At 63.9% G+C, this 40,424-nt stretch carries 28 protein-coding genes and 1 riboswitch; of the genes, 8 read left to right on the top strand and 20 right to left on the bottom strand.

What is annotated here, in order from left to right; genetic code table 11:
• Positions 1-103 precede the first annotated feature (103 nt).
• The 3 genes from O3932_RS09075 to glyA form a co-directional block, all read right to left on the bottom strand.
• Positions 104-931: an exodeoxyribonuclease III gene (locus O3932_RS09075; protein WP_371537882.1), complete on the bottom strand. Its 828-nt coding sequence runs from the start codon at positions 929-931 to the stop codon at positions 104-106.
• Between the two features lie 126 nt (positions 932-1,057).
• Entirely contained in the window at positions 1,058-1,966 is a 909-nt protein-coding gene (locus O3932_RS09070; RefSeq protein ID WP_371537880.1) for a bifunctional methylenetetrahydrofolate dehydrogenase/methenyltetrahydrofolate cyclohydrolase, read from the bottom strand.
• Positions 1,963-3,252 (bottom strand): serine hydroxymethyltransferase, encoded by a 1,290-nt coding sequence (glyA, locus tag O3932_RS09065; RefSeq protein WP_009649221.1) that lies wholly within the window; start codon positions 3,250-3,252, stop codon positions 1,963-1,965. The genes O3932_RS09070 and glyA overlap by 4 nt, the downstream gene beginning before the upstream one ends.
• Before the next feature lie 38 nt (positions 3,253-3,290).
• Positions 3,291-3,376: riboswitch (ZMP/ZTP riboswitch) on the bottom strand.
• A 308-nt stretch (positions 3,377-3,684) separates the two neighbouring features.
• Between glyA and O3932_RS09060 the strand changes: the two genes are divergently transcribed.
• Positions 3,685-4,380, top strand: coding sequence for a sugar transferase (locus O3932_RS09060; RefSeq protein WP_009649220.1), 696 nt, complete (start codon positions 3,685-3,687; stop codon positions 4,378-4,380).
• 833 nt (positions 4,381-5,213) lie between these two features.
• Here O3932_RS09060 and O3932_RS09055 read toward each other — a convergent pair.
• The 4 genes from O3932_RS09055 to O3932_RS09040 form a co-directional block, all read right to left on the bottom strand.
• Positions 5,214-5,999 (bottom strand): WecB/TagA/CpsF family glycosyltransferase, encoded by a 786-nt coding sequence (locus tag O3932_RS09055; protein WP_296505120.1) that lies wholly within the window; start codon positions 5,997-5,999, stop codon positions 5,214-5,216.
• A 4-nt stretch (positions 6,000-6,003) separates the two neighbouring features.
• Positions 6,004-9,474 carry a fibrinogen-like YCDxxxxGGGW domain-containing protein gene (locus tag O3932_RS09050; RefSeq protein WP_371537877.1) on the bottom strand — a complete coding sequence of 1,157 codons (3,471 nt, stop codon included), beginning with the start codon at positions 9,472-9,474 and terminating at the stop codon, positions 6,004-6,006.
• 227 nt (positions 9,475-9,701) lie between these two features.
• Positions 9,702-13,214 (bottom strand): fibrinogen-like YCDxxxxGGGW domain-containing protein, encoded by a 3,513-nt coding sequence (locus O3932_RS09045; protein ID WP_371537874.1) that lies wholly within the window; start codon positions 13,212-13,214, stop codon positions 9,702-9,704.
• Between the two features lie 116 nt (positions 13,215-13,330).
• A complete protein-coding gene (locus O3932_RS09040; protein ID WP_296505126.1) occupies positions 13,331-14,818 on the bottom strand; it encodes an oligosaccharide flippase family protein in 1,488 nt (495 codons plus the stop codon).
• A 59-nt stretch (positions 14,819-14,877) separates the two neighbouring features.
• Here O3932_RS09040 and O3932_RS09035 point away from each other — a divergent pair, with 59 nt between their 5' ends.
• The gene (locus O3932_RS09035; protein ID WP_034505169.1) at positions 14,878-15,522 is read left to right on the top strand and encodes a hypothetical protein; all 645 of its coding nucleotides are present in this window, start codon (positions 14,878-14,880) and stop codon (positions 15,520-15,522) included.
• Here O3932_RS09035 and O3932_RS09030 read toward each other — a convergent pair.
• The 7 genes from O3932_RS09030 to purU form a co-directional block, all read right to left on the bottom strand.
• The gene (locus O3932_RS09030; protein ID WP_009648478.1) at positions 15,443-16,957 is read right to left on the bottom strand and encodes an O-antigen ligase; all 1,515 of its coding nucleotides are present in this window, start codon (positions 16,955-16,957) and stop codon (positions 15,443-15,445) included. The genes O3932_RS09035 and O3932_RS09030 overlap by 80 nt on opposite strands.
• The gene (locus O3932_RS09025; RefSeq protein ID WP_371537871.1) at positions 16,954-18,291 is read right to left on the bottom strand and encodes a glycosyltransferase family 2 protein; all 1,338 of its coding nucleotides are present in this window, start codon (positions 18,289-18,291) and stop codon (positions 16,954-16,956) included. The genes O3932_RS09030 and O3932_RS09025 overlap by 4 nt, the downstream gene beginning before the upstream one ends.
• Complete coding sequence (locus tag O3932_RS09020) at positions 18,288-19,676, bottom strand: membrane protein (RefSeq protein ID WP_009648485.1); 1,389 nt, start codon at positions 19,674-19,676, stop codon at positions 18,288-18,290. The genes O3932_RS09025 and O3932_RS09020 overlap by 4 nt, the downstream gene beginning before the upstream one ends.
• On the bottom strand, positions 19,673-20,581 hold the full coding sequence (locus O3932_RS09015) for a glycosyltransferase (protein ID WP_296505135.1): 909 nt from the start codon (positions 20,579-20,581) through the stop codon (positions 19,673-19,675). Before O3932_RS09015 ends, O3932_RS09020 begins: the two co-directional genes overlap by 4 nt.
• Entirely contained in the window at positions 20,574-21,344 is a 771-nt protein-coding gene (locus tag O3932_RS09010) for a CDP-alcohol phosphatidyltransferase family protein (RefSeq protein ID WP_371537868.1), read from the bottom strand. The genes O3932_RS09015 and O3932_RS09010 overlap by 8 nt, the downstream gene beginning before the upstream one ends.
• Positions 21,341-21,838, bottom strand: coding sequence for an adenylyltransferase/cytidyltransferase family protein (locus tag O3932_RS09005; protein WP_371537865.1), 498 nt, complete (start codon positions 21,836-21,838; stop codon positions 21,341-21,343). Before O3932_RS09005 ends, O3932_RS09010 begins: the two co-directional genes overlap by 4 nt.
• 324 nt (positions 21,839-22,162) lie before the next feature.
• On the bottom strand, positions 22,163-23,017 hold the full coding sequence (gene purU, locus O3932_RS09000) for a formyltetrahydrofolate deformylase (protein ID WP_034505165.1): 855 nt from the start codon (positions 23,015-23,017) through the stop codon (positions 22,163-22,165).
• Positions 23,018-23,581: 564 nt separating this feature from the next.
• Between purU and O3932_RS08995 the strand changes: the two genes are divergently transcribed.
• Positions 23,582-24,982: a hypothetical protein gene (locus O3932_RS08995; protein WP_371537861.1), complete on the top strand. Its 1,401-nt coding sequence runs from the start codon at positions 23,582-23,584 to the stop codon at positions 24,980-24,982.
• A 75-nt stretch (positions 24,983-25,057) separates the two neighbouring features.
• Positions 25,058-25,600 carry a GNAT family N-acetyltransferase gene (locus tag O3932_RS08990; protein WP_371537859.1) on the top strand — a complete coding sequence of 181 codons (543 nt, stop codon included), beginning with the start codon at positions 25,058-25,060 and terminating at the stop codon, positions 25,598-25,600.
• 428 nt (positions 25,601-26,028) lie between these two features.
• Here the strand turns inward: O3932_RS08990 and O3932_RS08985 are convergent, their stop codons facing one another.
• Positions 26,029-27,018 (bottom strand): malate dehydrogenase, encoded by a 990-nt coding sequence (locus O3932_RS08985; protein WP_009057671.1) that lies wholly within the window; start codon positions 27,016-27,018, stop codon positions 26,029-26,031.
• Positions 27,019-27,218: 200 nt separating this feature from the next.
• Here O3932_RS08985 and O3932_RS08980 point away from each other — a divergent pair, with 200 nt between their 5' ends.
• Positions 27,219-28,253, top strand: a complete 1,035-nt coding sequence (locus tag O3932_RS08980; protein ID WP_371537857.1) for a cation diffusion facilitator family transporter — start codon at positions 27,219-27,221, stop codon at positions 28,251-28,253.
• 309 nt (positions 28,254-28,562) lie between these two features.
• Here the strand turns inward: O3932_RS08980 and O3932_RS08975 are convergent, their stop codons facing one another.
• A complete protein-coding gene (locus O3932_RS08975; RefSeq protein ID WP_371537853.1) occupies positions 28,563-29,381 on the bottom strand; it encodes a YhfC family intramembrane metalloprotease in 819 nt (272 codons plus the stop codon).
• A gap of 161 nt (positions 29,382-29,542) precedes the next feature.
• Here O3932_RS08975 and O3932_RS08970 point away from each other — a divergent pair, with 161 nt between their 5' ends.
• Positions 29,543-30,943 (top strand): endonuclease/exonuclease/phosphatase family protein, encoded by a 1,401-nt coding sequence (locus O3932_RS08970; RefSeq protein WP_371537850.1) that lies wholly within the window; start codon positions 29,543-29,545, stop codon positions 30,941-30,943.
• Between the two features lie 143 nt (positions 30,944-31,086).
• Here the strand turns inward: O3932_RS08970 and pgi are convergent, their stop codons facing one another.
• The 4 genes from pgi to O3932_RS08950 form a co-directional block, all read right to left on the bottom strand.
• Positions 31,087-32,769: a glucose-6-phosphate isomerase gene (pgi, locus tag O3932_RS08965; protein ID WP_371537847.1), complete on the bottom strand. Its 1,683-nt coding sequence runs from the start codon at positions 32,767-32,769 to the stop codon at positions 31,087-31,089.
• A 154-nt stretch (positions 32,770-32,923) separates the two neighbouring features.
• On the bottom strand, positions 32,924-35,179 hold the full coding sequence (locus O3932_RS08960; RefSeq protein WP_371537844.1) for a 6-phosphofructokinase: 2,256 nt from the start codon (positions 35,177-35,179) through the stop codon (positions 32,924-32,926).
• A gap of 172 nt (positions 35,180-35,351) precedes the next feature.
• Positions 35,352-36,683, bottom strand: a complete 1,332-nt coding sequence (locus O3932_RS08955; RefSeq protein WP_009649125.1) for a dicarboxylate/amino acid:cation symporter — start codon at positions 36,681-36,683, stop codon at positions 35,352-35,354.
• A gap of 168 nt (positions 36,684-36,851) precedes the next feature.
• A complete protein-coding gene (locus tag O3932_RS08950) occupies positions 36,852-37,121 on the bottom strand; it encodes a hypothetical protein (RefSeq protein ID WP_034505705.1) in 270 nt (89 codons plus the stop codon).
• Positions 37,122-37,317: 196 nt separating this feature from the next.
• Here O3932_RS08950 and pta point away from each other — a divergent pair, with 196 nt between their 5' ends.
• Together pta and O3932_RS08940 are read left to right on the top strand one after the other, a co-directional pair.
• Entirely contained in the window at positions 37,318-38,796 is a 1,479-nt protein-coding gene (pta, locus tag O3932_RS08945) for a phosphate acetyltransferase (RefSeq protein WP_314735695.1), read from the top strand.
• Positions 38,797-38,893: 97 nt separating this feature from the next.
• The gene (locus O3932_RS08940; RefSeq protein WP_371537840.1) at positions 38,894-40,093 is read left to right on the top strand and encodes an acetate/propionate family kinase; all 1,200 of its coding nucleotides are present in this window, start codon (positions 38,894-38,896) and stop codon (positions 40,091-40,093) included.
• The last annotated feature ends 331 nt before the right edge of the window (positions 40,094-40,424 follow it).

The raw sequence follows: 40,424 nt of genomic DNA, 5'->3' as shown, positions 1-40,424 counted from the left end.
CAGGCACCACAGCCAGGCACAACCTCCGCGCGCATACACGAAAGGCCGTGGCCGCCTAGGACACCTCCGCTCCCAAGCCAGCCACGGCCTCGTCGATGAAACGTCAGATGTCGTAGGTCACCGAGACGGGCGCGTGATCCGAGAAACGCTCCGCATACTCGTCGGCGCGGCCAATCTCGAAGGAACGCGCGCGCTCCCCCAGGGCCGGCGTCGCGTACTGGTAATCGATGCGCCAGCCCGCGTTATTGACGAAGGCCTGACCGCGCCACGACCACCACGAGTAGGGACCCTGCACGTCGCCAGCCAGGTCACGCACGGTATCACGCCAGCCCTCGTCCACCCACTGGTTGAGGAAGGCGATCTCCTCATCGAGGACGCCCGCGCGCTTGTTGTGGTTCGGCTTCCAGTTCTTGATGTCGGCCTGCGAGCGCACAACGTTGAAGTCACCGCACACGAGCGACGACATGCCTCCGCCCGCCTCCTCGGCGAGCAGCTCGGCCATGCGCGCCCCGATGCGCGGCAGGTGCGCCATCTTCGCCTCCTGCTTGGGCGTATCCTTCTCACCCGAGTGGAAGTAAGCGGAGACGACACGAACCGGGGTCTCGCCGCCCTCGGGGCGCACGACAGCCTCAAGCCACCGGCCCGAATCCACGTCCGACTCAGCATCATCGAGGATCAGGCGGGGATCGCCCTCCAGGCACGCGTGCCCGCGTCGCACGGCCACACCCACGCCCGCGCGCCCCTTGATGCGGCAGGGAACCCACACACTATCCCAGGCCTCGCCCATAATCTCGCGGGAGATCTCCTCCGGTGCACGCACCTCCTGCATGAGCAGCACATCCGTGTCAGACGCCCCCAGCCAGTCGAGGAAGCCGCGCTTGTGGGCGGCGCGAATGCCGTTGAGGTTCACGGTGGTCACCGTCAGGGTCATCGTTTTCTCCTTACGCGAGTTTTTCTCCAGTCTAGAGGAACGAGGAGGCGCGGCGAGGAGTTGGATTCCTCGCCGCGCCTCCCGCGTGTTATCAGGTGTCTACCGATTGTCACCGGCAGGGTCCGCTTACTGGGGGCCGAGGCCCGCCTGACGTTCCGCTGCCTCGACGACGTTCGTGACGAGCAGAGCACGCGTCATCGGCCCGACTCCACCCGGGTTCGGGCTGAGCCAGCTGGCGACCTGATCGACGCCGTCCGCGACATCGCCTTTGAGGCGGGCCTTACCGTCGGCGTCCGTCACGCGGCTCACGCCGACATCCAGGACAACCGCGCCGGGGGCCACCATCTCGGGAGTAATGATTCCCGCAGAACCCGCCGCAGCCACGATCACGTCCGCTCGGCGCACGTGATCAGCCAGGTTGATCGTGCCCGTGTGACACACATCGACCGTCGCGTTCACTTCCTTGCGCATGAACAGCAGACCGATCGAACGACCCACGGTCACGCCACGCCCAACCACACACACGTTCTTACCAGCCAGGTCGATCCCGTGGCGCTCCACGAGCTCGATGACCGCGCGCGGCGTGCAAGGCAGCGGCGAGTCGATGGGACCCGAACCGCGCAGGACCAGGCGACCAAGGTTCATCGGGTGCAGCCCATCCGCGTCCTTGGCCGGATCAATGCGTTCCAGGACCGCGTTGGTGTCGATGCCACGAGGAAGCGGCAGCTGCACGATGTATCCCGTGCACGCCGGATCAGCGTTGAGCTGATCGATGGCAGCCTCCACCTGCTCCTGCGTCGCGTCCGCGGGCAGGTCCACGCGGATCGACTCCGCGCCGATCTGGGCACAGTCGCGGTGCTTGCCGGCGACGTAGGCAACGGACCCGGGGTCCTCGCCCACAAGAATCGTGCCGAGGCCCGGGACGACCCCGAGATCGCGCAAGCGATCCACGCGCTCCTTAAGTTCAGCCTTGATAGCTGCGGCTGTCGCCGTGCCGTCAAGAACCCGCGCGGGTCCCTCCCAGGGAGCCCTCACTGCTCGAGTCCCGCGTACAGGGGGTGCTTGTCCGTGAGCTTCTTGACGCGGGCACGCAGCGCATCCACCTCAACATTGCTGCCAGACGCGCCCTGCGCCAGCGTCGTACCGATGATGTCTGCGACCTCCGCGAAGTCCTCGGCGTCGAAACCGCGCGTCGCGAGGGCGGGGGTGCCGATGCGCAGACCCGAGGTGACGGCCGGCGGACGCGGGTCAAAGGGCACCGCGTTGCGGTTGACGGTGATGCCAACTTCGTGCAGCAGGTCTTCGGCCTGCTTGCCGTTGAGCTCGGACTCGACGAGATCAACGAGGACCAGGTGCACGTCGGTGCCGCCGGTGACCAGCTTGATGCCCGCGTTCTTTGCGTCGTCAGCGCCCAGACGCTCCGCAAGAATCTGCGCGCCCTCGAGGGTACGACGCTGGCGATCCTTGAACTCCTCGGTCTGCGCGACCTTCATGGCAATGGCCTTCGCGGCGATCACGTGCATGAGGGGGCCGCCCTGCTGGCCGGGGAACACGGCGGTGTTGAGCTTCTTGCCCCACTGCTCGCCGCGCGAGGACAGGATCATGCCGGAACGAGGCCCGCCCAGGGTCTTGTGAACCGTCGTCGTGACGACGTCGGCGAAGGGGACGGGGTTCGGATGCAGGCCTGCGGCCACGAGGCCAGCGAAGTGAGCCATATCCACCCAGAGGGCTGCGCCAACCTCGTCTGCGATGTCACGGAATGCCTGGAAGTCGAGGTGACGCGGGTAGGCCGACCAGCCGGCGATGATCACGCGCGGGCGTTCGGCGAGGGCAGCCTCACGGACCTTCTCGGGTTCAATACGCATGGTCTCGCGGTCGACCTCATAGGCGACCGCCCTGTAGTGCTTGCCCGAGAAATTCAGGCGCATGCCGTGAGTCAGGTGGCCGCCGTGTGCCAGGGACAGACCCAGGATCGGGTCACCGACGTTTGCCATTGCCATGAGGGCGGCAGCATTAGCCTGCGCACCCGCGTGGGGCTGAACGTTGACGTAGTCGCCGCCGAAGACCTGCTTGGCACGCTCAATGGCGAGCGATTCAGCAACATCGACAAACTCGCAACCGCCGTAGTAGCGACGACCCGGGTAGCCCTCTGCGTACTTGTTTGTCAGGACGGAGCCCTGGGCTTGAAGGACTGCACGCGGAACGAAATTCTCAGATGCGATCATCTCGAGGGTGTCTCGCTGACGTCCCAGTTCGGCGTCCAGCACTGCCTGGATTTCCGGATCCAGCTGCGCCAGTGTCATGTCGTTGAGGGAGTCCATATGGTTCTCCTGTTGATCAGTCGAATGTGATGTCGGCAACTTCAAGCCCAGGCGGGCGGCTCTCGATGCAGGCACGCCGCTCCCCGGTGGTACCCCACCTATTTCGCCAGTCACGACGCGTGTACAAGTCTATCTCCCCCCGTTAACCCGCGCATTCTGCCAAGATGTCAGCAATCGACCGAACGGTCACCTAACATGACACCGCGACTCGTCAGACAGTCTCAATGTGTGAAATCACAGCCCATTTTCGCTTGTACTTAACCCTTTGGTTAGCAAATAAGTTAACCGTATGGATAGACTAGGGTTAACACCTAACGGTGACTGAGGCGCCCAGGAATTACTTACTCAGTAAATGTCCTGACCATCGGGGGATCCACTCCTCTAACCAACCTACAGTATTTGAGTTTGAAGAAGTAGAAGGAAGACGCACAGATGACAACTTTGACGAAGCCAACTGCACGCGCCGCCTCAACGGCTCTCGCATTCGAGCATGCGTCGGATTTCGCCGCGTCCGCCGACAACGCCATCAAGCGCATGTGCGACATTATCGCCTCGCTTATCGGCATCATCCTGCTGACACCGGTATGGATCATCGTTGCAGCGATGGTGCGCCTACACGACGGCGGCCCTGCTTTCTTCAAGCAGGAGCGCGTGGGCCTCGACGGCACGACTTTTACCATGTTTAAGTTCCGCACCATGCACGTTGATGCGGAAGCCATGAAGGCCTCGCTCGCCGAGGCTAACGAGGCCGACGCCAGCGCCGGTAATTCCGTCATGTTCAAGATGGCGAACGACCCCCGCGTCACCCGCATCGGCGCCTTCCTGCGTAAGACTTCGATCGACGAGCTCCCCCAGCTCTTCAACGTTCTTCGCGGTGATATGTCTCTCGTCGGCCCGCGCCCCCCGCTCCCCAGCGAGGTTGCGCAGTACGAGCCGCGCGTCATGGGCAAGTTCGCGGTCCGCCCCGGCATTACCGGCCTGTGGCAGATCTCCGGGCGCTCCAACCTTTCCTGGGACGAGACAGTCCACCTGGACCTGTCCTACGCCCAGCACCGTTCCCTCACGCTCGATGCATGGATCGTGCTGCAGACCATTCCCGCTCTGCTGCGCCACGAGGGAGCCTACTGATTCTTTCTGCGTGTGTGTGAATAGGGTGAGGCCCGAGCCAAACGGCTCGGGCCTCACCCTTTGACGCACACAATGCGTCGCATGCCCGCATAGATAGGGGCGCGCTATAAAAGGTCGCCACAGCGCCTTGAAGACACCTCAAACCCTCGGAACAACGCGCAGACGCTGGCGCAATCAGAGTCAGCCAGGAGCGCCAGCAGCACCCTCACAAACATTACGTGCGCCGACGGCACATAACTGACTCCACGATGACATACGCACTGACAGACTCGAGGGACCAGTAGGACAGCTCACCTCCCCTATCGGAACCATCACAGCAGGAGCGGCAATACCACATGCTAGATTTGAGCATCGATGATGCCCACAGTCGTTTGACACTGCCACCGTCAAACCCGCTCTTCGACCTCCTGAAAGCCGATGTCAAAACCTCAATAACGGTTGTTGCACACCTAACAACCTGCATATTCGTCAGTGGCACGTGCAACCTTTTTCCATCCGCCCATGAGACGCGATGACCACTTGGAATCAGGTCTAAGAGCCGCATATTATGCTCGACACACATCTTGACAGAAAGTGTCATAGTGTCTTATCTCGCATGTCATACGCCTCGCAGACCGCCAGACTTCGAACGTCTGGCAATCTCTTGCATCCTCACGACATACCCAGCCAGACCTATGTCAACGCACGACTGCGCCCATTCCGAAACACATGGTGTTGACCCGGGAGATGGTGCTGTCAGCGCGACACGTACACCCAGCTGAGACCATACGGCGAGGCGGGCCGAACCCGTGGGGTTCGGCCCGCCTCAGCGAGCATCACTTACGCCGCGCGTATCACGCCTGCGACGCCTTCTTCTCCACGACGAGGCCCAGCTCGTCGAAGGTGCCCATGGCCTCAAGGCGACGAATCAGCTCAGGCCAGTGAGCAATGAAGTCCAGAGCCTCCACCGTGTAGCGCTTCGTCAGGCGCTTGGGTTCGTGCGCGATGCGCCACGCCCAGCCCAGGCGAGCGTTGTGGACCCAGTCGGGGAAGTAGTCATCGGCTGCCTTTGCATACTGGTCGATCCAGCCGCCAGCAGTACACACAGACGCCTGGGGAACGAGGTCCCGCGCGACGGAAGCGACGACTTCCTGCAGACCAGCTCCGAGTCCGACAATTACCAGACGAGGATCGAAAGACGAGAGCAAACTCGGGTTCACCTTGAAGCGGCGGAGGCCGTCGTATCCATCGATAACCTGGACGTCAAAGCGACTGAGGCGCTCAGCTGCAGCACGCCCGGCCTCAGGAACGGCACCGATCAGAGTGATGCGGGTTCCATCGTCGAGGCGGGAAAAGACGTGGGGCAGAACAAGGTCGGCGGAGGTGCGTTCGATCTCGTGCCCGGCACCGCGCAAACGCATTTGCAGGAGGGTCCCATCGAAGCCGACAGTGTCCATGCGCGCGAGCGCGCGGAAGTCGGCGTGTAGCAGGGACCAGTGATTGAGCCAGGTGGTCGCGTGCCCACGGCTGAGCACGCGCTGGGCCATAGCAATGAAAGCAGGGTCGGACGTGTTGGCACCGACCGCGCTGGCGGCCTCGTTCGTGTCGAGACCGCCAGCGACGAGCGACTTGTCAGTCATAGTCCTACCTTAGCAGGCTTGCCTTCAGGTCGAAGGAAACTGAGACGGCACCAGCGTAGTTGGCGTGCTCTTCGACCGCGATGCGGTTAACACCGTCCTTGAGAACATCACGCGGGACGGACACCGTGGCAAGATTCTTCTTGGCTGCGCCGAGGGACACGTTGGACTTGGCGTTGGTGTTGTTCGTGACGGTACCTTCCGGCATGTTCACGCGCTTTACTTCGGTTCCGTTGACGTAGATGACGGCGCCGTCGTCGACGCGAACGTCGAGGGTAAGCTCGAAGTCAGCGCTGATGGTGCCCAGGTTCACGTCACGGGCGAAGTAGGTTGTGATGGGTCGCTCGGAGGCGGCGAGCACGAAGGGGGTAGCGGCGTCGCGGTCGCCCCAGCCCAGCGGGCTGGCTCCGTGCTTCCACTTTGACAGGTCGGCAGTAGAGTTCCACGCGGCGTCGGGAGCGTCCTTGGAGTTCCAGTAGTTCCAGTACTGTCCGGTGGGCAGGAACTCACCGAAGTTCACGCCGGATACGTCGAGTACCTCGAGGGGCTGATCGGGATCCGGGGTGATTGGCTTGTCCGGGTCGGGCTGCGGCGCGGGTTCCGGCTCGGGTTCGGGCTGCGGCTCGGGTTCGGGCACATCAGCCTTTGCCACGACCTGGACGGTGCCGTCGATGGTCATCGAGGAGCTGGACCGGTAGTTGAGGTGTGTCTCGACGGCCAGGGTGTTGGTTCCAGCGACGAGCTGGGACGCGGGGACGAAGACCAGCTGACGGTCGGCGCGCGCGGAGGCGGTCGTCACGGAGGCGGACGCGTAGGTTCCGGCGGTGACGGCACCATCGTTCATGCGCTGGCGTACGATCTCGGTGCCGTTGACGTAGACCACGGCACCGTCGTCGGCCGTCACCGCAACGTTCACGCCGCCGATGGCAGTGGGGTCAGCGACAGTGAAGGTGGTGCGCGCGTAGGTGGTCAGCGGGCGGGTCTTGGGTGTGCCGGGCTTGAGCGTGGTGCCCAGGTCGGCTGCGCCGTAGCCGATGGGTGCGGTGCCGCGGCTCCACGAGGAGTCGTCGTACGAGGTCTGGGCCCAGTCTGCGGGCACGGCGTCGGTCGACCAGTGGTACGCCCAGGTGGCGTCGTCCTCAACGAGGATGGTCGAGTCGTCGGGCTGGGTCGGCTGGCCGTTGGCGTCGACTGTGTAGGCGTGGGTCGAGGCACCTCGCAGGCCGTCGGAGGCGACGGCGCGCACGAAGAAGCGGTTATTGCCTCCCAGGGGCACGGTGATGGAGGTCGAGGTCGTGGTGGCGATTGTGCGATCATCGCGCAGGATGTCGTAGGACTCGGCACCGGGCACGGACGACCACTTGAGGGTTACTTCCTTCGCGTTGCCGTCGGAGGCGCGCAGATTGGCGGGCACGGCGGGGGCGGTGGCGCTGCGTGCGGGCATGCGCACCCAGCCGCCGGACCACTGGCCGGCCGTCTTGGAAGTGTAGGAGAAGTTGAAGTCACCGCCGGCCCACAGGGCTCCGTCATCACCCATTTCGAGGGCCCAGGCACCAGTGGAGCGCAGAGAGGACAGACGGTAGGGCGTCCAGCCGATCTGGCGACCGGTGGCCTGGTCCCATCCGCCGACCCACTGGATCTCGTCGGCGCGCGTCCATGTGTCGCCGAGGGCGAGGTACTGGTAGGCGTCCTGGAAAGCGTAGTCGGAGCAGTGGCAGGAGCCGTAGACGACGCCGGTCGCAGAGGCAGTGGTCGCCTGCAGGTCGCCGCCGTTCTGCATGGTGATGGAACCGGAGGTACGGGTCATGTCGGAGGTGTTGTAGCCGAACAGCGAGTGCTGGGAGCCACCGAAGTAGACACGCCCATTACCGACGGTGACAGCCTGCTGGTACTTGCCGATGAAGTAGGAGTGGCGGAAGGACCAGGACTGGTCGAGCTCGGCTCCGGCCCCGGTGCCCAGACGGGCAGCATTTTCGGCAACGAGGTCGTGTGCACGAGTGAAGTGGCCCGCGGCGTAGTAATAGGAGTCGTTCTCGTCCACGTCGATGTCGATGACACTGCCGTTGAACTCGGGGTTCCAGGAGCGGTCAGGCTTGCCGGACAGGTCCAGGCGGGCACCGTTGCGGGCGTACACGGAGGAGGAGCCGTTACCCGTCAGGTGCGTGAACGCGCCGCCCAGGTAGATATGCTGGCCGATGACCTTTGCAGCCTTAACGGTCACGACGGATGCGTTGCCGTTGCGGATCTGCAGGTCCCACGAGGGATCAATCTGGCCGGTGGCAGCGTCGATCAGGACGGTTCCGACGTGGGTTTCACCGTTGACCTTGGTGAAGTCACCGACTGCCAGCAGCTTACCGCCGGGCAGCTCGACGAGGTCCTTCACCTGGTTGTTGAAGTCGAAGGTCTGACCGTTCCAGTCACCGGTGGTGGCATCGAAGGCTGCCAGGCCACGGCTGGTGGTCTCCAAGCCGTTCTTGCCCTTCTGCACGCCGGTGAAGTTACCGCCGACGTACATGGTCGAGCCGACCTGTTCGAAGGCCTGGACCTGAATGCTTCCCTCTTGGATGGAGCCGTTGAGGTTACCGGTCACGCCCCACGTCGTGGGGGTCGCATATTCGGAGACCGATGCCTTCTGGGTCTCTGCGGCAGTGCCGCCGTCACCGATGGCGCGGAAAGAGGAGTCCGTGGAGCTCAGCTCGGGACGGATGTAGACCTCCGCGTAGGGATTGATGATGGAGCCGTTGCGGTGGAAGAACGACGTCGAGGAGGAGGTGTCGTACCAGGAGGACGCGAGGGGACCATAGCCAAAGCCCATCGTGTACTGGTTCTGAGGAGAAGCGTTCAGGTTGACGTAGCCCCAGCTGGTGTTCGTGCCGAAGCCTGACCACACGATACCGCCGTTGACCCACCACTCGCGGTTGAACTTGACGTTGACGGGGTGGGCGCTCTTGAAGGGCCAGATGAAGTCACGCATCTTGGGGAACTGCATGCGCACGGTCTGGTAGGCGCTGCCTCGGTGGTTCCAGGCACGCTGGACCATGACTCCGTCCGGGAGGTCAGAAACTTTGGTGCCTCCGAGCAGTCCGTTGACGGTCTCGTGGGACGCCTGGACGACCTCGAAGTCGCCGGGAGTGCGCGGGCGGGTCTGGAGGCGAGTCTGGTCGCCATTGCCCTGGCTCCAGGTTTCCCAGCCTTCACGGCCGCGACCGATCATGACCCAGCCGCCGCCATCCGTCGTCTGGTCGCAGAAGAACTGGCCGGGGGCATCCATTGTGGCCGTCTGGAGCCAGTAAGTGCCGTCCGACGAGCGTGGGTTGTTCTGCTTAATCTCCCAGCATGAGGCCGCAGCAGTCGCTTCGGAGAGGCCATCGTGGAGGGGGTCAACCGCCGCCTGAGCTGCGACGGGGCTGAGTGCAAGCACTCCGAAACCGGTTATTGATGCTAGGCCGAGGGCCAAGCAGCGGCGGATAGTCTTCATCGGATCCTCACTGGTATCGCATTAATGGTTACCCCTATAGTGTCACGAAAACCCATCACGCTCAACCATGTGGTTAGCCAAAAACGAGAGTGTTCTACCACATACGAAGGAGCCCTCGCCAGAACGGCGAGGGCTCCTCCTGTCAACAGGAATATATGAGGTCGGTCAAACTGTCCAAACTAGTCATGACATCACCTCAACCTGCATGAAGCGACACGACGTTCGCTCTATTTGGCCATTGTTGCGGACAAATCAAAGGACATGGACGGCGTGCCCTTGTAGTTGATATGTTCCTCAACGCCGATGCGATTCACCCCAGATGTCAAGTAGCTGGCAGGAATCTTCACCTCGAGCAGATCGGAGGCCGCCTGGGGGGCAGTAACCGCCGCATTCGCGTACGTGTCGTGGCTAATGTTGCCAGGCGACATACGCTTCGTGTCCACGACCTGTCCGTTGATGCGCAAGACAACACCGTCGTCCGCACGCACCTTGAAGGTGAGGCTGGTATTGGGGGTGATGGTGCCCAGGTCGATGTCACGCGCGAAGTAGTACGTGACGGGGCGATCCTTCTTGGCGATGTCCAGGCGAGTGGCCGCGTCCGAGTCTCCCCATCCGATGGGGCCTGCACCGCGCGACCAGTCCGCCAGGGATGCGGTCGTTGCCCAGTCAGTGGCGGGAGCTGCCATGGCGGTCCAGTAGTTCCACTGGGTGGAAGCCGAAGGGATGATCTCGCCGTTCGTCATGGCGCTCACGTCGATGGCCTTGGTGGCGTCCTCAAGGTTTGTGGGCGCTGAGGGTTCAGTGTTGGGAACCGGGTCCGGCTCGGGTGCGGGCTGTGGCTGCGGCTTCACATCGTCGTCCCCGGAAGCCGAATCGGGTGTTCCGTCGACGCGGGTCACGGAGGCCCACATGCCCACGGTCGCACTGCGCGTGTAGTTCACGTGCGTTTCGACTGCGATGACGTTGTCGCCGGTGGTGAGCAGTGAGGCCGGCACGAAGACCTCGGACAGGGGGTTCGAGGCCGCGCTGTAGCTCGGCGCGGCGTTGGCTCGCGTCGTGTAGCTCACGGCACCTGCGTCGATGCGCGTGCGATCAACCTCGGCGCCATTGACGTAGACCACGGCACCGTCATCAGCCAGGTACTTCACGGTGACACCCTTGAGTGCCTTGGCGTCGGCGACCGTGAAGTGCGAGCGGAAGTAGGAGGTCACGGGGCGCGCGATGTTCGACTGCAGGACGGTCGCGATGCTCGGGTCGCCGTAGCCGAGCGGGGCGGTACCGGTGGACCACTGGGAGTCGTCGAACGAGGTCTGTGTCCAGTTCTCGGGGGCGGCGCTATTGAGTGCGCGGTAGCTCCAGGTGGCACCAGTTTCCAGCAGGACGGGGTTGGCGGGATCGACCTCGCCGTCGGCCGGGGGCACGTAGACGGCGGTGGTGGCGGAGCGGTTGCCCGCAGCGTCGACGGCGCGCACGAAGAAGCGGTTGTCGCCGCCGCGCGGGACCTCAACGCTGGCCGAGGTCGTGGAGGCGATCGGGCGATCGTCGCGCAGGATCTCGTAGGAGACGGCGTCGGAGACGCCTTCCCAGGCCAGGGTGACGGACGAGGCCGTGGAAGCGGTCGTACGCACCAGCGTCGGGGTCTCGGGGGCTACATTGTCGCGGTTGTCGTAGCGAGCAAAGCCACCGTTCCACTGAGTGCGCGAAGCGTCGATGTGCGACAGGTCGAAGTCGCCGCCGACCCACAGGTTGCCGTTGGTATCGGTCGTGAGCGCCCACGCACCGGTCTTGCGCTTGGAGGAGAGCTCAAAGGGGGTCCAGTGCAGGTTTTCACCGGTGGTGGCGTCCCACGCACCCACCCACTTGATCTCGTCGATACGAGACCAGCGGTCGGACACGGCCCAGTCGTACTTGTCCTGGTAGGCCCCGTCAGAGCAGTGGCAGGAGCCGTAAATGACGTTCTTGGAGGAGATGGTGCTGGCCTGCATGTCGCCGCCCATGCTCATGGTGACGGTGCCGGAGGTGCGCGAGTTCGTGCCGGTGTCGTAGCCGAACAGGGAGTGCTCGGAGCCGCCGATGAAGACGCGGTTGCCTCCGGTGGCGATGGTCTGCTGGTACTTGCCGGCGCTCACGGTGGAAGGTTCGAAATTGAATTCGAAGTCCTGGGCGGCACCGGGCTGGGTCGAGAACTTCGCGGCGTACCAGGCGCGCTCGGATCCGTGTGCACGGGTGAAGTGTCCGCCGGCGTAGAAGGCACCGTTAGCCTCGCTGACGCCCACGGCCTGAACGGAGCCGCTGAGTTCCGGGTTCCAGCTGCGGTCGGGGCGCCCGTCGAGGGACACGCGGGCAGCGTTGCGCCCGTAGACCTTTGAGGAGCCGCCGCCACTCAGGTGTGTGAAGACACCACCCAGGTAGACGTTGCCGTCGTAGTAGTCGAGCGCGCGCACGCTCACCTGGCCGCCGTTCAGCGCGTTAGTGATCGACAGGTCCCACGAGGGGTCGACCTGACCGGTGGAGGGGTTGATGACGACGGTGCCGATGTGAGTCTCACCGTTGACGCGCGTGAAGTCGCCGGCCACGAGGAGGCGACCGTCGGGCAGGGGCAGGAGGGCCTTGACCTGATTGTTGAAGTCGAAGGCCTGGCCGGTCCAGTCGCCCGTATTGACGTCGAAGGCCGCCAGGCCGCGCGACGGGTTCTCGGAACCGTTCTCGCCCTGCTTGACGCCGGTGAAGTTACCACCCACGTACATGGTGGAGCCGACCTGCTTGAGGGCCTGGACTTGAATGGATCCTTCCGCGTAGGAGCCATTGATGTTACCGGTGACGCCCCACGAGGTTGTGGCCGCGTAGTTGGAGACGGCGCGGCTCACGGTGGAGCCAGCCTCGCCCTCGTCCGGGATGCGGGTGAAGGCCGAGGAGTCGGAGGCAACGCGCGGACGCACGTAGGCCTCGGAGTAGGCGAAGACCGTCTGGCCGTTCTTGTGGAAGAAGGAAGACGCAGAACTCAGGTCGCCACCCCAGTTTCCGGCACCGATGCCATATCCCCAGCCGACAGTCCAGCCGGTGCGCGCCGACGGGTAGACCTGGAGAGCGTTCCACCCCTGGTCGTAGCCGAGGGTATTCCACAGGAGGCCGGAGACGGGGCTGGCACCGTCCATCGAGATGCTCACCGGGTGAGCCATCTTGAAGGGCCACACGAAGTCCGTCATCTTGGAGAACTTCATGTCCAGCTTCTGGTAGGAGCGGCCCGAGGCGCTCCACGAGCGCAGGACGCGCACGCCGTCCGGCTGGTCCTTGACGTCCTCATTGTTGAGCAGGCCGTTGACAGCGTCGTTGGAGAGCTGAACGACGTCGAAGGCCGACTGGTTACGCTCGCGCGTTGCGAGCTTGGCCGGATCGCCCTTGCCGCCGCTCCACGGCTCCCAGCCTTCGCGGCCACGACCGATCATGACCCAGCCGCCGCCATCTGTGGTCTGATCACAGAAGAACTGAGCGGGGGCGTCCATCGCGGGGGTCTGGAGCCAGTAGGTGCCGTCCTGAGAGTTGGGATCGCGCTGCTTGATGTCCCAGCACGAGGCCGCCGCGGTGGCGGCGCTCAAACCGTCATGAAGGACGGTTTGACCAGGAGAAACGGGAGGTGGATTGCCATCATCTGCGTGCGCCATCGGGGCGAACGCAAGCGATGCACACGCGATAATCGGTGCAGATGCAAGGGTTACAAGGCGCGAAAGTGCGGAAGCCATGACACGGCCTTTCAGCGGGACAATAATCTTGTTGCACTAATGATTACACAACAAGGAATAGTCCATCAACCGGCCGGTCAAGTCAAACCTTCACAGGTGCCTCATACACCCCTTCCTTACCCCCGTTTTTTCTTTGCCAAGGACCCAAGTCCCGAGAGATGGAGCCGATCCCGAAAAGCCCAACAAACACAAGCGAAAACGAGGACCGAGAGGGCTGACCCAGCGACCATCCCAACGAAAGAATCGCGTCCGCACAACCATGCTATACAACCACCAGGAATTGCGGCAGATGCGCCCACAACAAGGATCGGCTTGACCACTTCAGAGATTTTCGGTGTCACACCGATGAAGCGCGACACCTGAACGGTCGCCATCACAGCGTCAAGCACCATGCAAAACGCCCAAACCGCCGCAGCTGCGACCATACCTCCACGAGGAATGAAAATGACGTTGCCCACAACGTTCAGCGTCAGCACCACAACCTTGTTCACGGCCGCCCACCCAGAGCGCCCACTCATGATGAGCAGCGAGTGAATGTTGCCCGCCATGAAGGTCACGATAGAGCCGATGCACAGGACAACGAGCACGTTCGCACCCGGCGCGAAACCATCACCGAGGATCCTCATGAGAGCCGGAGCGTAGATCGCCATGAGCGCGTAGATCGGCGCGGCGAAAAGCACCAGCCAGATAGAGGCCGTGCCGTAGAGGTCGCGCAGCTCCTTGATGCGCTCCTGGTGCAGGAGCTTGGAGAACTGCGGAGAGACGACGACGCGCAGGGCCGTATCGACGACCATGCCCGCCTGAATGAAACGGATCGCACCGCCGTAGATACCCGAGGCAGCATCGCCCGCGAGCAGGCCGACCAGCAGGACGTCCAGCCACTGCAGGGCCTGCTCGAGACCGGCAGTCAGGGTGCGAGGCAGCGCGAAGGAGACGACCTGACGACGACGCTGCGCACTCGGCCAGCGCCCCTCAGAGTCCGCCACCGACGGCATGTGCCGCAGCAGCAGCCACCAAGATGCCACCAGCACCACGACGAAGGGCAGGGCCCACGCGACTGAGACGAGCGCCAGAGAACCCGTCAGCGCGGCCGCCAGGGCCACCAGAAGGGGACGCAGGCCCGGCAGCAGCAGGTTCTGGACGAGCACGTACTCACGCATGTTACCCAGCGCCCGCAGCGCGGCGGACGCCACGAGCGTGAGTGCACCGATCGGGACGAACCAGAGGACAGCGCGGGTCGCACCCGACACCTCAGCATTCCAGATCAACGGGGCCACGGCCTCGAGAACGAGGACGCACACGGTGGACACGCCCACCGTCATCGTCGCCATAAAGGACAGGGTTGCGCGGATCTCCTGGGGCGCATCCAGGGACAGGCGAGGCATCAGGTAGATGGCCGTGGAGTCCAAGCCAACCTTCGCCAAGGCCATGACGATGGCGAACACACCCGTCGCCTGCGTGACGACGCCCGCGCCGGTCGCGCCCAACATGCGCGAGAGAATGATCGTGAAAGCGAAACCCAGGATGGCCGAGGCCATGGCTCCGACGAACCCGACGATGCCCCCGCGAGCGAGGGACCGCCTGGCTTGATTTGCCTCACTCATGATTAACCTTCCCGCTACCACGCGGTAGCCTTTCCCTATAACCGATCGATGGGAAACACATGAACTTCATCAACTCTCTCTCCCCCACCCGCAAGAAGGGCCTCGTGGCAGCAGCGATCCTCCTGGTCATCGCGCTCGTCATCGTCGTGGTGCTGCGCCTGACGGGCTCTTCCGACACTGAGACCACCGCAGCCTCCGGCGTGCAGAGCGTGGGTCCCGGCCAATCCGACGCCCCGCAATCCATCGCCAAGACCATCACGCCGCAGTCGGCGGGTCCCGCCAACGCAAACGGCGCGATGGAGACGGCCACCGAGGCTGGCGACCAGGCCTCGTACATCCTGACAACCCTGTACGACGCGTACACCGATCCCGAGCAGGCCCAGGCGACCGACCTGTCTTCCGTGCTCACCGAGTCCGCGCTCGAAGAATTCGATGCGCAGGCTGTCGAATGGGCGAAGGAAGGCCTGCACTCCGAGGGCACGCCAACTGTCGAAAACCCGCAGGTCATCGCCGATGACGGTGCCGGAAACCTCACCGTGTCGGCCTGTGTGGACTCCTCCTCCGTGCGCATCCTCAACGACGCGGGGACGTCTTTGACGGACGACACGACCATGACCCGCGCCCTCACATACTTTCAGTTTGTGAAGGATGGTCAGAACTGGAAGCTCTCCGGTGTCTCCTTCCCCGACGACCCGACCTGTTGAGTCGTTCGAGCATCCGAGTGGAGAAAGCCCCGTCGTTCGCGGCGGGGCTTCCCCATTCGCCCAGACGCACGGGGGCCGCGGCGCGGACCGTACCAGCAACGGAACCGGGCGTGGGTGTACCGGCTTGTACGGCGGCCACGCGCAGCGGGTCATTCTCTTCTTCCAGGTGACGCGACAGCAAGGCGGCAGCGACGACCGAGAGCATCAGGCCCGTGTTCATGCCGTAGTAGAACTGCTCGACCAGGGTGGCCAGCATGATGCCGCCCAGGATCGAACCGTAGACATCCTTGGCCCGCCAGATGCGCGGGAACATGCGTAGGAAGAACAGGATGAACAGGAAAATGCCAACGAGGCCGTAGGAGAAGATGACGGTCCAGAACTGGCCCTGGGTGCCCAAGGCTGGCAGCCAGGACGACGCCGAGGGGCGAGGAGCACCAAATCCCAGGAACGGCGATTCAGCAAGCTCGTCGAGGGTCTCCAGGTAGTTCGACGCACGGTCCGCGGTTGAGGAGGATTCCTGGAGACGGTCGAACAGGGACTTCGAGGCGGGCGTGGATAGCCAGGCCACCACAGCGACGACGAGGGCCCCAATGATGCCCACAACGGTGCGCCACGCCCCGGCGCGCAGGCGCTGGAAACCGACCCACGTCACGATGACGATGAGGCCGATATACATGCCGCGGTTGAGCGTTGCTGCCGCCGGGATGATCGACAGCGCGCACACGCCAACAACGATGAAACGATATGTCGAGCGCTCGCGCCACAGCACGTACGCAAAAATCAGCGCGAGCGGGAAGATCATCGAGTACACGTTGCCGTACGTATTCGCGTAGATGAACGGCGCGGAGGGACGCGGGTCGGACAGAATCCACGACGACGGGTTCCACTGGGTAGTGGCGCGCTTCGTGAACTCCTTGACGAAGTCGTTGGCATGCAGGGGCTTCGGCACCAGGTAGTACATGAGCGTCTTGAAGCGCAGCTCGGGCCACGCCATGGCGATGAAGCCACCAATCGTGGTCGACAGGAGGAAACCCCACATCGTGCCCACGATGACACGCACGCTCAGCGTCTTACGCGCGTTGTACGCGTAGACCGCAAAGATACCGGGAGCGAGCTGGAGCAGGAAGCGGTAGAACGCACCAATGACGCGCCCGCCCGAGTCGAGCATCGACATAGACGCCAACACCCACGCCAGGAAAAACATCCAGATGATCGTTCCGGGCGGGAAACGCAGACCGCTTCGGCCAAGCATCAGCACGAGCATGATGATTCCGAAGAACGGCCACATCAGGTCGCCGGAGCCCAGGACCCACCACAGCAGGTACATCGAGTAGGCCGCGACGAAGGGCCACGCCGGCAGGTCCTGCGCGTCCTCCCGCAGCGGCCCGATGCGCGCCGGTGGCGGCTTCCTCCAGATTCCGCGGCCCCAACTCACGCGCTCGTGTTCCCTTCAGGAGTGCCACGTTCCTCGGACGAGGCCGGGGCTGCGTCAGCGTTGTTCTGCGCGGTCGCGTCGGCCGCCGGCTCGTCAGCCGGGTGGAGCGGGGCGAGCCTGTTGCGCTTGCGCGAAGACAGGTAGAGGAAGGGGCCCTCCAGGAAGCCCTTGATTTCGGACCTGGTGAGCGAACCGGGCGTATCGTCATCACGGCCGGCCACGCGGGCACCGCCGGGCTTGATGCGCTTAAGGATTCCGGGAATGCGTCCCACGAGGGTGCACAGGACCGAGGGCTTCTCGATGATGGCCTTCGTCAGCAGAGCGGCCATGCCGGAGCCGTTGCCGCGAATCTGCTTATCCAGGCCGGCCTCGTCGACGCGGTGACGATGGTGCACGAGAGCGTCAGGCGTGTGGATGATGACGTCGCCTGTGGCCAAGATGCGCGCGAACATGTCGAGGTCCTCGCCACCTCGCGTCGAGGTGCCAGCGCCGAGCGCGGGGTCGAAGGGGCCGACCTCCATGAGGACGTCGCGACGCATGGCCATGCAGACGCCGGCCCCCACGCGAGCCGTCGTGATCGGGAAGAGCGGGCCTCCTTCACCCTTTTCACCCAGCACCTCCAGGCCCTCGGGCATGTCGCCCGCGCACCACACGCGGGGCTTCATGTCCTTGGGGAAGCCACCGCGCGATTCGAACCAGCGCTGAGGCTTGTAGCGTTCCTCCAGCGGCAGGGCGATGCCGGTGGTGGCAGCTACGTACGGCGATGCCGTGAAGGGGTCGATCATCGCGGTCAGCCAGTTGGGGTCGACGATCGCGTCGTCGTCGGTGAAGACGATGACCTCGCCGCGGGCGGCCAGCACGCCGCGGTTGCGGGCGCGCGACAGGCCGGGACGCGAGGCGGACACGATGGTCATGCGTGTGTCGTCGATACTCGCGAGCTTCTCGCGTGTCTGGCCGGTCTCGGGGGCGTTATCCACGACGACCAGGGTGAAGCGATGATGCTTTTGGGCCAGAATCGCGCGCACCGCAGCCTCGAGCATGTCGCAGGAGCCGACCGTGCACATGATGACCGTGGCGTCGACCTTCGCGCCGGCACCTTCTTCCCATCCGCGCGGGGACGCAGCTTCGACTGCGGCGACGCGCGCCGAGTACTCGGGGTGAGCCGTCCCCTCAATCTCAATGAAGTCAGAGTTACGCCCATTGTCGCGCACGAGAACGAGCGCGCGGGGGTCCTTCGGGTCACCCGAAATCAGCTGGGTGACGCGGGCGGTGCGGTCAACGTGCCAGATGGACGCTGCCTGATCGTCGACCATCAGGGTCTCCTCGGCACTCATTTCTTATCCTTCGAATCGGTGGAGTCGTTCTTCTTGGACGCCTTGTTGTCCGACGTCTTCTTGGGGGTCGGCTCGGAGCTGACTTCGACCTTGCGCAGGATAGCCGTCTCTTCCGGGGACGGGTCCGCCACGACCTCGTCCGTGGGTTCGATCACCTGAGCGACGGGCGCAGGCTCAGCCAGGTCCTCGGCCCCGGCCGTCACCGTGCCATCCAGGTAGAGCATGCCGTTCACCTCGCGGTTGATGATGGCCAGCTCGTTGAGGAGGGCGTGCAGCTCCTTGAGGTCGTGGCCCTTACGCACGGCGATGAGCACGTGGCGGGAAGGACGGACCTCGTCAAGCAGGGAGGCCAGGGGCTGGTAGATGTCGATCAGGCGAGGCGTCGGCACACGAGTCTCGGCGAGCGAACGCGACAGGACGCGGTGCAGCTGACGGGACTCCGCGTCGGAGGCGTCAGTAATGAGGTCGACCCAGTGGTCGCGATCAATCGCCATCGCGAGCATACGGGTGGGAGCGAGCCACGGCTCGGGCGCGCCTTCCTCGGCGCTCCACACGGGCAGGGCCGTCAGGTCAGCCAGCTGCGTGGGCGAATCGAGGGTACGAGCGCGCGTCTCACGCAGAAGCATCAGCACCAGGCCAGCGAACAGACCGACGACCGTGAAAATGAGGATCAGGCGGGACTTCGCGGGCTCAACCGTGTCAGTCGAAGCATCGCCACTCGTGATGACGAGGCCGGCGGTGGCGTGGTAGGGCTCCAGCGTCGCGGCCTGCTCCTTCAGCTTGTTGATGTCTTCGGTCAGCTCCTTGGCGCGCGGGTTAGTGCTCACGACGTCGCCGTCCTCATCCACGACGGGGTTCAGGCTTTTGAGTTCGGCCTCCAAGGTGGCAATCTGCTCGTTCACGGCGGAGGCCATCTCGTTCGCGCGCTGCTCGACGAGGGCCGTACGCTCCTTGAGATAGGCGTCCGAGATCGCGTCAGCGGCCTTGACGGCCTCGGCGCGGGTAGGCGCGGAGTACTCGATCTTGACGATCGTGCCATTCGTGTCGCCCGACACCTCCATGTTCTCGCGCAGCTCGTCAGCGGTCGCCCCGCCGCCGATGGTCGCGGCCGCGGCGTCCAGGACGGCGGCGGACTTCGCGATTCCCTGCTCAGTCACCATGTCCGTCGTGTTCGACAGCGACGCACGAATCGCGGGCGCAGGCGTGAGCGTCGGCGACGTCACAGTCATCGACACCGTCGCGGAATGCGTGACAGGTATCACGAAGGCGGCGCCAACACCAAGAAGCATGCCAAACACAGTCCCCGCAGCGATCGTCCTCCAGCGACGCCCCAGGGCGTGACGCAGGATCTGCTGGCCGCCAGTCGGCGGAGGGGTGAGGATCATGAGTGTTCTCCTTGAAGGTTCGAGCGCACCCACGCGGCGCGCGCATTCAGCCGACGTTCGAGGACGCGGCGGGACGTTGCGGGTCGAGATGCAACCCCCTGAGTGTAGACCTGCACGAAGCGCTCAAGCTCACGCTCGGCCTTGTCACGAGGAAGAGAAACGAGGGAGACGAGGCGCGGCAGCTCCTGGCCCGTCAGATGCGCCGACAGCTCGGCGAAAGCCTGGGCCTGATCCGGATTCTTCCACGAGTCCGAGCGCCACGCCTTATTTCCCGTCACCTGCCCGGGGTGGATCCGATACAGCAAGCCCCAGGCGGCCAGGCGACGAATACGACCACCCGCGGACGCAACGCGCATCCACAGGTCATAGTCTTCAGCGGGAACAGCGCGGTAACCGCCGACACGGTCAATGATCTCGCGCGTCGCCAGCATGGTCGGGTGGCACACAGGGTTGGTGAGCAGCAGATGCCAGCCCATGTCCTCGGGCGTGATCTCATAGGGCATGCGCGGCACCGGACGAGAGCCGCGCAACTCGATCATCTGCGTGAAAACCATGTCGTCGCCACGTTCAATGGCGCGCATCGTGCGCTTGAAGCGCCCTTTCAGGGAGACATCATCGGCGTCCATGCGGCCAACCAGGCGCGAATCGGTGCGCTCCATCAGCTGAGTGAGGACGCGCGAGACGCCGCCCTCACCCGGGGTAATGTCTTCGATGCGCAAGCGAGGATCGACCACTCCCCCGCGCGACGCGCCGCGGATGGCCTCGCCGACCGTCGAATCCGACGACGAATCATTGCCGACGACCAACTCCGAGTCCGTCGGCATGGCCGCCAGGGTCGAAGCCACGGCGCGCGCAATCGTGCCCGCAGCGTTACGCGCGGGCAGGATGACGGAGAGCTCAGGCATGACCGTCCCCCTGCTTCGCCGCGGCATCCAGGGCGCGCAGGTCGCGGTAACGGCGACGCAGCGACATCGACGAGTGCGCGACGGCGACCACAGCCAGGAAAGTGTAAAGCACCATGAAAGGCGCGCCGAGGCCCCACAGCGCGAACGTCCAGCACACGACGCCCGGGTCGGTGGGCAGCAGGATGAACGAACGCAGGTTGCCACCACGGGTCTGCTTGCGCCCCGCGGCGCGCACGAACTGCTCGGCGAGAATCTGGCTCATGAACTGACCCGACGTCACCCACCCGTAAACGAGGGCGACAATAGCGAGCCACCAGGACTCGGGGCGGTACACCATAACGGCAGCCGCCGTGCAGAAGTGAATCGCCGGGGAACGGAACGCATCCGCCACGTGGTCCACCCACTCCCCCGTCTTCGACGACGCACCGGTCACGCGCGACACCTGGCCGTCCGCCGAGTCAAACATGAAACCGACCGCCAGGGACGTGCCCACGATCAGACCCGTCCACCACGCAGGTTCGAGCGCGACAAGGACGATGAGACCGAGCGTCGAGAAGCACACCGAAATGAAACTGACGAAATTCGGAGTCCAGCCGAAAGCCGCGCAGGCGGCCGCCACGACGCGCGCAGCCCCACGGTTCACCCAGCGCATGTACGCGGGAACACCCGCGCCCGGCTTCTGCGCAGCGGCCAGGGCCGCACGATACGTCGTGAAGCGAGTACCCCACGAAGCACCCGGCTCAAGCACCACGGGGAGGCTCACTGTTGCCCCCCTTCCGTCGCCTTGTCGGACTTGTCAGCCGAGGCCTCGTCACTAAAGTCCTCAGGCGCGATAAAGCGGCGCAGCTTCGTCGACGACGTCGACGGCGTGTACGGCAGATAGACGACGCGCGCGCCGACCTCCGCCATCTCCGCCTCAAGCTGAGCGCCCTTAGGAGTGCCCTTCCAATCATCGCCCTTGAAGAGCACGTCGAAAGGCTGGAGCCGCCACGCCAGGCGCTTATCCTGATCCAGGTCCACGACCACCGCATCCACGAAACGCAGCGACGACACGAGGTCACAGCGCTCCTTCAGCGGAATAACGGGCGCACGGCCCTTCATGCGGATCAGCGCCTCGTCAGAGGTCACGCCGACGACCAGACGATCGCAGCGCTCGCGGGCGGCGCGCAGGATGTTGAGGTGTCCCTGATGGAACATGTCAAAACCACCGGGAACGTAGCCGGTGACAGGAGCGTGTTGCTGAGTCGTTTCGTCCACGTAACAAGTGTGCCATTTATCAGACGGTCAACGCGACGCTTACCCGCTAAATGACCGAAAGATCACGTCTCAGCGTTGCAGGCAAAGTGACAAACACATTCGCGGAAGCGCATGATCATGGGCAAATATGACCGCCTGGCCACACATTTTCTTGTTACAGGACGCGACACGCCGGGAGGCCCTCACGCGACACTTTCACGGCGCTGCGACTGACATACGCGCAGATAGAGGGTGCCCACCGCGAGAGCCAGCCACGGCCTCGTCGGTGGGCACCGCACCTCAGCGGAGCGCCGGGTCAGTGTTTGACACCCCGAGCACCCGACGTCAGCGTGAGAAGACAACCGTGCGGTTGCCGTTCATGAGGACGCGCCGCTCCGCATGGAAGCGGACGGCCTGGGCGAGGACGCGCCGCTCCACGTCCTGGCCGAGCGCCACCATGTCCGGCGTGGAGTCGGCGTGGGAGACGCGGGTGACGTCCTGCTCGATGATCGGCCCCTCGTCAAGGTCGGCGGTCACGTAGTGCGCGGTCGCGCCGATCAGCTTGACGCCGCGATCGTGGGCCTGCGCGTAGGGGCGCGCGCCCTTGAAGGACGGCAGGAACGAGTGGTGGATGTTGATGACGCGGCCCTGCATGGCGCGGCAGACCTGGTCGGAGAGGATCTGCATGTAGCGGGCCAGGACGACGAGTTCCACCTTTTCGGAGGCGATCAGGTCGAGGAGCTGGCGCTCCGCCTGGGCCTTCGTGTCCTTCGTGACGGGGATGTTCAGGAAGGGGACGCCGTAGAACTGGGCGACGGGTGCCAGGTCCGGGTGGTTGCCGACGACCGCGATCACGTCGATGGGCAGGCCCTGCGTCTGCTGGCGGTACAGGAGGTCGGTCAGGCAGTGGCCTTCGCGCGACACCATGATGATGGTGCGCAGCTTGCGGCCTAGGTCGTCGACGCGGTAGGTTGCGCCGAATTCTTCAGCGACGCGGGCCAGGCCATCGTCGATGGGCGCGCGGCCCTTCGGGGAGTCCACCTCAACGCGCATGAAGAACGTGCCCGTGTCGGGGTCGCCGAACTGCTGGGACTGGATGACGTTGCCGCCGGACTCGCCGATCACGCCCGTGACGGCGTGCACGATGCCGGGGCGATCCGGGCAGGACAGGGTCACAACAAGCTGCGCGTTTTCAGTCATGGGAGCCAGTCTAGCCAGGTTCATACCCTGCAACGAGGCCGGGGCACGCTTTGCGGGAGATGCCACGGGGTTGCGGGGTGGGTTTGTTGCGGGGCGAGGCTGCATCGTTGTGGGCGTTGTTGCGGTCGGGGTTATTGCTGGGCGGGGTTGCATTGTTGCGGTCGGGGTTGCGTTGTTGCTTGGTGGGCTACTGCCTGAGCGGGCACCGCCACGGTTTCACACACGTTTTACGAACAGCCAGGGCTAACGGCCAATTTCACGCGCCGGCGGTGGCCTTGCCCCTTCAATCCGCACGTTAACCCGCTATTCCGAGTGTGGGCAGCCTCGCCCACGTACCGAACAGGGGGTTAAGGTGCGGAACAGCGGGTTAGCGCTCCGGGTGACAGACCCAGGGCACCATCCATCGGGATCGGTTGCCACACACCACACCATAGAACTGCGACGCTGCGACTCCCGACAGGGTATTCGCTTGACACTCATGCCGCCTTAGCGTTCGTTGCGAGACTATCTGCCTGGACAGGCTGCTACGATGCGAAGCAGTGAACCCAGAGCAAAGGAGCCAGCATGGTCCCCGCCGACTATGAGCACAAGAGCACTAACGAGGCAGAAGAGAACACCTCGAAACAAAAGAACTTCCTCGAGAGATTGAAGTTCTGGAAGCGCTGCAAACAGGAAGAGGAAGAACCTGCACGACTAAACCCCATGCCCCCCTGCCTAATGAAGTGGTGGACCCCACTGCTCGTAGCAGCCATCTTTTTTGGCCCGAGTCTCATCTTCGCAATCATCTGGGGAGGCCAACCTCATTGGCCATCATCCAAAGCGATGCAACTCTGCATGACGATCACCGGCGCAGGCCTCGCATTCTCCGCCTGGCAACAGAGGAGCAGCGACAATGCGACTCGCGAACTAGAAAGAGCTACTGAGACTCTCTGGCACATGCGCAATACCGCGCACAAACTCCTCTCCGCAAATTCATATTATGATCAATACGAAGGAATCTGCAGATACTTCGAACTCGCAGACCAGCTTAATAGAAGTAAGCAAAAAGAATCGAACACGACACGAATCTTAAACAGCGCCATCCTCAGGGCACTTTGCGCACACATAAGATACTTAGGAGACCCCCTTCCCAACAATTTTGAAAATGAAAACGAGAGGGGAGAATTGCAGAACCTAATACTGAACAACATCCTTGAACGAATCAACACCAACCTCGAAGGCTACTGGGACGGAACGTCAATCAACTTAACAGACATCACATTCCTCACCTCCATTTCAATCACCAACTTTACAAGTAGTTCAGTGATTCACTTCAATCATTCAACTTTCAATCATAAGGTGAATTTGGAGATTTTTCAAAAGGCGACATTGCTATGGAAATATGCCACCTTCCATTCCCAGCTCGCAGTAACAGGGCAACCGAAGGGCACTAATAACGAGAAACCAGTACTACACCAAGACAACTTCCCCACAAAACTTGCTTCTTCACAATTTGAAAATATTTCAATCTGCATTTTCGGGGACGTGACACATCAGATCACTCCAAAAGGAACTTCCACAAACGCCTCCAACCTTTACTTCAAAGCCTGCAACTTCCTAAGAGGAAAAAGTACACAGCATCAATCACAGGAGGCTACCAAGGACGCCGACACTACTTTTTTTGACGAAGGAAAAATATCCGAGCCCCCAGCCAACTACACCTGGGCAACAATTTCATTCAACTTCAATTCATTCCACCAGGAACACACAACCAAGCTTTACTTCACAAACTGCATTTTTGGAAGAATCGGCCGCATCACGGGGCAGACAATTCCGAGCATGAATTTTACCAGATGTGAAATTACCCAAGCCGATGAGGCGGAGTGCACCAAAGACGCTCCATGGAACTTTGAATTCTTCGATTGCACATACGCCCCCTCGCCCGAAGCTCAAACACTACACGACAGGCAGGAAGAGAACTGGTAATTCACCATTATATACAACATCAGGTCCACTCATGAATTAAGGCAACTTATCATATGTCCGCATGCAACCAACACTATGTTGCATATTCAGAACCAGTTAATCATCATCCCGCAGATTAGGCGAGCTTCGGATAATAAGCTCTACTTAATCACGGGCGCGTATGACCGTGCCCGGGCGTTCATGCAGGCGAATGGGAATGCGACTCAGTGGCCCGACGGATACCCGGGCCGGATTGACGCTGCGGAAGACATCGCGTGCGAACACTGCTTCCTTGTGTACGACGACGAGGGGCCACTCGCCGTCTTTTCTTTCGCTCCCGGGCCAGACGAGACCTACGCCAAGATTGTCGGCGCGTGGCATTCCGACACCAACTACCACGTGATTCACCGCGTGGCTGCGGTGCGAGGACAAGGTGTTGCTCGAATGATCTTCACGTTCGCGGCTGAGCACGCTGACTATCTGCGCTGCGACACCCATGAGAACAACACACCGATGCGGCGCGCGCTCGAGTCCTTCGGATTCCAAGAGTGCGGAACGATCACCGTCGCAAACGGCACGCAGCGCATCGCCTACGACTGGATCAAAGAGCCACCACGCGACAGCACCTCACGGTCGTAACGCCCAGCCGGCCGCAGATGCGTCCCACACTTTCGCATGCAATTCCCCGCCGACACAGATTGACGACACCTCAGAAACCGCATGATTCCAACGGTTCGGTTTCAAAATCTGAAATACTTGTGGTGGAATTGCATGCGACTTTGTCGGTGCTGCACCCTATAGGGAGCATTACACCCGGTCGGAACAGGTGCAATGCCCACTGATGAGGTGCACGACCCGATCAACAACAAGCTCTTTCAAGGACGCGTACCTCTTGCAGTTCGAATACCTTGACTAGCCCCTGTGCCGCTCAACAAAGCGCGGTGGGCATCAGACCACAATCACGCATACAACCCCGCCATCACTCACCCCGCACACATGCGGGCGCGCGCCCGGCCAACCAGCCGGGCGCGCGCCCTTTCCCACCAACCGCCACGAGGGCGGTAGCCTCACTTGATGAAGCCGAGCGCCTTGACGGCGTCGTACTCTTCCTGGAGAGCCTTGATGTTGTGGTCGATTCCGGCGCGGGTCGCGTCGGAAATCTCGAGGCCGTCGACGACCTGCCACTCGCCACCATCGGAGGTGACGGGGAAGCCGAAGTTCAGGCCGGCGGGGACGCCGTAGTGCGTGCCGTCGGACATGACACCGGCGGTGACCCACTCACCCTCGGGGGTGCCGTGGATCCAGGAGTACATGTGGTCGATCGCAGCGTTCGCGGCGGAGGCGGCCGAAGAGGCGCCACGCGCCTCAATGATGGCGGCGCCACGCTTGGCGACGGTGGGACGGTAGTAGCTGGACAGCCACTCTTCGTCCACCAGCTCGGTCGCGGGCTTGCCGGCAACCTTCGCGAAGGAGACGTCCGGGTACTGGTCGGCCGAGTGGTTACCCCACACGACGACGTCCTTGATGTCGGCGTTCGCGGCACCGGTCTTGTGGGCGAGCTGCGCGATCGCACGGTTGTGGTCGAGGCGCATCATCGCGGTGAAGCGCGAGGCCGGGACGTCCGGCGCAGCGTTCTGGGCGATGGTGGCGTTGGTGTTCGCGGGGTTACCCACGACGAGGACACGCACGTCATCGGCAGCGCCGTCGTTGATGGCCTTGCCCTGGGGGCCGAAGATGCCCGCGTTAGCCTCGAGCAGGTCGGCGCGCTCCATGCCCTTGCGGCGCGGCATGGCACCCACCAGGTACGCGACGTTGGTGCCCTGGAATGCACGGTTGACGTCGTCGAAGATCTCAACGCCGGCCAGGGTCGGGAACGCGCAGTCGTCGAGCTCCATGGCGGTGCCCTCGGCGGCCTTGACGGCCTGGGGGATCTCGAGCAGGTTCAGCTTGACGGGCACGTCCGGGCCGAACAGCTGGCCGGAAGCGATGCGGAACAGGAGGGCGTAGCCGATGTTGCCGGCTGCGCCAGTGACGGTGACGATACGAGGTTCTGCCATGAGTGGCGCTCCTTTACAGTCCTATGGGCTTGTGCCCTTGCAGTCGCGGAATTCCCCGCGCTCTACCTTCTAGGATACGTTGTCCGTCACAGTGTGACCCGGGCACCCAGTCCCAACAGAGCACCCCACCCGCGTGATCTACAGCATACGAGGCCGGTGCTGGGTGTATCATCGGCGCGCTCGGGTCGTACAGTGAGGACATGTCGCGCACTTTCTCTTCGCCCCCGCCCGGCGGCACCGGATCGGAGAAACCCGCCCCTGCCTCGTCCCACATTGACGAGGCCGTGGCCCACTCCCACGACCACGCGCACTCCGCGGGCGGCACGGAAGGTGACCACTCGCACGATCATTCCCACGCGGCGGGAGCCTCGGCCGCGCGCCTGGGGTGGGCGCTCGCAGTGACGGGGACCGTCGTCGTCGCGGAACTGCTCGGTGCCTTTTGGTCCGGTTCCTTGTCCCTGGCGGCTGACGCGGGGCACATGGTCGTGGATGCCTCCGGCCTGGTCGTCGCCCTCATCGCGGCACACCTGACGCGCCGCCCACGCGACGAGAAGCACACGTGGGGGTGGGCGCGCTCCGAGGTCCTGGCCGCCGCCCTGCAGGCCGGCATGCTCCTCATTATCAGCGTCATGGTCGCGTGGGAGGCCGCGTGGCGTCTCACCTCTCCCCCGCCCGTCGAGGCCGGTCCCATGCTCCTCGTTGGCATCATCGGCCTGCTCGCGAACGTCGTCTCACTGCTGATCTTGGCGGGCGGGCGCGACGCGAACCTCAACATGAAGGCCGCGTTCCTGGAGGTCGCAAACGATGCTCTCGGCTCCCTCGCGGTGATCGTCGCAGCAGGCGCAGAATGGGCCTTCGGCTGGACGCGCGCCGACGCGATCGCCTCGCTCCTCATCGCCGTCCTCATGGCCCCGCGAGCGCTCACGCTCCTACGCCGCTCTGTCGCGATCCTCATGGAAGAGACGCCCGCCAGCGTGGATATGGGCGAGCTGCGCACGCACATGATGGGCGTTGACGGCGTTATCGACGTGCACGACCTGCACGTGGCCGCCGTCTCCTCACACCTGGTGACCGTCACCGCGCACGTGACCGTCACGCACGAGGCCGACGGCCCCTCCCGCGACCGCATCGTCCACGCCCTCGGCGAATGCGCGTGCCACCACTTCCCCATCGCGCACTCCACGTTCCAGCTCGAGTGCCCCGAGCACGCCAGCCACGAACACATGGAGCACTAACCCAGGCCTCGTCCCCGCTCACAAACAGCGAGGCGGCGGGAGCGTTAACTCCCGCCAATCCCCCGATGCGTAGCTACAAGAGCCAGAGACTACTTCGTGCGATTCGCGCGGTAGTACTCAATGAGAGCGCGGGTCGACTGATCCTGCGCATCCAGGGCCTCGGTCTACGCGAAGAAGTTCGACAGGAACGAGAGCCTCGTGAACGATCTCAAGGATCGCGCGTGGATCGCGTGCCGTGCTGGCGACATCATCGTCTACCGTGTGCGCAACATTGCCGCGTGAGAGGGCAGACTCCCACCCGCCGCCCGTTCACGATGTCTGCGCAGCTCCGCGAGCGAGCAGCGCTGTGGTGGACGCATACATTCGCCTCACCGTCAGTGCAAGAATGACGGTGACGATCAATGCCCACCCCTGCGCTACGACGACGCTCACCACCCCGCTCTGATACAGCGCGGCCCCAGCGTCTGCCAGGGCGTGAGCGAGGATCGCTCCGAGGATCCACCAGCGGCGAACCCTCCCAGTGAACGCCATCCAGACCAAGACTGACAGGGCAATGTGCAAGGCAATGGCGATGGTACGCTCGCCGATACTCAGCAGGTAGAACGGCGCGGGCGTATTAATGAGCAACTCGAACTGGCGGGCCACGGTATCGCGCTGGGCGTCGGGCAAGCCAGCGAGGAAAGCCTCGCTCGTACCCGCATTGATGATGCTCACCGAGATCACGAGGTTAGAGATCATCGCTGCTCCCCCAAGCAGTATTGCCTCGATACCTCCGTGTCCGATGCCCGCTCCGAGAGCACGCCCAACGTCATCGGGACGCCGGTCGCTCGCTTGCAGAACGGCGAATCCACAGACTCGGCCGAGTTCTTCAAACACCCCGGCCGCGAGCGCGGCATAGATCGTGTACAGCATCGGTTTACTCGGCAGGTTGGGGAGCACAGTGAAGACCAGCGCGTGCAATCCCCCTTCGAGGAGGAGAGCAAAGACAACGAAGACCAGCGCGCCGACGGCGGCAGACCACAGCGAGCAGCCCCATCTGCGCCGAGCGACAACGAGGATGATGATCGGCAGAACAAACGTGGACAGAGCGCTCACACCCATGGATGCCAGGGAAGCCGCTGTCACCATGGAACCCTCGATTCGATACTCACACGACTGCGTCGAACAGCAACCGCATGACTCATGCTATGCCCTTTCTCTTACCACTGTCACCGCATCCTTGTGTGTTGCCCACCCGAGGATTTATCATCTGTCATACACACTCCCACGGTGATGAAGGAGATTCAACGATGAAGCCCCTCGCGATCGCCACAGCGGCATGTCTCCCCCTTGCCCTGTGCTTTCTATCGTCCGCACCCACGCTCGCCGAGTCCGCACCGTCCTCGACAACCGATGTCCTCACGGTGGCCACGTTCAACGCCAGCCTCAACCGAGAGGCGCCGGGGCAGCTACTCGACGACCTCACCACGCCGGACAACGCCCAGGCATCCAACGTGGCGGAAACCATTCAGCGGGTGGATCCGGACATCATTCTGATCAACGAGTTCGACTACGAGGCCAACGCTACCGCGGTTGATCTCTTTCGCACGAACTACCTCGAAGTCCCACACAATGGTGCCCAGCCCGTGTCCTACCCCTACTCTTGGTCGGGTTCGGTGAACACGGGCGTTCCCAGCGGCTTCGACCTGGACGGAGACGGAAGCACAACCGGCCCATCCGACGCCTGGGGCTTCGGCAAGTTTCCGGGCCAGTACGGCTTCGTTGTCTACTCCAAGTACCCGATTAAGAACGACCAGGTTCGTTCTTTCCAACACTTCCTGTGGAAGGACATGCCGGGAGCTCTTCTCCCCACCAAGAGCGACGGCACCAGTTGGTACTCCGACGAGGTGCTCAACGCTTTCCCCCTGTCTTCCAAGACGCACGTGGACCTGCCGATCGATGTTGATGGCACGACGATTCACGTGCTGGCGGCACACCCGACGCCGCCGTCATTCGACGGAGCCGAGCAGCGTAATAAGAAACGAAACTTCGATGAGATCCGCCTGTGGGCCGACTACGTGGCGAACCGGGCCGACTACCTCTATGACGACAACGGAGCGAAGGGAGGCCTGGCCGAGGACGCCAACTTCGTGATTCTCGGGGACTACAACTCGGATCCACTCGACGGGGACTCGTACCCGGGGGCTATTGATCAGCTGCTGACCAGCCCGCAGATCGTCGACACGGCACCGACCTCGCTGGGAGGCACTCGCGAAGCGGAGCTTCAGGGAGGCGCGAACCTGACGCATAGGACGAATCCCGCCTACGATACCGGCGACTTCAGTGACGATCCTCGGCCGGGGAATCTGCGCATTGATTACGTCCTGCCAAATGTCGGCACCCAGGTCGAGGAGGCGGGAGTCTTCTGGCCGACACGCGACGACGAGCTTTTCCGCTTGACCGGTCTCGCCCCATTTCCCACCTCGGACCACCGCTTGGTGTGGTCCAAGCTGCGTTTCCCGCGCTCGCTCACCCCGAGCGAACCGAACCCGAGCACGAGCCAGAGAGAGACACCTTCCCCGTCGGGCGAAGAGCCTAGGCTTGCGAACTCTGGAGCACACTCGGGTCTTCTTGGCGTCGCCATCGGCGTGGGAGCAGGAGGGGCGCTTCTTCTCGCCAGGCAGCGTGCTCGCCTGAGAAGCCAGGCGTAGCACGCTTGTCGGTGCCTCGGGGCATAGTTCCACCCCGAGGCACCAGTTGTGTGCCTCGGGGATTCACGCAACCACACTGCAGAGAAGGCACGGGGGCCGCGCCCCAAGGCGCGGCCCCCACGTGCGGCTACAAGAGCCGGAAACTACTTCTTCGTGCGATTCGCGCGGTAGTACTCGATGAGAGCGCGGGTCGACTGATCCTGCGCATCCAGGGCCTCGGTCGAACCCTCGATGGCGGGGAGGATCTGCTTGGCCAGGACCTTGCCCAGTTCAACGCCCCACTGGTCGAAGGAGTCGATGCCCCACACAGCACCCTCTACGAAGGTGATGTGCTCGTACAGGGCGATCAGCTGACCCAGGACCGACGGGGTCAGGGCCGAGGCCATGATCGACGTTGTGGGACGGTTGCCGGTGAACACGCGGGCGGAGACGATGGCCTCGGGCGTGCCCTCGGCGCGCACCTCCTCGCTGGTCTTGCCGAACGCCAGGGCCTTGGTCTGCGCGAAGAAGTTCGACAGGAACAGCTCATGCATGTCGGCGTCGCCGTCGCCCAGCGCCCAGGTCGGGTTCGCAAACGCGATGAAGTCGGCAGGGACCATGCGGGTGCCCTGGTGGATCAGCTGGTAGAAGGCGTGCTGACCATTGGTGCCGGGTTCACCCCAGAAGACCTCGCCGGTCTCGTAGGTGACGGGGCTGCCATCGCGCCGCACGGACTTGCCGTTGGACTCCATGGTCAGCTGCTGCAGGTACGCGGGGAAGCGGTGCAGGTACTGGGAGTAGGGCAGGACGGCGTGCGTGTCGGCACCCAGGAAGTTCGAGTACCACACGTTGAGCAGGCCCATGAGCAGGGGCACGTTCTTCTCGGGCTCGGTCTCGACGAAGTGGCGATCCATCGCGTTAAAGCCGGCGAGGAAGTCCGCGAAGCCCTCGGGGCCAATCGCGACGGCCAGGGAGGTGCCGACGGCAGAGTCCACAGAGTAGCGACCGCCCACCCAGCTCCAGAAGCCGAAAGCATTGTCCGGGTCGATACCGAACTCGGCAACCTTGTCCAGAGCGGTCGACACGGCGACGAAGTGCTTGGCGATCGCTTCCTTCTCGGAGGCCTCGTCGGTGACGATGCCCCGCTCACGCAGACCGTCCAGCAGCCAGGCACGCACGACCTTCGCGTTCGTGATGGTCTCGAGCGTCGTGAAGGTCTTGGACGCGACGATCACGAGGGTCGTCTCGGGGTCCAGGTCCTTCGTGGTCTCGCCCGCGTCGGTGGGGTCGATGTTGGAGATAAAGCGGCACTCCAGGCCCTCCTGCACGTAGGGCTTCAGGGCCTCGTACGCCATGACGGGGCCGAGGTCGGAGCCGCCGATGCCAACGTTGACGACGGTCTTAACGGGCTTGCCGGTGATGCCCACCCACTCGCCGGAGCGGACGCGGCGGGCGAAGGCGTAGACCTTCTCCAGCACCTCGTGCACGTCGGCGATCGCGTCCTGGCCGTCGACCGTCAGGGAGTCGGTCGTGGGGCGGCGCAGCGCGGTATGCAGGACGGCGCGGTCCTCGGTGACGTTAATGTGCTCGCCCGCAAACATACGGTCGCGCAGGTCCGCCACACCGGTCTGCTCGGCGAGCGCGAGCAGGTGGCCCAGCAGCGTTGGGCACACGAGGTTCTTCGACAGGTCGACGTGCAGGTCGGCGGCCTGGAAGGTGAACTTCTTCGTGCGTTCGGGATCGTCCGCAAACATCTTGCGCAGATCGGGTTCAAAGGTGTCGGCCAGCTGGTCGAGCTTGTCCCACGCGGGGGTCATCGTCGGGTCGATCACGGGGATATCACTCATGAGTGCTCCTGACAGTAGGGATATGTGACTCCCAGTTTAGCGGTCAATGCGCCCTCGGTCACCCTCGTTTTCCCTGACGACGGACGAGGCCGTGGCCCGCAAGCGCTCACGGAACCACGGCCTCGTTCATCCCGGAAAACCCGGGACTGACCCGTTACTCGACGGGATCGTCGATGTGGATGGGGGCTGCCTCGATGCCTGGGTTCTGCAGCGACACAATGCGCTGGACCGGGACGAGGTCGAGCCACCACTGATGGAAGGGGCGGCGATTGACGATGTCCAGGTCGTCGAACATGTGCTTGACTGGGCGCGCCTCGACGGCGTTGCCGACCTGGCCGATGTAGTAGGCGCGGCGGTCGCCGGATTCGAACTGCTCGACAAGCTGATCGAAGGCACGGGCGATCAGGCGCGTGGCGAGCAGACGGTCGTACGGCGAGGGGGCACCGCCCTGCTGCATGTGGCCGAGCGCCTGGTGGCGCACGTCATAGATGCCCTCAGACTCGGCGGTGAACACGTCGGCGAGGAACTCACGGTCGTAGTACCGGGACGCAGACTCGTTGACGAGGGTCAGGAAGAGGCGTCGGCCGGACTTGAAGGAGTTCACCATCCGATCAGCATCCGCGGCGATCTGCTGGAGGGATGGGGACTCCTCGTTGATGTACATGTACTCGGCACCACTGGACAGCGCGCTCATGAGGGTCAGGTAGCCGCAGCGGCGTCCCATCGTCTCGGCGATAAAGCAACGCTTAGAGGCCGCCGCACTCTCCTTGATGCGGTCGATCGCCCACGTGGCGTTGTTGATCGCCGTGTCCGTGCCGATCGCGAGCTCGCAGCCGGGCAGGTTGTTATCGATCGACGCGGGGATCAGCAGCATCGGGATGCGGAAGGCCGGGTAACGGTCCTTCTCGGCCTGGATCGCATGCACGCCCAGGTAGGCGTTCATGCCGCCGATCACCAGCAGCGCGTCAATCTCGTTGCGCTCGATAGCGCGGCCCAGCGCGTAGAACTGCTCAATCGGCGGGACATCGCGCTTCGTGCCCAGCTCCGCGCCGCCCTTGAAGGCCCAGCCTTCGACGTCGGACCAGCTCAGCTCTCGCACGCGGTCGTCCGCCAGACCACTCCACGAACCGTCGACGCCCAGCATCGTCCAGCCACGCGCAATGCCCAGGCGCACGGCGACGCGGGCCGCCGTATTCATGCCGGGTGCCAGACCACCCGCGTGCAGGATCGCGACACGCTTCGAATCGCCCGTCGGTTCGGGAATCAGCTGCGGAGGCGTCGAGAGCAGGTGGTAGATGCCGACCATCGAGGAGAAGGAGGATCCGCGCGACGCCTGGGCAGCAGCGTAGTCGCCCGCGGCGATGAGGTCCTTGACCGCGCGCGTGTCGCGCACCGCCTTCATGAGCGGGACACGAGTAATACGGTTTCGGCGCACACCCAGGATGACGGGCTCGTCCTCAGCGGAGGAGTCGAGGATCTCCTGGACGGCCGCGTAGCCCAGCAGGGTCGACATCCAGCGGTCGTAGGCTGACGGGGTACCGCCGCGTTGCACGTGACCGAGGATCGTCACGCGAGCATCCTCACCCGTGCGCTCTTGGATCGTGTCCGCAATCAGCTGCGTCGACAGCTCGTTTCCATCGCGATCATGCGCGCCCTCGGCGACGAGAACAATTGACTCACGGCGACCGGCCTCGCGGCCCAGGCGCAGGTGCTCGGCCAGGTCGTCCTGCCAGCCCTGGCCCGCCGGATCCTCGGGTGTGAACACGTAGTCAGCACCGCCCGCGACCGCAGCCATGAGGGGCAGGTACCCGCAGTGGCGACCCATGACCTCGACGACGAAGGTGCGCTGGTGCGAGGCCGCCGTGCTGGTGAGCTGGTCAATAGCATCCAGGATGCGATGCAGCGCAGTGTCCGCACCGATCGTCATGTCCGTGCCCACCATGTCGTTGTCGATGGAACCGACCAAGCCGACAATGATCAACGACGGGTGGGCGTCGGCAAACTCCTGCGTAATAACGCCCTCGGAGACCAACTCGGCGACATGCTGAGGCCACTCGCCTCGGAACTCATTCGTACCCGACAGGGAACCATCACCGCCGATGACGACGAGGTGGTCGATACCGTGCTCGAGCAGGTTCGCGGCGGCGCGGTGGCGTCCCTCGTAGGTACGGAACTCAGCGCAGCGAGCCGTGCCGATGACCGTGCCGCCCTCGGCGAGGATCGAGGAGACATCCGACCACTCCATCTTCTTAATGGAGTCGCCGCCGTCGCATGCACCCTGCCAGCCTTCAAGGATCGCATAGGGCTGCGCTCCCCTGGCCAGAGCCGTGCGCACCACTGCGCGAACGGTAGCATTCATACCCTGGGCGTCGCCGCCCGAGGTGAGGACACCGATACGGACTGTGCTCATTGTTCTGCCATCTTTCATTGACGGTGAGGGCCGGGTGGCCCGATGTGCCTATCGTGGTCAATTCTACGTGACATAGGCCTCCGACCACTAGGGCCAAACGCCCAATTACCGAGGAAACGACAAGTGCGCGCCCGCCGAAACCGGCGGGCGCGCACAGGGCGTCGAGCAGGACTTACGCGCTGACTTCCGCACCGTTACGGGCAGCAGAATCGGCCAGATCCTCGGGGCTGACAACGCCCTCGACCGACACGCGGTCCAGGTAGGCCATGCCGTCAAACGCCAGCTCACGGGCGTTCTCCGGGTCGCCCTCGTTACCGATCGAGCCGTGCGCCATGCGATCAATAATGAGCGCGATCGCGCCGTCGCCCGTCACGTTCGTGGCGGTGCCGAAGGAATCCAACGCGATGTAGGTCGCGATCATGAGGGCGACCTGCGCGTCATCGAAGCCCAGCATGGAGCTGAGCAGACCGGTGGCCGCCATGATGGCGCCGCCGGGGACGCCGGGGGCGGCGACCATCGTGATGCCGAGCATGAAGATGAAGCCGACCCACTGGAGGGTGGACACCGTCAGGCCCTGGGTCAGGACAATCGCGAACGCGAAGGAGAAGATCTTCGAGGTTGAGCCAGCCAGGTGGATCGTGGCGCACAGCGGGATGGTGAAGGAAGCAACCGCGTCGGACACGCCATTCTTCTTGGTCTGGCGCAGCGTCACGGGGATGGTCGCAGCGGAGGAGGAGGTGCCCAACGCCGTCAGGTAGGCGGGCATCATCGTAAGCAGCGCCTTGATGGGGTTGCGGCGAGCCACCACGCCGGCGAAGCAGAACTGGGTCAGCAGGATGACGACCTCGAGGACCAGGACCACGACCACGACACGCAGCAGGGTACGGATGATGGAGGCGGCCTCGCCCGTGTAGGTCAGATTCAGGAAGATGCCGAAGATGTGCAGGGGCAGCAGCGGAATGATGATCGTCTCGATGAGGCGCGTAATGATGGCGCGGAACTCGATGAAGCCCTTGCGCAGGACGCCGCGCGGGACCATCGACAGGCCCAGGCCCACCACGAAGGACAGCAGCAGGGCCGTCATAACCTGCAGCGGCGCGGGCATCTCGATCGTGAAGTAGGAATCCAGCGCGCTACCGGGTTCTGCCACCGAGGCCAGCTGCGTGGAGGCGAGCAGACGCGGGAACAGGGAGGCGCACACCAGGAAGGTCAGGAAGCCCGAGAAGAGCGTCGAGCCGTAGGCGATCGCCGTCGTAATGCCCAGCCACTTGCCGGCACCGCGGCCCAGGTCCGCGATAGCGGGGGTCACGAGGCCGATGATGATCAGCGGAATAGAGAAGGACAGGAACTGGCTGAAAATAGCCGAGAACGTCGCGAAGATACGACCGATCTCCACGGGGACCAAATGGTTGCCGCCGACACGGATCGATCCAAGGATAGTCGCAAGGATGATCGCAGCGATCACCCACACAAGAATTCCGGACTTACGCAGGAACGCGCGCATGTGTTTCACCTTGAGATTAGGGACGATGGGTCACCCATAGAATGCCCGACCTTTACGAATTCTTGAATCCGAAACCACGATACGGGATATGCACCACGCATCCCCTCCGCCCCACTCACTGTTGACGAGGCCGTGGTTTCCTGCGTGGATTCAACGATCCCCAGGCTTTCAGCGCACCGCCATCGTCGACACAAAGGGAGCTAGATACCAGATAATCGCGGCGAGAATCACGTACACAATCGCGTCGGCGAGGCGCCCGCGTGAGGCAAACCAGGGTCGCCCGGGCGTCCACAGGCGCACGATCCCCATTCCGACGAGGACTGCGACCAGCAGCATGACCGCCCGATGTCGGTGATCCGTCACAGCCAGAGCGATGACGCCGAGGACACCGCCCGCGCTCAGGGTAGCGCCGAGAAACGCACCCAGTCGTGCGCGCACGGTTGTCTCCTCGTTTTCCACGCCCCCTACCCTAGCGTACGATCCGACACAATCGGTCAGCGATTGCCCTTGTTCCCGCATCCACGGCCCCGGCCTCGAGCCGAAAGAGTGCCACAAAATGACGGCAAGCGGGTTTAGGATAGGACTAAAGGCTTTCCGGCCACACCATATTTTCTCGTCCCAAAGGAGTATTCGAGTGTCTCGTTTCATCGTCGTCGCCCCCGGTTCGTCGGAGGCAGCTGTCCTCGCCACTGACGAGCTGGCCCGCGTTCTCGGTGTCGCCACCGTCAACGCCCTGGCCGGCACGACCGCCACCGACGCGGCCCTGCGCCCCGCCTCTGCCCTGCCCGCAGCGGTCGAAGCCGTCCGTGCAGCCGGCGAGGACGCGCTCATCGCCCCCGCCCGCGAGGCCTCGAACCGCGCCTTCGATCACGTGGCCTGGAACCTGAACCTCGCTGCCTCCACCCGCGCGGGCGTCGTCCTCGCCTTCGACGCCGAGGGCGCCAGCGCCGAGCTGCTCACCGAGGAAATCGCCGCCGCCCGCCTGCGCGCCGAGGCCGCTGCTGCCTCCGTCGTCGCCGTGATCCTGACCGGTGGCACCCCCTCACTCGAGGTCGACGTGCCCGTCCTGACCCTGCCCCTGGGTGAGGACGCCGCCGCCACGCTGCGCGCCGCAGCCACCCCCACGGCCGTCACCCCGCTTGCCTTCCAGGCCGACCTCATCGAGCGCGCCCGCGCCGACCGCAAGCGTATCGTTCTGCCTGAACCCGACGACGACCGCGTCCTCCAGGCCGCCGCCCAGGTCCTCGCCGCCGGCATCGCCGACATCACCTTCGTGGGCGACGCCGACTACGTCGCCAAGCGCTCCGGCGAGCTCGGCCTCGACCTGAGCGCCGCCCAGGTCGTCTCCGTGGACGACCCCGCCTACCTCGAGCGTTACGCCGAGGAGTTCGCGCGCCTGCGCGCCAAGAAGGGTGTCACCCTCGAGCAGGCCCGCAAGAAGGTCACCGACGTGTCCTACTTCGGCACCATGATGGTCCACATGGGCGACGCCGACGGCATGGTCTCGGGTGCCGCCCACACGACCGCGCACACGATCGTCCCCTCCTTCCAGATCATCAAGACCGCCCCCGGCGTCTCCGTCGTCTCCTCCATCTTCCTCATGGCGATGAAGGACCGCGTGTGGGCGTTCGGCGACTGCGCCGTCAACCCCAACCCGACGCCCGAGCAGCTCGCCGACATCGCCGTGACCTCCGCGCGCACCGCCGCCCAGTTCGGCGTCACCCCGCGCGTCGCGATGCTGTCCTACTCGACCGGCACCTCCGGCGCCGGACCGGACGTTGACGCCGTCGTCGAGGCCACCCGCCTCGCCCGCGAGAAGGCCCCCGAGCTGGCCATCGAAGGCCCCATCCAGTTCGACGCGGCCGTCGATGCGGCCGTCGCCTCCAAGAAGCTGCCCGGCTCCGACGTCGCTGGTAAGGCCACCGTTTTTGTCTTCCCCTCGCTGGAAGCCGGAAACATCGGCTACAAGGCCGTCCAGCGCTCCTCCGGCGCGCTCGCCGTCGGCCCGGTTCTGCAGGGCCTCAACAAGCCCGTCAACGACCTGTCGCGCGGCGCCCTCGTCGAAGACATCGTCAACACCGTCGCCCTGACCGCCGTCCAGGCCCAGGGCTGAGCGGGACCCAGGTCCCGGGGTCCGGTTACTATTGTCGCTGACCGGGCCCCGGCCTCGTACATCTCTCTTCCATCTCACCAACACGAAAGGCGAACGCGTGACCTCGTCCTCCGTTCTCGTCATTAACTCCGGTTCCTCCTCCATCAAGTACCAGCTCGTCGATCCCGAGACCGGCGACGCGATCGCCAAGGGCCTCGTTGAGCGCATCGGCGACCCGATGGGCTTCATTAAGCACGCGCACGGCGACGCCGTCACCGAGGAAGAACTGCCGGTTCCCGACCACACCGTCGGCATGCGCGAAGTTCTGCGCCTCTTTGACACCGAGGGTCCGACCCTGGCCGAAGCCGGCATCCTCGCCGTCGGCCACCGCGTCGTTCAGGGCGGCCGCTACTTCGACGGCCCGGCCCTCATCACCGACGAGGTCCGCAACCTCATCGAGGAACTGTGCCCGCTGGCCCCCCTGCACAACCCCGCCCACCTCAAGGGCATCGACGTGGCGCGCGAACTCATGCCCGACGTCCCCCACGTCGCCGTCTTCGACACCGCATTCTTCCAGCAGCTGCCCGCTCGCTCGGCTCTGTACGCCCTGGAGACCGAGACCGCCGAGAAGTATTCGGTGCGTCGCTACGGCGCCCACGGCACCTCCCACCAGTTCGTCTCCCAGGAGATCGCGAAGCTGGAAGGCCGCGACGACCTCAAGCAGATCGTCCTGCACCTGGGCAACGGCGCGTCCGTGTCGGCCGTCAAGAACGGCAAGCCGATCGACACGTCCATGGGCCTGACCCCCCTCGAGGGCCTCATGATGGGCACCCGCACCGGCGACATCGATCCCGCCGTCGTGTTCCACCTGCAGCGCGTCGCCGGCATGAGCGTCGACGAGGTCGACACCCTCTTCAACAAGAAGTCCGGCATGAAGGGCATGACCGGCGAGTCCGACATGCGTTCCGTGTGGGACATGATCCACAACGATGAGGACCCCGAGGCTCAGCAGCGCGCCCGCGTCGCCATGGACGTCTACATCAACCGCCTGCTGAAGTACGTGGGGTCCTACTCCGCCGAGCTGGGCGGCCTGGACGTCATCACCTTCACCGCTGGCATCGGCGAGAACGACGCAGCAGTGCGTCGCGAGCTGGCCGAGGCCCTCGCCCCCTTCGGCGTGAAGATCGACGTCGAGGCGAACAAGGTTCGCTCCGGCGAGCCGCGCGTCATTTCCGCCCCCGACTCGACGGTGACAATCTACGTCTTCCCGACCAACGAGGAGCTGGCGATTGCCCGCCAGGCACTGACCTTCGCCTGATTCTCAGGCCATCACGAGGCCGGGGTTCCCACGTGGTACCCCGGCCTCGGGCGTATCCGTCGCGTAGTTGACTTCCCACCCACACACCGACTACGATCAGAAGTGGTAACGGCGAGCAGGTCCTCGCAGAGTGCCAATCCGCGGGCCCACGGGCGCACACGTTGCGCCGTGGGTCTTTGCGTCTCTCAGTGAGGAGAAACGTGCGGATTATAGGACATGAAGTGTTGCTGGAGGGGCGACTTTTCGGCTTGTTGATGCGGGAAAGTCACTTTTTAGTTGGTCGTGTTTGCCTCGCTCCTGTGAATACTGCATCGTGCCCCGTGTGTGGCTG

Source organism: Pauljensenia sp. 20925_1_25 (assembly GCF_041433955.1).
Taxonomy (GTDB): domain Bacteria; phylum Actinomycetota; class Actinomycetes; order Actinomycetales; family Actinomycetaceae; genus Pauljensenia.
Note: the sequence above shows the minus strand (reverse complement) of the source record. Positions and strands in the feature narration are given on the sequence as shown.

Excerpts from the sequence above, each read along its gene's own strand:
- O3932_RS08980 (WP_371537857.1), top strand. The coding sequence starts at position 27,219 with ATGTCGCGCACTTTCTCTTCGCCCCCGCCCGGCGGCACCGGATCGGAG.
- O3932_RS09045 (WP_371537874.1), bottom strand. The coding sequence starts at position 13,214 with ATGGCTTCCGCACTTTCGCGCCTTGTAACCCTTGCATCTGCACCGATT.
- O3932_RS09025 (WP_371537871.1), bottom strand. The coding sequence starts at position 18,291 with ATGAGTGCCGAGGAGACCCTGATGGTCGACGATCAGGCAGCGTCCATC.
- O3932_RS09035 (WP_034505169.1), top strand. The coding sequence starts at position 14,878 with ATGAACTTCATCAACTCTCTCTCCCCCACCCGCAAGAAGGGCCTCGTG.
- O3932_RS08970 (WP_371537850.1), top strand. The coding sequence starts at position 29,543 with ATGAAGCCCCTCGCGATCGCCACAGCGGCATGTCTCCCCCTTGCCCTG.
- O3932_RS09055 (WP_296505120.1), bottom strand. The coding sequence starts at position 5,999 with ATGACTGACAAGTCGCTCGTCGCTGGCGGTCTCGACACGAACGAGGCC.
- O3932_RS09075 (WP_371537882.1), bottom strand. The coding sequence starts at position 931 with ATGACCCTGACGGTGACCACCGTGAACCTCAACGGCATTCGCGCCGCC.
- pgi (WP_371537847.1), bottom strand. The coding sequence starts at position 32,769 with ATGAGTGATATCCCCGTGATCGACCCGACGATGACCCCCGCGTGGGAC.
- O3932_RS09040 (WP_296505126.1), bottom strand. The coding sequence starts at position 14,818 with ATGAGTGAGGCAAATCAAGCCAGGCGGTCCCTCGCTCGCGGGGGCATC.
- purU (WP_034505165.1), bottom strand. The coding sequence starts at position 23,017 with ATGACTGAAAACGCGCAGCTTGTTGTGACCCTGTCCTGCCCGGATCGC.
- O3932_RS08990 (WP_371537859.1), top strand. The coding sequence starts at position 25,058 with ATGTTGCATATTCAGAACCAGTTAATCATCATCCCGCAGATTAGGCGA.
- O3932_RS09050 (WP_371537877.1), bottom strand. The coding sequence starts at position 9,474 with ATGAAGACTATCCGCCGCTGCTTGGCCCTCGGCCTAGCATCAATAACC.
- O3932_RS08975 (WP_371537853.1), bottom strand. The coding sequence starts at position 29,381 with ATGGTGACAGCGGCTTCCCTGGCATCCATGGGTGTGAGCGCTCTGTCC.
- O3932_RS08995 (WP_371537861.1), top strand. The coding sequence starts at position 23,582 with ATGGTCCCCGCCGACTATGAGCACAAGAGCACTAACGAGGCAGAAGAG.
- glyA (WP_009649221.1), bottom strand. The coding sequence starts at position 3,252 with ATGGACTCCCTCAACGACATGACACTGGCGCAGCTGGATCCGGAAATC.
- O3932_RS08960 (WP_371537844.1), bottom strand. The coding sequence starts at position 35,179 with ATGAGCACAGTCCGTATCGGTGTCCTCACCTCGGGCGGCGACGCCCAG.
- O3932_RS09060 (WP_009649220.1), top strand. The coding sequence starts at position 3,685 with ATGACAACTTTGACGAAGCCAACTGCACGCGCCGCCTCAACGGCTCTC.
- O3932_RS09015 (WP_296505135.1), bottom strand. The coding sequence starts at position 20,581 with ATGCCTGAGCTCTCCGTCATCCTGCCCGCGCGTAACGCTGCGGGCACG.
- O3932_RS09020 (WP_009648485.1), bottom strand. The coding sequence starts at position 19,676 with ATGATCCTCACCCCTCCGCCGACTGGCGGCCAGCAGATCCTGCGTCAC.
- O3932_RS08985 (WP_009057671.1), bottom strand. The coding sequence starts at position 27,018 with ATGGCAGAACCTCGTATCGTCACCGTCACTGGCGCAGCCGGCAACATC.
- O3932_RS08955 (WP_009649125.1), bottom strand. The coding sequence starts at position 36,683 with ATGCGCGCGTTCCTGCGTAAGTCCGGAATTCTTGTGTGGGTGATCGCT.